Genomic DNA, 57,671 nt, shown 5'->3' with positions numbered 1-57,671 from the left:
AGAGACTCCTGAAGATATTATTAAACAAATGCAAGCAGATGAAACAGTCGATGAAGAAACCAAAAAAGTTTTAAATGAGACAGTATTGAATGGAAGATGGTTCAGTCAACCAATCGATGATTTAAAAAATGAGTAGGCCTCGGCTCTAATTTAATCAACTCCTAAATAACAGCCTATCAAGTAGAAACCGTAGTCTACGTAATAGGCTGATTGTTTCTCATCGAACTTAATAATTTTACATTAAATTAATAAAACGACACAAAAAAACGCATACATCATAATAAAACAACATCCATATCTTAATTTTATTACATTAAAAAGCTTAAGAAAATGATAAACTACCATTAAAGAAAGCGCTTAAAAATTACAAACGTTTGTAGTTAAATTTTTTAATGGAGGTTACTCAGATGAGTTTCTTTGATAAATTTCAAGAAGGATTAGAAAAAGTTGTCGGTCCCGTTGCAACAGCCGTTAGTGAGAATAAATTTATTATTGCGTTAACTGAAGGTTTCTTATTATCAATGCCGATCACATTAGGGGTTGCATTAATTGCCGTTTTATCTAACTTTCCGATTCCAGCATGGATTACATTTTTACAACAAACTGGCCTGCAAGAAGTTGGGAATCAAATGATTACATTGACTTTATCTTTGTTAGCTATCTATGTTGTTGGAGCTATCGGATACCGCTTTACAGTGAACGAGGGTGAGCATGGAATGACAGGAGCATTATTAGCTTTAGCATCATTCATTGCACTACAACCGGTTCAATCTTTTGAAACTGAAGCAGGAGCTGTAAGTGCCTTATTAACTGAAAAAATGGGTTCCGAAGGAATCTTAGTCGCTATTATCATCGGTTTATTTATTCCTTGGTTATATGTTAAGTTAAGTCGCAAAAATTTAACTTTAAAATTACCCGAATCAGTCCCTTCAAATGTTAGCCGTTCATTGGCACCGACTTTTGTGGCCATGATTATTTTTGGGTTAGTTTTCTTGGTGAAATGGTTATGTTTATTAACACCTTATGGTGATTTATTCAATCTCTTAACTACCTTAATTGCTAAACCTATTTCAGCATTTGGTGCAACTCCAATTGCAATGATTATTGTCTTTACTCTAATGAACTTGTTCTGGTTCTTTGGTATTCATCCAAATACGATTTTAATGGTATACATTCCGATTTTAATGATGACAGGGATTGCTAATCAAGAAGCCTTCTTAAAAGGTGAAGCATTACCATACTATGCTATTTCAATTGTAGGGGCAGCGTTACAAATTGGAGGCGCTGGTAACACTTTAGGTTTATGTATCGCGACTTTATTTGCAAAATCCGAAAAATATAAAGCAATGCGTAAATTGGTTATTCCAGCCAATATGTTTAATATCAACGAACCGATTATTTTCGGTTTCCCATTGATGTTAAATCCAATTTACTTTGTTCCGATGGTATTCTCACCAATGGTTTCAGGTATTATGGCCTTAATTTACTTAAAAGTGATGCCAACCATTGCCTTAAATCCAACTATTTCAATGCCGTGGGTAACACCGGGGTTTATTACAACCTTCTTTACGGGTGGTATGTCATTATTAATCTTGTGGATCATTGCTTTATTGATTCACTTTATTATGTATCTACCATTCTTCCTAATGGATGACCGTAAAGCATTAGCAGAAGAACAAGCAGCATCGAACGTCACAGCATAATTAGTAACAGAAGTATTGTCTTGTTGTCTGCTTGAGCAATCATGATAAGACAGTTGACAATGCTTCTATTTAATATTTAGGAGGCAGATTATGGCAAAAATACAATGTAATGTGATTTCATATACTTTACAACGAACCGTTGATATCACAATAATTCTACCAACAGTAACGATTCCAGAAAGTTTATTTGAAAAAGGGAAGATACACCATGAATACCCTGAAAAATTACCAGTACTTTATTTACTACATGGATATGGTAATAATCATGCTCAATGGTCCGGATACACCGGTGTTGAATTATATGCTGAAGAGCGTAAAATTGCGGTAGTAATGATTTCGGGTGAAAATAAACGTTACTTATCTAATCCGGAAGATGATTTTGAAACCTTTATTCAAAAAGAGTTACCAGAATTTATTACCAATACCTTCCCAATTTCAAATCGTAAAGAAGATACGTATATCGCCGGGTTGTCAATGGGGGGCTATGGAGCGTTATATCATGGGTTAACAACTTCAGATCAATATCAAGCAATCGGTGCGTTCTCACCAGCGATTGAAATGGAAAGTACAGCGATTAGTTTATTTGATGTCATTGACAAAACCAAGACGGCCCCACCGATTTATATTGCGTGTGGTGAAAATGACTTTTTATACGAACAAAACACAGCTTTCGTAGAACGCTTGATTGAAAAAGGCTATGAGCATACTTGGTTAAGTGTGCCTGAATTCCAACATGAATGGCGATTCTGGGATCAACAAATAGAAGCGTTCTTAGATTGGATACCACGAACAGATTATTATAAGAGAACGAAACGTAGCGTTTAAAAATAAAAAATAAAATTTTAGGAGGAATAAAATGGCATTTCCAAAAGATTTTTTATGGGGTGGCGCAACTGCAGCAAACCAATATGAAGGTGGCTATTTAAGTGGAGGTAAAGGTTTAGCAACTTCAGATTTTATTACAGCTGGTAGCATGAAAGAACCTCGTAAAATTGTAGTAGAATTTGAGAGTGGTGAACGTAAAACATTAAATAGATTTGAAGATATACCAACCGATGCAAAAGTCGTAATTGATGAATCATTGTATTACCCAAGTCATGTTGCGACCGACTTTTACAATCATTATGAAGAGGATATTAAGTTATTCGCAGAAATGGGCTTTAAAGGATTTAGAATGTCGCTAGCTTGGTCACGAATTTTCCCAAATGGGGACGATGAAGAACCGAATGAAGAAGGATTAGTATTTTATGATAAAGTTTTCGACTTATGTAATGAATATGGCATTGAACCGATTGTAACCTTAAATCATTTTGACTTACCAAACCATTTAGCAGAGAAATATGAAGGTTGGTATGATCGTCGTACGATTGGTTTCTTTGAAAAGTATTGTGAAACGGTCTTTACACGCTATAAAAATAAAGTAAAATATTGGATGACCTTTAACGAAATCAATTTTTTAAGAGACTATACGACCTTAGGGATTAAAAATGCAAGTAAGGATAAACAAAAACAAAATCAGGCAATTTATCATTTATTATTAGGTAGCGCCAAAGGTGTTATTAAAGGACATGAAATAAATCCCGACTTCAAAATTGGTTTAATGATTGCTAATATTCTTTTCTATCCAGAAACATGTAATCCCAAAGATAATATCCAAGTAATGGAAATTGAACGTAATTTTAAAGATTTCTACTATGATGTTCAATGTCGCGGTATTTATCCACGTTACAAATTAAAAGAATTTGAACGCGAGGGAATTGAGTTAAAACAAGAACCAGATGATGCAAAAATCTTAAAAGCGGGAACTGTCGATTATATTGGCTTCAGCTATTATAACTCAGCTGTTATTAGTACTAAAAAAGATCAAGAAAAAAGTGGTGGTAACCAATTAGGCGCAGCTAAGAATCCTTATTTAGAGGAGTCAGAATGGGGTTGGCCAATTGATCCGGATGGTTTAAGATTGGTATTAAATCGTTTATATGATAAATATCAATTACCATTGATGATTGTAGAAAATGGATTAGGAGCAATAGATAAGGTAGAAGAAGATGGCAGTATCCATGATGATTACCGAATTGATTATTTAAGAAAACATATCATTGAGATGAAAAAAGCCGTCGAAATCGATGGGGTTGAATTATGGGGCTATACACCTTGGGGATGCATCGACCTTATTTCAGCTGGTACCGGAGAAATGAAAAAACGTTATGGGTTTATTCATGTTGACCTTGATGACGAAGGAAAAGGAACCTTAAAACGACGTAAAAAAGATTCATTTGATTGGTATCGAAAAGTCATCGAATCAAATGGTGAAGTGTTATAATAAAAAGTAAGAGGTGAGATGCCAATGAGAATGTTGTATGATTCTGAATATGAAAAATTGACCAATGAAGTTTTTCGTAAAAATGATGTGAACAACTTTTGTTTACTAACAGAAGGCAAAGGTGAAAATATAAAAGAATCAATTATTGATGCTCATTGGCACGAATGGTTAGAGTTAATTTATGTTATCGAAGGCGGGATGCAATTAGAATATCCTTCGGGTACGATGCAAGTAAATGCTGGCGAGGTAGCACTGATTGGCGTGCAAACTCTACATAAAATTGTAGGATCTCCTGGTAAGTTTAGCTTTATATGTTTACATGTCAATTTTGGTCTAATCATCCAATATTTAAATCCTTCATTATTTGTTGATCAAACAATTAAAATTCAAAAAACCGCTAACTTTATCATGTTAATTGAACGTGTGAATCAGTTACTCAACTCAAATGATGCGGTATCGACCATACGATTGAAAAGCTCGATTTTAGAGATTTTAGCTAATAGTATTGAAGAATTAGAACTTACTCAGTTGGAAACCAATAACCAAACGGAGGACCTTATAGATGAATTCTCTAAGATAATTTTTTATATTGGAGAATATTATCGCGAGAATATTACCTTAGGACATTTATCTGAAAAATTTGGATATACAGCGCAATATCTTTCCGCCTTATTTAAAAAGCGAACGGGAATCAACTTTCATACCTATTTGACAGGTTTTCGCTTAGAGAAAGTCAAATTTTTGCTATTGAATTCTGATAAAACGTTATTAGAAATTGCGATTGATAGTGGCTTTTCATCGGAACATTCTTTAATAAATAATTTCAAAAAGGTATTTGAAATGACGCCAACCGAATATCGTTCAGTTATGAAAGAGAAAAAAGCCTAGGGGGAGATAGGATGGCTAAGTTAATCTTAAGAGCGGATGATTTAGGATTATCCCAGGGAGTAAATTACGGAATTGAAAGAAGCGTAAAAGAAGGTTTAATTTCAGCTGTGGGGTTAATGGTGAATATGCCTGATGCAGAACATGGTTTTCAATTGATAAAGAACGATTGTAATTGTATCGGACTCCATGTCAATATTTGTTTAGGTGATTCTATTACTCCAATTGATAAAATTCCCAGTTTAATTGATCCGAAAACCCAACAATTTTATCGCAGTAAAAAAATAAACAAAAGAAATAAAGACACGGTAAACCTCGAAGAGTGTATGTTAGAAGTGGAAGCTCAGGTTGATCGTTTTATTGAAATAACTGGCAAATTCCCAGATTATATCGATGTTCATGCAGTAATGTCCAAGACATTGTATCTTACGGTAGAACATGTAGCGATGCGTCGCAAAATACTATTAGGCATCCCAGCTTTAGAATCAGAAGGACAACTATTGAATGGGGTTTATAGTTTAGGGATGCGAACATTTAATGCAAAAGGATTATATAAACCTAAAAATTACTTTAATGAGCATCTTGAAATTATTAAGCAAAAAGAATATTCTTTGGCAATATTTCATCCAGGTTATATTGATCAACCATTGATAGAACAATCTTCTTATACGTTAATCAGACCGATGGAAACAGAGTTTTTATGTAGTTCCTGGTTAAAGAATTGGATAGAAAAAAATAATATCGAAGTAGTAAGTGTTAATGAATTGAAATAGTTTGGAGGAATCGTGATGAAAAAAATTGTATTATTATGTGCATCAGGAATGTCAACTAGTTTATTAGTATCAAAAATGGAACAAGCAGCAAAAGACCTCAATTTTGATTGTACGATTGAAGCCCATTCAGTATCGGGATTTAAGGATCATACAGATGGTGCTGATATTGTATTGTTAGGGCCCCAAGTACGTTTCCAAATGAATAAAATTAAGAGCCAGTTAGATTGTCCAGTTGAAACCATCGACATTACTTCTTATGGCAGAATGGACGGAAAAGCAGTGATTGAAAATGTTATGAAGTCTTTAGGTGTTTAAGATGGAAGGAAATGAATTATATAGTTTTCGAATTATTGCATCCGTAGGTGGAGCAAGAAGTTGTTATATTGAAGCAATTCAAGAAGCCAAAAAAGGGAATCTAGAAGAAGCTAAAGGATTAGTTGCTGAAGGTGAAGCGATGTTTATTGAAGGGCATAAAGCTCATTCAGAAATGATTCAAAAAGAAGCAGCTGGCGAATTTGAAGCTTCAGGTTTACTTTTGATGCATGCAGAAGACCAATTGATGAGTGCAGAAGGTTTTAAAACAATAGCCGAAGAATTCATTGATGTTTATGACCGCTTACTAGTAGTAGAAGAACGACTTAGTCATCTATAATGAAGGGTGTTGAAGAGAATGGCTCAAAATTTTCTAACCATTGATATTGGAGGGACATATATTAAACACGCCCTTGTCAATGAAAAGTTTGAATTAAGTCAACGTAGAAAAATTAAAACACCTCGAGACAAAGAAAGTTTAATTAACGCAATTATAGGAATAACATCAGAACAAGAGAATCTTGATGGCGTTTCAATTTGCTGTCCGGGAAAAGTGACAACGGACGGTGTCATTTACTATGGTGGCATGTTAACCTTCATGCACGAAACGCCATTAGCTCAAATTGTTTCAGAAAAATTGGCTATCCCTTGTACGGTTATAAACGACGGTAAAGCAGCCGCATTAGCAGAGCATGCGATGGGCAATTTAAAGGGAATATCAAATGGTATTGCGATGATTTTGGGTAGCGGGGTAGGTGGTGGTCTCATTATAAATAATCAACTTTTTATGGGACATAATAGTCAGGCCGGAGAATTTAGCTTTATGATTAAAGATGAATTTGCAAAACCTTTATTAAAAAATACAGTAGGAGCAGAATTATCAGCAGTAAATTTTGTTCAATCTTGTGCAACAATTTTAGGCTTAGAGGATTTAGATGATGGTCAGAAAGTATTTGAAGAAATTGCTAAGGGTGAAAATACTGTATTACTTGAAATTTTTAGAAAATACTGCCGTAAAGTCGCTGCACTCATTTTGAATCTTCAGGCTGTCTATGACAATGAAAAGCTGGTCATAGGTGGTGGTGTGAGTGCTCAAGATATCTTAATTGATGAGATTTTAACGCAATATCATAATATTTTAGATGAAATGGAAATCATTGGTGAAATGATAAAACCGTTAAAAATCGAAAGATGTGCCTTTTCAAATGATGCTAATTTATTAGGAGCATATGCTTATTACTATACAAAGTGCGACAAATAGCGCTTTGAAAAGAATCACTGGAGAAAAGAGCCTAATGTGCGACTTGCGCACAAAGGAACTTTTCGAAGTGGAGGCCATTTCTGCAACTTTGAACCGGATTATAAAGTGCGAAAAGTTGCTTTTAGAAATGGAACACTGGAGAACATAGCGTGCAGAGTGCAATACACTCAAAGGCAATGTTTGAAGTGGAGGCCATTTCTGCAACTTTGAACCGGATTATAAAGTGCGAAAAGTTGCTTTTAGAAATGGAACACTGGAGAACATAGCGTGCAGAGTGCAATACACTCAAAGGCAATGTTTGAAGTGGAGGCCATTTCTGCAACTTTGAACCGGATTAGTAAAGTGTGATGAAAGGCAATCAACGAAAACTTTGAATTTAATCAACTCCTATAAAAACAGCCTATCAAGTAGAAACCGAAGTCTACTCGATGGGCTGATTATTTTATTAGATTGCTGAAGTTTTTACATAAGAGGCAGAGCTTCTAGTGGGATAGTAAAAATTATTTCTTCTATAGCGCTTATTAGTTACAGTTTGAAATTTTGAATTTTTTTGACTGATATAATCATAAAAATCCGAACCGCAATCACCGTCAAGACTCAAGGGGATATAACAGATTGTCTCAATTGCGATTAGCTCACTGAAGAATCGAACGATAATTGTGATTAAGCTTAAAAGGCTTATTAAAGCGATTTACAGTATATTATATTTCTTAAAAAATCATTTAAGTGGTAAAATGAAGTTATCAACTATAAGATATAAGACGTGCGTGATAGCTAACTAAATAATTGATTTAGAGAGTTTATTAAAATAATATCAAGATTTAAATATTACCATTAATACTAAAAAGGGGTACAGTGATTATGGCAAAGTTTATTTATGATTCATTTAATACTTTTGAAGAAGCGGAAATAGCAGTAGAAGAGTTAATTAAGAGTGGTGTATATCAAGGAGATATTACCATTGTTATCAATAGTCAATATGTTAAAGAAGACGTCTCTCGATCAGGAGCCATGATTCATGAAGCAGATATTTTGGATGAGGATAGTTCTTGGTGGGATGCTGTTGTGAGTTTCTTTAGTCCAGAGTTGCAAGTGGATGAAGAGCATTCTGAAGAGTTCGAAAATTATAAAGAATTAGTATTAAAAGGCGCCATACTCGTATTGGTAGAAGATTTTTATCTTCCAAACGATGCGAGTGAGGAAGAAAATTAAGAAAACACTGTTGGGAATGAAGTTCGAGTGGCTTCCACCGGAGTGAAAAACGGATAACGAAATCGTTTAGTATTTCATTTTTTGTCAGCAAAGAATTGAGAGTCGCGAGATTCTTTATTCTTTGCTCTTTTTTTATTAGGGTTTAAAAGCTGTTTTCGAGTTAAAATATGAATTTTATGACTTAATCATTATAATAGAAGTAAGATATTCAATTTTAGGAGGCGCCCAATGTCGAAAACTGAATTTTTAGCATTATTTAATGAATTGGAGATTACTTTACAAAAAGTATTAAATTCCAAAGAGACAATGTTTATTTTACTTGAACAAGCGAAAGCACAGTCTAGAGTCAATCCAGTCAGTGTTCATTGGGATTTATTGTATGCAGCCAGACAACTACGTAATTTACTGACGCATCAAACCACAACCGAAATTCCAGAAATAGCTGAACCTTCAACCTATTTAATTGAGACATTGAAGCGGATTATTACACAGTATAAATCGCCAGTTTCGATTATGGAATACCTAAAATCCCAAAAAGCTGAAACAATCGTCACTTTTAAGGTGGGTGAATCTTTACAAGCAGTGCTTTCAGTCATTAAAGAAAAACATTATTCTCAATTTCCGGTGTTTGATGATCACCAATATGTTGGTTTAATTTCAGAAAATGGTATTACCAATTGGTTAGCTGATAGGGTATCGGATGAACAAATGTTGAGTAGGGATTTATCGACAATTACGATTGAGGAAGTGTTAAAATTAGAAGAAAAGAATCATCGTGTCACTAAAATTCATAAAGAAAATAATCTATTTCAATTAATTGAGCTATTTGAGAAATCGCAATCCACGGTTATTTTAGTGTGTGAAAAGCAAAATCTTGAAATGGATACACCTGACGATATCGTTGGAATCTTGACTAATTCAGATATTAGTTTGATTTATCAATTATTTGATAATGATATCCATTTATCAGACAAAGTTTAACAAACGCCTCCTGTTCAATCTTGTTAATTTTATAATTTGTGAAAAGTGAATTATCACCTTGACTAACCTTGACTATATTTGACCAATGTATTATAATATAAATGTAGAGGAAGTAAGGAATAAAATGAAAGGGGAAATGTTATCATGCTAGACCGCTACAAAGTATCTGCTCAAGTCGATAGTGCTAAGTTTGGTAAAGGTGAATTAATAGCATACCTCGATCATGAAGATTTTGTAAAATATGCAAATCTTTCTGACCAAGACAAATTAGCCTTTTTAAAAGAACATGGCGCACAATTACAAGTTGATTTAGAAGACTTAAAAGAATCCGATATAACGGATTATCAAGTCAATCGCTATGACCAAGAACTAACAACAGTTAGTTCTGAGCCTGTGACTAAGACACAATCCATTCGTAAAATGAGAATGAATATTAACGGTCAAGACACAGGATGGGTCGATGTTACAGAAGAAAATGAAGCGCAATACAATGAAATGATGAATCAATTTAATGAAATGCATCAAAGTTTTAATGAACGATTTAACAAAATATTTGGTGATACTTTCTTCAAACCATTAGGTTCAAATTATAACCAAAGATTCATTGATTCAAATTAAATTAATTAGCCTTCCCTTTTAATAACCCCCACTGGAGGAATGACATTCATCCAGTGGGGAAATTTTTATTTAAAACGAAAAATCTGGGAGTAGACCAGAAGTAGAAAATTGAATAATTTTCGCTTCGTCGGCCTACCCCCGCAAAGTTGAGTAGGTCTCAAACAAGTCCTTAAGGCGCAGTTTGATGCCACTCAACCACTGCGCTTTGAATTAAATAGATATGCCTGAACAGAAGTTAAAAGTTTTTGCCCGTTAATAAAAAATTGGTAGCCTTTCAGCTACCAATTCCTCATTTAATTAATGCTCATTTGGATCGTTTTCTGCATCTTCATGTGTTGGATGCACAGTTCCTGGAACGTGATCAGGTCCAGCGTATAAAGTATATAATTTTAGTGGTTTATCACCAGTGTTAGTGACATTATGCCACATATCTGCCGGTACTAAAATAGCGAAATCAGGTCCAACTTCTTTTTCAAAGTCCAAATTGTCTTCTGACGGACCCATTTGGCATAGTCCTGTTCCTTCTTCAATACGTAAGAATTGATCAATGCCTTCATGAACTTCTAATCCAATATCATCACCTGGCTGGATAGTCATTAAAGTCATTTGCATTTTGCTACCAGTCCATACAGTTGTACGGTAATTCTCATTTGCGCTTGTCCATTCCTCGATATTCTCAACAACTGGCTGTTTGCCACGATCTGTCATATCAAAAGTCATTCCTAATCGCTCCTTTTTTATAATGATTATAATTAAATGATATCACTCTTTCGGCAAAAAGTAAAATGAAACACTTAAGAGATTTACTTTCTTTTATTAGCATAAAAGGTTAGAAAAGGAAAAATTGAATAATAAAGATGATAATGATAAGATAGTAGCTATTTCTGTTTATCATAACTTATCAATCTACTGTCATTAAGCTTTAAATATCATCTTTTCAGATGAAAAATAAGGTAGTCTAACTTGATTTATAGAGAAGACAATAGTAGAGAGTCAATATCAGCTCATTTTCTTCAATTAACAACTGAGATTAATCATAGGATTCTGTTTGCGAGGTAACTGGTCTAATAAGTCATTCAATGAAACTTAAAACGAGTGGATGATGTTACTATATGAAGTATATATAGCATGGGTAATATCCTTCTGGCTAACGTTGTAATTGTTAGGTTACTTAGAGAGTAAATTTCTTTGAACAATCCCCTCCCAAATACAATATTTTATGATGTCCAAATGACTAATAAAAGAGTAGAACAAAGTCACTATTTTTATATTTTTGTTTTATAACAGGTTGAAAAATGCCGAAAAATTTGTAATACAGTATTAATACAGATGTTGAACAGAAAAATCCTGATTATTCACGGATATTAACCTTCTTTTTGTATGACTCTATCTTATTTAAAATGAATACTGAAACAGTATTTATGGTCTGTTTTTCAAAATATAATATTATATAGAGGTCAATTTTATGATTTTTCAGGAATTCTTTATACAATTTTGTTATGAAAGCGTTAAATATAGCGAAAACAGGAATTTTCATGGAATTTTTAATAGCCATTCTTAAAACAATGTGCTAATCTATTGCTTGTGTGGAAATATCACTAACATTTTTTAGGAGGAGACTATTCAATGAGTCAAGGTAAAATTACTGCTTCTGCAGCTATGTTAAATGTCTTAAAAACTTGGGGTGTTGATACTATTTATGGTATCCCTTCAGGAACTTTAAGTTCTTTAATGGATGCAATGGCAGAGCAAGATGATATTCGTTTCTTACAAGTTCGCCATGAAGAAACAGGTGCATTAGCAGCTGTAATGCAATATAAATTTGGTGGACCTTTAGGGGTTGCAGTTGGTTCTGGTGGACCTGGTGCTACTCACTTAATCAACGGGGTTTACGATGCAGCGATGGATAACATTCCATTTGTCGCAATCTTAGGTTCACGTCCAGTTAATGAATTAAACATGGATGCTTTCCAAGAATTAAATCAAAACCCTATGTACCAAAGTGTGGCTGTTTATAACAAACGTGTAGCTTATGCAGAACAATTACCAAAAGTAATTGACGAAGCTTGTCGTACAGCAATTGCTCGTAAAGGGCCAGCTGTTGTTGAAATCCCAGTAAACTTTGGTTTCGCTGAAATCGACGCAGATTCTTACTACGGTTCAGGTTCTTATCAACGTGAGTACTTAGCACCTCGTTTAAATGAAGCGGATATCGATGCAGCAGTTGAAATCTTAAAAAATGCAGAACGTCCAGTTATTTATGCTGGTTTCGGTGGTGTTAAGAACGGTGAAATTATCACTGAATTATCTAAAAAAATCAAAGCGCCAATCATTACAACTGGTAAAAACTTTGAAGCTTTCCAATGGGATTATGAAGGCTTAACGGGTTCAGCTTACCGTGTTGGTTGGAAACCAGCTAACGAAGTGGTATTCGAAGCAGATACAGTATTATTCATGGGATGTAACTTCCCGTTTGCTGAAGTATATGAAGCATTCAAAAACGTTGATAAATTTATCCAAGTGGACATCGATCCTCATAAATTAGGTAAACGTCATGCTTTAGATGCAGCTATCTTAGGTGATGCTGGTGAAGCAGCCAAAGCTATCATGGATAAAATGGACGTTGTTGAGGATACACCTTGGTGGAGAGCTAACATTAAGAATAACCAAAACTGGCGTGACTACATGAACAAACTTGAAGGTAAAACTGAAGGTGAGTTACAATTATACCAAGTATATGCAGCAATCAATAAATATGCTGATGAAGATGCTATCTACTCAATTGACGTAGGTAACTCTACTCAAACTTCAATCCGTCACTTACATATGACACCTAAAAATATGTGGAGAACATCTCCATTATTCGCGACAATGGGGATTGCTTTACCTGGTGGTATTGCTGCTAAGAAAGACAATCCAAATCGTCAAGTATTTAATATCATGGGTGATGGTGCGTTCAACATGTCATACCCAGATGTGATTACAAACGTACAATACAACTTACCAGTTATTAACATTGTCTTCTCTAATACTGAGTATGCGTTCATTAAGAACAAATATGAAGATACTAACAAACACTTATTCGGTGTTGACTTTACAGACGTTGACTATGCTAAAATTGCAGAAGCACAAGGTGCTGTAGGTTATACTGTAACAAGAATTGAAGAAATGGATGAAGTAATGCGTAAAGCTGTTGAAGACAACAAAAACGGTCGTACAGTAGTGATCGATGCGAAAATCACTCAAGATCGTCCAATTCCAGTTGAAGTATTACAATTAGATCCAAAAGTAGCGACTGAAGAAGAAATCGCAGCTTTCAAAGAACGTTACGAAGCTCAAGATTTAGTACCATTCAGATTCTTCTTAGAAGAAGAAGGTTTACAATCTCGCGCAATTAAATAATCATTTTAAATGAACGAAACCGTCCAAACCAAAGTTTGGGCGGTTTTTTTATAGTTAGTTTGATTAATTAATATAATTTAGGAAAACGCATTGAAAAACGATAAAAGTGGTATCCGTTGCGCAATTACGTCAGTGGAATAATATTTCAGGTCATTTAATTTATCCAAATCAAACCATCATCGTTAAGCAAACAACTGGAAGCAACAAAGGGGATACAACAGTTGTTGGTGGCGTCAATCAAGCGGTTCAAAATGTGATGAACCGTTATAAAGGACAATCTGCTTATGCCTATTTTGAAAGTTTAACTGATGGACAAACTGCAGGAATGTATCAAAATTCATTAATGTATGGTGCGTCTGTACCAAAAGTAGTCTTAATGGCTTATACACAAGATTTAATTGAACGTGGACTTTTATCTTGGGATACGAAATGGTGGTATACGGATGCTATTTATAACCATCCTGAATCTTATCGATGGGGTAGTTCAGGGACAATCCAATATGAGAATTTTAGAAGTAAACCTTATACGGTAAGAGAAGTTTTACATCGAGTGGGACGCGATTCAGATAATTTAGGATCAAATATGCTTTTACATTATGTTGGTTACCGTGATAAAGCTGATTTTAATCGTTTTACGCAAAAAGTATATGGTGCGCCAAAATTCTCACTAACTGTCACACCAAAACAAATGACAGAAGTGGTTAAATATATGAATACTCAAAAAGAACGTCAAGCTATGACCACATTAGACAAAACAATTTATGATGGCACTAAATTAGATGTTTTACCAGTCAATATGTACCAAAAGATTGGAGCTTGGTGGCCATATTATAATCACACAACTGGAATTGCTAGTGGTGATAAACCATTCGCTTTAACGGTTCTAACAAATTATTGGTCCGATTCAAAAATTGGAGGATTTGTCAAAGAGGTTTACAATGCTTTTGTAAAATAAACCGAATTATCAAACTATCCAAATTAAGACGGTTCATTTCATAAATTTATTGATAAAGTTGGGGGAAAATCTTATCGGTGAACTGAGTTGGTAAATAGATTTGAGTTGAATAAGTTCACCCAAAGAGTAAGGCCCAGAATAAAGGGACATTCTGTGTCTTTTTGCATAAAAAGACATAATAGGACGCCATTATCGGCGTCCTGTTATATTATGGAGTGACTATTGTTATTTTTTCGGTGTGTAAACTAAGTGTTCATTGACAAAGGCTGTAAAGCCAAGTTCACTTAATTCACGACCATAACCAGAGTTTTTAATGCCACCAAATGGTAATTCTGGTAGAGAAGCCCAACCAGAATTAATGAAGGACATTCCAGTTTCAATTTGGGCTGCTACTTCATGGACGCGGTCAATATCAGTACCAAAGACAGTTCCGCCTAATCCATAACTTGAATCATTCGCAAGTTCAATGGCTTCTTCTTCAGTTGCAACTTTATAAACAGATGCCACTGGACCAAAAATTTCTTGATTGAAAATAGGATTATCTTTGGAAATATCCGTTAAAATAGTTTGCATAACAAAGTTTCCAGGATGGTCAATGGGTTCATTACCATACAATACTTTAGCGCCATTATCAACAGCTAATTTGATTTGGGCTAAGACATCTTCTTTGGCTCCAGCTGAAGAAAGTGGTGCAAGAGTTGTTTCTGGATCCATAGGGTCTCCCCATTTAGCCCCTTTGAAGCTTTCAAGTAAAATATCTAGGAAAGCATCATAATTTTTCTCAGTGACGATAAAACGTTTAGAAGAGGTACAGACTTGCCCGGCATTATATAAACGCACATCGGGTAATAATGATTTTAACTCTTCCAAATTCGCATCATCTAAAATAATGAAAGCATCATTGCCCCCTAATTCTAAAGTTGTCTTCTTCAAGTTTTTACCGGCTTCTTCGGCAATCGATGCACCACCACGTTCAGAGCCCGTTAAACAGACACCGGTAATACGAGGATCAGCAATAATGTTAGCAACTTGGGCATAGCTCACAAATAAGTTAGTGAATGAACCATCTTCCGCTCCTGCTTCTTTGACTAAGTCTTCAAAAGCTTGTGCTGAACCCGGACAGATTGACGCATGTTTTAATACCATTGGATTACCCACGATAAAGTTAGGTGCGAATACACGCATAATTTGATAGAAAGGGAAATTCCATGGTTCCACCGCTAAAATAACACCAGTAGATTGACGTAAATAATATGCGTCACCCGTATCAGTTTCTAAGTGTCTTGGCGTTAAGAAATCATCGGCATTATCAACATAATAGTCCGCAATATCAGCACATAGTTCGATTTCACCTTTGGCTTCTATGAACAATTTACCCATGTCTTTGGTCATAATTTCTGCGTATTTATCAACATCGCGACGTAAGATTTCAGCAATTTTATGTAATTGTTCTTTACGATTTGCTAAGGCATCTTGCTTGCGCCATTTTTTATAGAGAGCGTGACTTGTAGCTAATATATCTTCGATTGTTTCGTCAGAAATATTATCGTAAGACTTTAAAACCTCATTTGTAAAAGGATACTTTGTTTCGTATGCCATTAAAATTCCTCCTAAAATTAATGATAAGTTAATTATATCATTGAAAGAAAACGGTTTCTAATATTTTGGTTTGGATATAAAAATGATGTCGCATAATTTAAAGTTTCTAGTTGTTTTATATTGCTTGTTGGAACATGAGATTGACACTGCTATAACTGGCATAATCAAGTTTCTAACACAAGAACATAACTATCTTAAATTTTAGACAGAAATCATCAAATTTAACTATGGAGTAACTTTTCAGACAAATAAGAAGAAGCGTGCTATAATCGAGGCAATAGGAGGGATGAAAATGATTGATATACAATCTTATAATCAGTATGATGAGCTATTGAATAATGAGGATTATTTTATCGTATATACTACGGCACCTGGATGTAGTGTTTGTCATGCGGATTATCCAAGAGTTAATCAGTTAGCGAAAGAGCACCAATTTCCAGTCTATCATGTCGATATTAGTCGTATTCCGATGTTAACAGGACAACTCAATTTATTTTCTTCTCCAACGGTACTGATTTACTTAAAAGGGAAAGAGTATCATCGACAAGTACGAATCATTGACTTTGAAGAATTAGCCTATCGACTCGCTGAGATTAAAGAGCATTACGAAGTTAAATAATAAACATTGCTTAGCTAATTGACAGTCCATAAGGATAATAAAACCGCCTTCCATCATCGAAAGGTCTTGCACCTGGGCATAAATTTGAAAAATTCAGTCAAATTAGTGCTTATTCATTAAAAGCGCAGTGGTTGAGTGACCTCAAACTGCGTCTTAATGAGTTAGTTATAAACATAAAAAATTCAATCAAGTTATTGCTCGATATTTAAAAGCGCAGTGGTTGAGTGGCCTTAAACTGCGTCTTAACGACTTGTTTGAGGCCTACTCAACTGTGCGGGGGTAGGCCGACGAAGCGAAAATTATTCAATTTTCTACTTCTGGTCTACTCCCAACTGTGCGGGGGTGGGCAGACGAAGCGAAAATTATTCAATTTTCTACTTCTGGTCTACTCCCAACTGTGCGGGGGTAGGCCGACAAAGCGAAAATTATTCAATTTTCTACTTCTGGTCTACTCCCAACTGTGCGGGGGTGGGCAGACGAAGCGAAAATTATTTAATTTTATACTTCTTGCCCACTCCCACTTTTCATGGTAAAGGGCGTTCATTTTGATATTATGGGTTGTTTATAAGAGCCAAATTGGTTTAGACAATATATTTTGATCGTGAAAGTTGAATTAATTTAGACAATTCAAAACGTAATATGAGCCAGGTGGATATAGATAATATCGGTTATTCACGGGAAACTGATTAGCTTTGAAAATACTAAACATTAAAGCGAGCTATTGAGTTTTGATAAGCATTCGTTCTGAGTTGTTGAGAATAAATAGTATTGTTTTATCTCACTTACAATTCTTCCGACTCCATTTTACGAATCTTTTCATGCTAACCCGTCTCTATTGACTAGATTTAGCAGCATCCAATCGTCCTTTTAAATAGCCTTCAGCTTCAATATAATAGCGATCTAAGTCGCCAAAGTAGTTCGGTAACCATGGTTTATTTTTGCCGATATAATGAATGATATGGCAGTTCTCGTCAATCCATTCTAATTTGCCACCTAATTGATTCACTTTTTCTTTAATCCACATACGTTCGGTCATATTATATTGTGAAGCTTCAATTTTAATGATTTTATCAGGATAGAGTGCGGATAAAACATCTTGGTCAGGTAAAAATAATAAATCTTTAAATCGTTCCACATAGTGAGCGATTTCGTCAACATCTTGCTCTGCTCGTAGTAAATTAATATTCATTAGTAAAACACCTGAATTGACATAAATGCCATTTGAATAATTCAAGCGAACTTGATTAATTTTCTCAAGTGTTTTTTCAACATGGGTTGCAGCAGCAAAAAATTGACCGTTGAACTGGATATTATAAAGTTCATCAATCGGATTAATAATGACTAAATCAGGGTCTAAATATAAAACTCGGTCTACTGAATTCGGTAAGAAATGCGCAGCCAATAGGCGGTAATACATGGTGTAGGGATAGCGTTCAGTAATCGGAAAGTTCTCAAAAAACTGATTGTCGATTTGGATAGGATGCAAGTTAATTGTCACGATTTGCAAAGTTTCGCTCAGTTTTTTTAGTGCTTTTTCCGGAATTTTTTCGTGCAATAAATAAACATCTAACTCTTCTTTAGGGTGATGCCGTCTTAAACTAAACATCATCACTTCAAGCTGCTTAATATAATTTTGATCAATCGTAACTAGAATATTCATAATTACCTCCAAAGGCTTAATATCAATATTATACTTAATTTTTTTAAAAAACAAAAGCGAGTGTGAAAAGATGAAAGTCACAACTTCCATTTAATTCATCACTCGCATTAAACTTTTGATTAAAGCTTTTTTGGCCGGCGAAAAACTGGGCGCTCATCACGCTACAAGTTAATCTAGACGGTCCGCTTGTTTTTATTGACAGATTGCAATCAGTCAAACACTATTTAACTTAAAAGCTATCCTTTAGCTTGTATAATTTTAACAGACGATTAATGTTCAAAATAGCTTCTTAAACCTTGACTAGTTACAAGCATTCATACAGTAAGTGCCGACTATTCCACAAATAATAAATTATATTGTGATTGATATAAGTGATAATATTTGCCTCTTTTCGCCATTAATTCCTCATGGGTACCTCGTTCATCAATCACGCCACCATCAATGTAAAAGATTTGGTCACTGTTACGAATGGTTGATAATCGGTGGGCGATAATAAAGGAAGTACGACCTTTAAGTAGCTCTTGTAAACCTTCTTGTAATAGTTCTTCAGTATTGGTATCGATACTTGAAGTGGCTTCATCCAAGATTAAGATATGTGGATCGGCTAATAGAGTTCTGGCGAAAGCTATTAATTGTCTTTGTCCGGCTGATAAAGTACTACCACGTTCCTCTACGACAGTATGATAGCCATCCTTTAGACCCATTATGAAATCATGTGCGTGGACTACTTTGGTTGCTTCCATAATTTCTTCGTCAGTAGCATCTAATTTACCATAACGAATGTTATCAATAATGGTTCCAGAGAAAATAAATGTATCTTGTAACATAACCCCCATTTGGCGACGTAAAGATGCCAGGGTGACTTTATCAACTGGATGGCCGTCAATGGTAATAGCTCCTTCACTTACATCGTAAAAGCGACTCAATAGGTTGATAATAGTGGTTTTACCTGCTCCCGTCGGTCCGACTAAGGCCACAGAGGGGCCAGGTTCTAATTCAAAATTAATCCCTTTTAAGATATCACGGCCAGGTTCATAACGAAACACGACATCATCAAATGTAACTTGTCCTTTAATTTCAGGTAAGTCATAAGCATCAGGTGCATCGACGATATCGGACTTCGTGTCTAAAGTTTCAAAAATACGCTCTAAATAAGCTGAGGCGGTAATTAAACTATTGTAGAAGTTTCCAATATTTAAAATAGGGTTCCAAAAGTTATTGACATAAGCGATAAAAGCGATTAAGGTTCCGGCTGAGACGTCGACGCCAATTTTCATAATCCCAACATAGTAAATAATCGAAGTGGTTAGGACTGAAATATTTAACACGCCCGGCCATAATAAGAATTGAATCATGACAGCTTTCATCCAAGAACGGCGCGTTTGGTCGTTGACATCATAAAAGATTTCTTGATTCTTTGGTTCACGAGCAAAAGATTGTGTTACTTTAGCACCCGCTATACTTTCATGAATGTATGAATTCATTGTGGATTGTTTATTACTTAAATCTTGATAAGCAGTGCGTTGATATTTACGAATTAACATTGAAAAGACGAATAATACTGGTAACAGAATTAAACTATATAAGGTTAGACGCCAGTCAATGCTCAACATGACAATGAGCGTTAAGACGACATTTAACAAATCAGCAATTAAGTTGATTAAACCATTGCTTAATAAATCACTTAGATTATTGATGTAATTAACGACTCGAATTAAGATTTTACCATGCGGTCTACTGTCGAAATATGAGAAGGGCAACGTTTGTAAATGCGTGAAAATATCATAGCGCATATCTTTTAATAAATCTTGACCGATCTCGGTAATTTTGTATATACGATAACGTAAACCATAGGCAATAGCTAAGAGTGAAAATAATGCAATGCAGCCGAATAACATTAATTGCCCTAAATCTTTATTGGGAATCGTCTCGTCAATCGCCAGTTTGGTCAAATAAGGAATAACCAAACCAAATAAGTTGGTAATAATGATACTAATAAAGACAATCAAACTGGGTCTTAAATAAGGTTTTAAATAACGTGCTAAGCGTTTGAAGTCATCAAAGTGAAATTCTTGCTCTAAATATTCATCCTCTAAAGATGTTTGGCGTTTTTGATTGACATCCGGTTGCACTTTATCTTTGACTTCTTTAGGTTGTTTTTTAAATAATGCCATTTAGGGTCACCTCCTATAATTCAGATTGAGTTGGCGCAACGCCCTCAATCCCTAATTGTTTTTGGTATACATCGTAATATAAACCACGTTTAGCAACAAGTTCAGCATGGGTTCCTTGTTCTACGACCCGACCTTTGGACATCATTAAGATTAAATCAGCGTCACGTACCGAAGAAATCCGATGGGCAATAATGATGGTCGTTTTTTCATTGGTAATCTTTGTCAATTCTTCTTGAATTTTGGCTTCGGTTTCCATATCTACAGCAGACGTCGTATCATCTAAAATTAAAATACTTGGGTCTTTTACCAACGCACGTGCTAGACTAATCCGTTGTTTTTGCCCACCCGATAATCCGACACCTCGCTCACCGACAATGGTATTATAGCCATCAGGCATTTTATTAATAAAAGTATCCGCATCGGCAATTCGAGCCATTTCTCGAATAAATAACTGATTAACAGAGGGATTACCGAAAGCAATATTTTCAGAAATGGTATCAGAGAATAAAAAGATGTCTTGCATGACCATCGAAATGTTATTTCTCAAACGCCGTACTGAGTAGTCACGTGCATCTTTCCCATCGATATAGACCGTTCCTTTGGTAGGATCGTAAAAGCGACTAATTAAGTTCACTAAGGTTGATTTACCCGAACCTGTTTCACCCAAAATCCCTAAAGTTTGTCCGGATTTAATTTCAAATGAAATATCCTTTAAGACAGGGGTGTTCGGATCATCCGCAAATTCAAAGTTAACATGTTCAAAGCGAATATCACCTTTTAATTTCGGCATATCACTGACATCTTCTACCGGAATCGCAGGTTCATAATTTAACATATCCATAATTTTAATCGAAGAAGCTTGAAATCGTTGGACATCATTAATTAACCAACCACTCATGCGCATCGGGTTGTTTAACATCCATAAAAAACCATTAAAGGCAACAAGGTCACCAATCGACATTTGGTCTTTAATCACTAAATAACCACCAAAAATCAAGGTAATGACACTCAATGAATTCGCTAGGAAATCAAGTGTAGGTAAATGATCACGAGTCACCTCAGCAGACGCCATATTTTTTTGTTTAAAATCTTCATTGTGACGATTGAATTTTTCAATTTCAAAGTCTTCACGGACAAACGCTTTGACCACGCGATTTCCAGAAATATTTTCTTCTACCATTGAGTTTAGACGGGCAAAACTTTCTCGAATAGCCAAGAAACGCGGCATACTTTTTTGCGTCATACTGCGAGCCAGTAAGTAGATAAAGGGCGTGACCGCAACGAGTGCTAGCATCAATGGCCATGAAATATAGGCCATGACAATAACGGCTGCCAAAAACCAGACGATACATTCGACAATATTGTAACTGACCCAAGAGACAAAGTGACGGATGGCATCGGTATCCCCAGTCATACGAGCCATAATATCCCCAACTTTTGTATGGTTGAAAAAGTTGAAGTCCATCTTGTTTAATTTATCATACAGTTCATTCCGTAAGGTGAAAACCGCATCTTGACCACTTTTTTCGTATAACATTTGATAAGTATAACGAACAACCGTACGAAAAAGGGTAATTCCGATCATCAAGAGTAAGATTTTTCCGAGACGTTCCGGTTGGTTTTGACCGATTACTTCGTCAATTAAAATCCCACTTAAAAATGGGTTGATAACGACTAAGACCGCATTCAAAATTAAGAAGATAGAAGCGATTATTAGGCGTGGGGTATAAGGTTTGACATATTGCCAAATCCAAGTAAATGGGTTCATTGTAGATAACTCCTCCTTATTTAATAATTTCATGTTCTATCTTACTATTTACGAATCATTATTAAATGGAATATGTACAAAAAAATATGGAATATCCCATTTATTTTTGTGGTAAAATGAAATGGAGAGAAAAAGGGAGGGAAATCCATGCCGATTATCAATTCACATACTTTTAATCCAGAAATTGTTTATGCTTTCGATTGCTGGAATAGTGAAGGTCATTTTAATGCCCCACATTCACATGAATATACAGAAATTTCAATTATGTTGGAAGGTGAAGCCTTATATACGATTGAAGATGAAAAACATTTAGTGAAAGCAAATACCGTGATGATTTTTAATCCCGGAGTAGTGCATTGGGAAAAGCAACCATTGAATACTAGCGCCCATGAATTACATATAGGAATTCGTAATTTTTTATTAACCGGGTACCCCAAAGATACGATGCCGAATAAAGAGACGATTTTATCGCCTCAGGGTAACCACCATAAAATTATGGATATTGCTTGGAATATCGTCCATGAATTAGAACAAGAATCTTTAGAGTTTCGAGCAATGACCAAAGCTTTAACGGTACAATTAATCGTCCAAATTATTCGAAGTTTAGAAGCTTCACAAGGCTTAAATTTAATCGGGATTAATCCAACACTTTCTAGAAAACAAAACTTAGTGACGGATGCTTTGCATTATATCGATCGACATTATAATGAAGAATTAACCATTGATCAAATTGCACAAGAATTATTAATTAGTCCGACATATTTATCGCGTATTTTTAAAGAAGTACAAGAAATTTCGGTCATTAATTATTTAATTGATATACGGATGAAGCACGCTTCAACTTTACTAAAAGAATCCAATTTAGCGGTAAAAGAAGTAGCGCAATTAGTCGGTTATCAAGACCCGCTCTATTTTAGTAAGCAATTTAAAAAATATTTCGGCAAAACTCCAAGTCATTATAAGACGAGTTAACCTTCCAAGCATAAGGTGACTAGGATAAATTAGTAGTAAACAATCGATTGAATTTTGCTTTACCGCAATTATTTATAAAATGCATAGATGAAGTAACCTTGATAAGACAGGGTATACAACGCTTCGCCAATCAAATCATTTAATAATGTTGCAATCGTTCTGGTAAAGATTGAGGGCATACCTAGTTAAGATGTCTTTATTTAAGGACTTTCACGACATGCTATTATCAGGTTCACCAACGCTAGCCAAATACTTTAAAAATTATCTTTGATGCTATCTATTTAATTTAGAGGTCATTGGTTGAGTGGCTTCAAATGGCGTGTTAGGTAGCTGAGAATAAGCTTAAAAAATTCAGTCAAGTTAGTGCACGTTAATTAACCGAGTGCCTACTTTTAAGTGCTTGTTTTAATAATGAGATAGTAGGGCGAGTCTTATTGTTTGAATATCTTTTATATTTTCATTACACTTGGTCTATCAAGTAGAAGGAGGAACAAACAATGAACAAGAACTTAAAAGACCCGAGAACGATGTATCATCCGGGCAAGTTTCAAGATCAAGAACAAGACACTCCAGCACTACAAGATGAAATGTTACCAGAACCTGATTGCGGTGAAAAGTCCTATAAAGGAAATAACCGCTTAACAGGCAGAACTGCTTTAATTACTGGGGGAGATTCGGGAATCGGACGCGCTGTTGCGATTGCTTTTGCACGTGAAGGTGCCGATGTTGCGATTCAATATTTCCCAGGCGAAGAACAAGATGCATTAGAAGTAAAAGAAATTATTGAAAAAGAAGGATGTCGCTCATTATTGCTGCCAGTTGATTTACGCGATCAAAATGTTGCGACAGAGATTGTTGAGCAGACCGTTAAAGAACTCGGTAAACTTGATATTTTAGTTTTAAATGCGGCTCAACAAATCGCAGTAGAAAGTCTTTCTGAATTAAGTATTGAACAAGTAGAAGACACGTTCAAAGTTAATATTATCTCGATGTATGAGACTGTGAAAGCAGCTGAAAAGCATTTACCAACAGGGGCAACAATAGTAACGACTACTTCGGTACAAGCAACGAGTCCTAGTCCACAATTAATGGATTATGCCGCTACTAATGCAGCAGTCACTAATTTCACTAAAAATTTAGCTCAATATTTTGCTAAAAAAGGTATCCGAGTCAATGGGGTAGCACCGGGACCAATCTGGACACCCCTTCAATTAGATGACGGTCAATTAGAAGGAAAATTACCTGAATTTGGACAAGCTAGCTTATTAGGTCGTGCAGGACAACCAGTTGAATTAGCACCGGTTTATGTCTTTTTAGCTTCAGAAGAATCGTCATATGTCACCTCACAAATTTATGGTGTCACTGGCGGTCAAGCAATAAATTAAGGAGGCTGGGCAAAAACTTTTTAAATTTTGTTCAGACATATCTATTTAATTCACAGCGCAGTGGTTGAGTGGTCTCAAACTGCGTCTTAATGAGGCTGAGAATAATCTTGACCAATTCACTCAGATTAGTGCTCGATAATTAAAATCGCCGTGGTTGAGTGGCCTCAACCTGCGTCTTAACGACTTGTTTGAGGCCTACTCAACTGTGCGGGGGTAGGCCGACGAAGCGAAAATCATTCGATTTTCTACTTCTGGTCTACTCCCAACTGTGCGGGGGTGGGCAGACGAAGCGAAAATCAACTGATTTTCTACTTCTTGTCCACTCCCAATTTTTTACGAAAAGTTCAGTAAGACAGCTCGATGTTTTACTGGCTTTTTTTGTGCATTCAGCGTTTTTTAAGAGTGAGCTTTGGATTCATGTTCACTAGGTAACATTATGTAATTGTGCTTGAATATGTTGGGCTTTCAATTTTGAAGCTTCTGGTATTAAGCCATAATAAGTGATTGAGTTATTTTGTATCATGCAGTTATAGGCTATTGAGTTTGACTTTTGTATATTGCACGATTTTAGTGATTGATTTTGATGACGTGTTGAATTAACTAATTTCCACCTGATAAAGGTTATTTGGCTAATATTTTTTCTTTTACAACAAAATTTTCATATAAATAAATAACATAATCAATTTTGTTAGCATTTTCATAAAAGCAATATTATACTAGAAGTGGAGTAGTAAAATTCGAGGAGGTTTCTCATGAACGAAGAAAAGTTTATTATGGCGATTGATCAAGGTACGACCTCATCACGCGCAATTATTTTTAATAAAAAAGGGGAAATGGTGGCTTCCTACCAAAAAGAATTTCCTCAAATATTCCCTAAAGCTGGTTGGGTAGAACATGATGCAAATCTTATTTGGAACTCAGTCCAATCCGTTATCGCGGGAGCGTTTATTGAAAGCGGCGTGAAACCTAGCCAAATTGAAGCGATTGGGATTACTAACCAACGTGAAACAACGGTGGTCTGGGATAAAAACACCGGTTTGCCTATTTATAATGCGATTGTCTGGCAATCACGACAAACAGCTTATTTAGCAGATGAATTAATTGATGCGGGGTATAAAGAGTTATTCCACCAAAAAACTGGATTAGTGATTGATGCTTATTTCTCAGCGACTAAAATTCGTTGGATTTTAGACCATGTTGAAGGAGCGCAAGAACGAGCAGAAAGAGGCGAATTGTTATTTGGTACAATTGACACTTGGTTAGTCTGGAAATTGACCAATGGTGCGACGCATGTCACTGATTATACTAATGCCGCCCGTACTATGTTATTTAATATTAATGATTTACAATGGGATGAGGAGATTTTAGAAATCTTGAATATTCCAACCACAATGTTACCGGAAGTGAAATCTAACTCAGAGATTTATGGTACCACTGCTTCCTTTCATTTCTATGGTGGAGAAGTGCCCATCTCAGGAATGGCTGGAGACCAACAAGCTGCTTTATTTGGCCAATTAGCTTTTGAAAAAGGGATGGTTAAAAATACCTATGGAACAGGCTCATTTATCATTATGAATACCGGTGAAGAGGCCTTAATTTCGAAAAACAATCTCTTAACCACGATTGGTTATAGTATTAATGGCAAAGTGAACTATGCACTAGAAGGGTCTATTTTTGTAGCCGGTTCGGCGATTCAATGGCTTCGTGATGGCTTAAAAATGATTGAATCATCACCAGAGTCCGAGCGTTTAGCGGAAAAATCGACGAATAACGATGAAGTCTATATTGTGCCGGCATTTACCGGTCTAGGAGCTCCATATTGGAATTCAGATGCACGAGGCTCAGTCTTTGGATTAACCCGGGGGACGACACGTGAAGATTTCGTTAAAGCAACTTTACAATCGATTGCCTACCAAGTCCGTGACATTATTGAAACGATGCAAAGTGACTCAGGTATAGAGATACCGGTCTTAAAAGTTGACGGTGGCGCAGCGATGAATGACTTTTTATTACAGTTCCAAGCAGATATTTTAGGCATTGAAATTGCGCGTGCCACTAATTTAGAGACCACGGCTTTAGGTGCAGCGTTATTAGCTGGATTAGCGGTTGGTTTCTGGCGTGATATGGACGAGATTAGATCTTTAAATGCTACCAGTCAATTATTTAAACCTGAAATGAACAATGCCCGTAAGGAGCAACTATATCGTGGATGGCAAAAAGCGGTAGCGGCGACGCAATTATTCGCTGAACGCGATGAAACCAATATTGAATAAAATTATCAAAATATTCAGCTAAAATAGTATCTTATTTATTGGCATAAGGGTGAGCATCAATTTGATTAATTCAATTAAGTTATCGCTCAATAATTAAAGCACAGTAGGTGAGTGGTCTCAAGCGCCGTCTTTAAGTTACTGAGAATAAACTTGAAAAATTCAATCAAGTTATTGTTGATCAATTAAAGCGAGTAGGTCAAGCTGCGTCTTAAAGACACGTTTGATAGCTACCTAATTGTGCGAAGGGAACAGACTAAGCGAAAATCATTCGATTTGTTAATTCTGATCCACTCCCAACTGTGCAAGGAAGGGAACAGACGAAGCGAAAATCATTTGATTCGCTAATTCTAATCCACTCCCAACTTTGCGAGGGTGGGCCGACGAAATGAAAATTATTTAATTTTCTAGTTCTGGTCATTTACAACTGTGCAAGGATGGTCAGGAGAAGCGAGAGCCCATCAATTTTCTAGTTCTGGCCAACTCGCTAACACAAATAGTATGTTGATTAATTTTGCAAATCGGATCAACATTATGAAAATTATTATAACGGACAACCCCATTATTTTATTCAAGAATGTCCGACCTAATTTTCATCTGTAATTGATTTCGCAAATATACAATAGAAAGGAATCAAATTATGAAATTATCATTTGAATCAAGAAGACAATCGATTGCGAAGATGCAAGAACAAATCCTAGATTTATTGATTATCGGAGGAGGTATCACCGGGGCGGGTGTGGCGTTACAAGCAGCAGCTTCAGGTTTACAAACGGGCCTAATTGAAATGCAAGACTTTGCTGAAGGGACTTCTTCGCGTTCAACCAAATTAGTGCATGGTGGGTTACGTTATTTAAAACAATTTGATGTTGAAGTCGTATCAGACACGGTTTCCGAACGAGCGGTGGTCCAACAAATCGCTCCTCACATTCCTAAAGCCGATCCGATGTTATTGCCGGTCTATGATGAACCAGGAGCTACTTTTACTCAATTCCGCTTAAAAGTAGCGATGGATTTATATGATCTATTAGCTGGGGTGAACAACACACCTTTAGCCAATAAAATGTTAACTAAAGCCGAAGTTTTAGAACGCGAACCCGATTTAAGTCCTGAAGGCTTAGTAGCCGGTGGGGTGTATCTAGACTATCGTAATAATGATGCGCGTTTAGTAATTGAAAATATCAAAAGAGCGTCACAAGATGGGGCTTTTATCGCCAGTCGTGTAAAAGCAGTCGGCTTATTATTTGATGACGAAGGGCAAGTCATCGGTGTTGAAGCTAAAGATTTATTGAATGACACGACGTTTGAGATTAAAGCACGAGTGGTGATTAATACGACGGGACCATGGTCTGATACTATCCGTCAATTAGATGATCAACATCAAACAGCGATTATGCGTCCTACTAAAGGGATTCATTTAGTGGTAGATGAAAGTGTCATTAAAGTCTCACAACCTACTTATTTTGATAGTGGCGAAGGTGATGGCCGTATGATTTTTGTGTTACCACGAGAAAATAAAACCTACTTTGGTACCACCGATACGGATTATAATGGTGATTTAGCTCATCCACGAGTCACCCAAGAAGATGTGGATTACCTCTTACGTATCGTAAACCGTCGTTACCCTAAAGCAAATGTCACCTTAAGTGATATAGAATCTTCATGGGCAGGTTTACGTCCATTGATTTCAGGCAATGCTGCCTCTGATTATAATGGTGGCAACTCCGGTAAAGTTTCCGATGAATCGTTTAATCATTTAATCGATACGGTTAAAGCTTATTTAGACGGCGAAGCAAATCGTGCAGCTGTTGAGTCTGCAGTGGGGTCATTAGAAGGATCTGTCTCTGAGAAAACATTAGACCCTTCAGCAGTCTCTAGAGGGTCAAGTTTAGAATTAGATCCAAATGGTTTATTAACTTTAGCGGGTGGTAAAATTACCGACTACCGTAAAATGGCAGAAGGAGCCTTATTAAAGATATTAGATATCTTATCAGAGCAACACCATTTACATTTTAGAATGATTAATTCGAAGACCTATCCGGTATCAGGGGGAGAATTTAACCCAGCGAATGTCGATGAAGAGTTAGAAACTTTAGCAGAATTAGGAGTGAGACGTGGTTTATCAAGAGAAGATGCCCGTTATTTAGCTAACTTATACGGATCAAACGTACCTAAAGTCTTTAACTTAACGAATAAATATCCATTTGGCCACAAATTATCATTGAAAGATTGGATTTCTTTACAATATTCAATGGAAGAAGAATTAGCATTAACGCCAGTGGACTATTTATTACGTCGTACTAATTATATTTTATTTATGCGTGAGCAAGTTGATCAAATGGTTGAACCAGTATTACAAACCATGCGTGAATATTATGATTGGGATGAGGCTACTACGCAAAAATATCATGATGAATTAATCGCAACATTAAATGAAAATGATTTGAAACACCTCAAATAATAGAAAAGAGGAGAGGACTATGTCTTTTTTTGGAAAGATAGATTTTAATCGATTATCAGAGACGGAAAAGGTTTTGTATCATTATATGTCGAGTAATATTGAGAAAATTCCTTATATGCGAATTCGCGAAGTGGCAACGGAATCACATACATCGGCCTCATCGGTGATGCGATTTATTCGCAAATTAGGATTTGATAGTTATGCAGAATTTAAAATTAATGTCAAAACGCATCAACCAGGTGACACGTCTGTTATTAATAGTGAAGGGCTTATTTCGCCAAGTACGTTTCCGAGTAATACTGAGTTTACGATGCAGCAGATTGCAGAAAAGATGCTTGAATCAGAAAATGTTATCTTTTATGGGATTGGGGCATCGGGTACGATGTGTGAGTACGCAGCTAGAAGATTTGCGACCTTAGGAATTAATAGCTTTGGTTTGGTGGATAATACGTATCCAATTTCTGGAAAATTACGTAACACGACAGACAATATGATTATTGCATTATCCATTACTGGTAACACGAATGAGGTTACTGAAATTGTAAATGGATTTCGCAATCGTCCCGATTTTACCGTAGTAGCGATAACCAGTGATCCAACAAGTCAATTGGCCATCATGGCTGATTTTGTTTTAAGTTATGAAACTGATATTTGGCGGATTAATTTGCATGAAGATTTTACATCACAAATACCCGCAATATTCCTTATCGAAGCTTTATCAAAAGTCTTATATAATACGATTAATCCTGAAAAATGAAGATATTTAAATAGAACAAGTGAAATTTAAAGAATAAACATTGAGTTGGTACATGGTGTACCACCTTGATGTTTATTCTTTTTTAATAGTAAACGTACCAACAATCCCGATATTAATGAAATGTAAGCGGTGTATCGATATAATGAGAGTTGTGAAGGGAGTGATACGGATGAAACAAATGCCAGAAAACTTTCTATGGGGAGGCGCCGTAGCTGCTCACCAAATTGAAGGTGGATGGAATGAAGGTGGGAAAGGAATCAGTACAGCTGATGTTATGACGGCTGGCAGTAACGGAGTTGCTAGAAAAATTACTGATGGCATCCAACCTGACAAGTATTATCCAAATCATGAAGCGATTGACTTTTACCATCGCTATAAAGAAGATATTCAGTTGTTTAAAGAACTAGGATTAAAAGCCTTTAGAACATCAATAAATTGGACACGAATTTTTCCAAACGGCAATGATGAAGAACCCAATGAGGCTGGGTTACAATTTTACGATGATTTATTTGATGAATTATTAGCGAATGACATTGAACCAGTTATCACCTTATCACATTTTGAAATCCCATATAATTTGTATAAAGAATTTGGTGGTTTTCGTAGTAAAGAAGTCATCGATTGTTTTGTAAAATATGCTGAAGTTGTAATGAACCGCTATAAAAACAAAGTAAAATACTGGATGACCTTTAATGAAATTAATAACCAAGCCGACGGACAACATGAAATCCATACATGGACCAATTCAGCCATTCTTTTTGAAGAAGGAGAAAATCGAGAAGAAATTATTTATCAAGCTGGACTAAATGAACTCATTGCATCAGCTAAAGTCGTTAAGTTAGGTCATCAAATCAATCCGGAATTTCAAATTGGCTGTATGATGGCTTATGTACCAGTTTATCCCTATTCAAGTAATCCAGATGATCAAATGGCTGCCTTAAAAGTAATGCAGAGACGTTATTTTTATAGCGATGTCCATGCTAAAGGGGAGATTCCTAATTATGTTTTAAATGAATGGGCAGATAAAGGATATGAAATTGACTATTCTGATGAAGAACTTAAGGCTTTGAAGGAAGGCACAGTCGACTATATAGGATTTAGCTACTATATGTCAGGAACTGTTACGACTTTACAAGATAAAGGTGGTTATGAGATACCAGATTATAAAAATAGTAAATGGTTATCAAATCCATTTGTTAAAACAAGTGATTGGGGATGGCAAATTGATCCGGTAGGCTTACGCTATATTTTAAATGTCATTCATGAGCGTTATGATTTACCATTGTTTATTGTTGAAAATGGTTTTGGCGCTTATGACAAAGTTGAAGCGGACGGCAGTATCAATGATCAATACCGCATTGATTACTTAAAGGCTCACATCGAACAATTAAAAGCAGCAGTATTAGATGATGGGGTTAATTTATTGGGATACACACCATGGGGCATTATTGATATTGTCAGCTTTGGTACAGGAGAGATGGAAAAACGTTACGGCATGATTTATGTTGATAAAGATAATCAAGGTAATGGCACCTTAAAACGTTCGAAGAAAAAATCGTTTGCTTGGTATCAACAAGTTATTAATAGTAATGGTGAGGAATTATAAGATAATAGCCTTTCATGAAAAAAGTCATTGAAAGGCATCCTTTTGAAGTGAAAATAAAAACGTTTTTATCGTTAAAAAATAAAAAGGAGACCATAATGGAACAAGAAAAGTTAAAAGATTTATTGAAACAAATGACTTTAGAAGAAAAAATTGGTCAAATGACTCAACTTACACCCACTTTCTTCTCAGAAAGTGGAGAAATAACTGGACCAATGTTAGAACTGGGATTAAGTTTAGAACAACTTAATTCGATAGGAACGGTACTAGGAACTCATACGAAAGAAGAAGTCATTAATATTCAGAAAACTTATTTAGAACAAAGTCGATTAAAAATACCTTTAATTTTTATGGCAGATGTCATTCACGGATATGAAACGATTTTCCCAATTCCATTGGCATTAGCAAGTTCTTTTAATCCGAATCTGGTGAAGAGGATGGCTCATTTATCAGCAAAAGAAGCTGCAGCTGCCGGAATACATGTTACTTTTTCACCAATGGCTGACTTAGTAAGAGATGCACGTTGGGGACGCGTTTTAGAAAGTAATGGAGAGGATCCTCATCTAAATACCATTATGACCAAAGCCTATGTCGAAGGATATCAAGGAGATGGATTGACTAATAAGCAAAATATTGCGGCTTGTGTCAAACATTTCGTAGGTTATGGTGAATCTCAAGGTGGGAAGGATTATAACACCGTCGACATGTCTGATGTGGTTTTGTTCCAAGACCATTTACCAAGTTTTAAAGCAGCAATCGATGCCGGAGCAAAATTAGTAATGTCTTCTTTTAATTTATTTAGAGGCGTCCCAGTAACGGCAAGTCATTATTTATTGACGGAAGTGTTAAGAGACCATTTAGCATTTGATGGAGTGGTTATTTCAGATTGGGCAGCTGTAAGTGAATTAGTTCAGCATCGGGTAGCTGATTCAAAAGCTAGTGCAAGTAAAAAAGCTTTCGAAGCAGGTGTTGAAATTGATATGATGACGGATTTTTATTTAAATTCATTACCAGATTTGGTGAAATCAGGAGAGGTTTCAGAACAAATGATCGATGAAACTGTAATGCGCATTTTAGAATTAAAAAATGAACTAGGACTCTTTGAAGATCCATATCGTGGCTTAAATGATAATTTCACAATAGAAGAAGATTTAAGATTAGAATCCAGAAAAATTGCAACAGAATCAATGGTGCTATTAAAAAATAAAGATCAAGTTCTACCACTTAAACCTACTGAAAAAATAGGCTTAGCAGGATCAAAGGCGACATCAAGAGATACCTTAGGGGCTTGGTCTTGGATTGGGGAAATTGATGCAAGTATTGCTATTGCAGAGGCTTTTGCAGAAACAGAAATGATAGTTGATTTAGCAGAGCAAATCGTGGATTTCGATCGATTCCAATTGGTGGATAAAGTGGTGATTGCAGTAGGGGAAACCGGAACAGAAGCCGGAGAAGCAGCAAGTAAAACCAATATTAAATTAACTCCTCAAGATATCGAAACTGTAAAACAGGTTTATCAATGGAATAAAAATATTGTACTAGTAGTATATTCAGGCAGACCACTTGATTTAACAGATATCGAGCCATATGTGAAAGCAATTCTATATGCATGGTTTCCTGGAAGTGAAGCGGGACGAGCAATTGTTGATGTTTTAACTGGAAAAACGAATCCATCAGCAAAACTCCCCATAAGTTTACCACGTTCCGTTGGACAAATGCCATTGCATTATAATCACTACTCAACCGGACGACCGTTTAACGAAGAAAATCCAACTATTCGTTATATGTCACGTTATTTAGACGTCATGGATGGACCACTCTATCCTTTTGGACATGGATTAAATTATAGTGAAATAGAACTTACAGAAGCTAATATCGTAGATAAACAAAACAAATTTATCGTGCACTATACTTTAAGTAATCAAAGTGATGTTGATGGGCAAGAAGTAGTTCAATTTTATATTCGTGACTGTGTATCGGAAGTGGTACGGCCAGTGAGAGAATTAAAACATTTTGAAAAAGTCAGTGTGAAAGCGAACGCAATTTACCAGGGAAGCTTTGAAATTACGATAGATAATTTAGCTTATGTTCATAGTGATTTAAAACGATTTACGGATCCTGGAAAATTTGAATTATATTTAGGCTTTGATAGTAATGCACCTAAGTTAGGTGAGTGGGAATACCAAGGTTAATTTAGAAAGGAGTTGAGATGGTTGCCAAAGAAAGTATCAATCAAAGATGTAGCCAAAGCGGCAGGCGTCTCAATTTCAACAGTTTCAAACGCATTAAATGGGGTTGATGTTGTTACGGATAAAACGCGTAGTAAAGTATTAGCGATTGCCAAAGAATTAAATTATGTCCCTAATTATATGGGACGTCAGTTAAAGTCGGGTAAAACGAAGATGATTGGCTTTTATACTAAGAGTATTGATCCACCATATTTTTCAACGGTAGCAGATACTTTAGCTAGAGAATTATCGCAAAGAGGTTATGGACTTAATATTATGATGTCTCATCATAAAGAAGATATTATCCGTCAAATACTAGGTGGAACTATTGATGGCTTAATAGGGTTTGATGAAATACTTAACCGTCATGATATTGCTAGAATTGAAAAATCAGGTCTTAAAACAGTGTTAATGGATCGTCAGCTATCAGCCCCCAATATTAGTAGTGTGATTTTTGATAGTGTTTCAATGGGGATGGAAGTTACTGAATACTTAATTTTCAATGGCCATAAAAAAATAGGTTTTATTAAAGGATTCGATGGCGTTTATGATAGTGATTGTAGAGTAGCAGGTTTTATGGAGTCAATGAAGAAAAATCAGCTTAATGTTAACCGACAATGGATTTATGAGGGGGCTTTATAGAGGAGCATACTTATGATGCGACTAAAGAATGGTTAATAAAGGTACCAGAATTACCGACTGCATTAATAGCAGGAAATGATTCCAGTGCTATTGGAGCACTTAGGGCTTTTAAAGAATTAGGAATTAATGTTCCAAATGACATTAGTCTAATTGGCTTTGATGATATTCCATTATTAAATTATATTCATCCAAAACTGACTACTTACCATTTACCAATTATTGAACAAGGAAAGGTAGCTGTCGCACAATTATTTGATATGTTAGAAAATAATCAACAAGGGACTATCATTGAATTAGGAGGACATTTAGTTCTTCGTGATTCCGTAAAAAATCTAAAGGAGGTTTTAGAATGAATAAATTTTGGAAAAGCTTTAGAACACAAGCTCCTTACCAAATAATGGTTTGGCCAGGAATAATATTAATGGCCGTATTCAATTTCATTCCAATGTATGGTATTTTAATCGCATTTAAGGATTATTCTGTTTTTGATACAATTGCCAATGCTGAGTGGGTTGGATTCCAGTATTTTGAAGAATTTTTCAGTGATCCAAACTTTTGGAAAGTATTAAAAAACACAGTAGGGATTAGTTTCTTCAAATTAATTATAGGATTTCCATTAGCAATTTTTGTAGCAGTCATGATTAATGAATTAGTAAGTCCTAAATTTAAGAAAATGGTCCAAACTGTTTCATATTTGCCCCATTTTCTATCGTGGGTAATTTTAGGAGGGATGTTTATTACATGGTTATCCGATGCCGGACTAGTTAATAATTTATTACGTGATTTAAATTTAATAGACAAGCCAATTCGTTTCTTAACAGATAGTAAAAAATATTGGGCAATTGCAGTTATTTCTGATATCTGGAAAGAATTAGGTTGGAATACTATCTTATATATTGCGGCTATGACCGGTATTAACCCAGCTTTATATGAAGCAGCAAAAATTGATGGAGCAACTAAAATGCAACAAATCTTTAAGATTACAATCCCATCTATTCGACATATTATTGCTTTAACATTTGTTTTATCAGTTGGCGGATTATTAGGTTCCAACCTTGATCAAACTTTAGTATTACAAAATCCTGTAAACTATCAAGCAAGTGAGGTTATTAACTCATATGTATATAAGATGGGGATTCAACAAGGGGATTTCTCATATGCAGCCGCTATCGGTTTATTTGTATCGTTCTTCTCATTGATTTTAGTTGTCGTCACACATTTAGTGACACGAAGAATTAGTGATGAATCAGTATTCTAGAAAGGAGTGTTAATGTGAACAACAAATCTTTAGATGAGAAAGTATTTGATATTGTTAATGTTATTTTTATGATCTTTTTCGTGGCAATTATTGCATTACCACTCTTAAATATTTTGGCTTTATCATTTAATGACGCAACAGACGCTATAAAAGGAGGGATATATTTTTGGCCTAGACAGTTCTCATTAGAAAGTTACTATACAGTTTTTGAGGACCCAGCTATTTATAAAGCAGCAGTAGTATCGATAGCTAAAACATTAATTGGGGTGGTGACTCATACCTTACTTACGGCTATCGTGGCCTATGGGATGTCTAAGAAGTTTTTAATTGGTCGTAGTATTTACATGAAAATGGGAATTATCGCGATGTTTGTTAATGGTGGGATGATTCCAACATTCCTAGTATTTAAAGCAATGGGGCTTTTAAATAATTTCTGGGTATATATTTTACCAGTATTATTCTCATTCTATGACATGGTAATTATGATGAATTTCTTCAGAAATATACCAAGTTCATTAGAAGAATCAGCAGAAGTAGATGGTGCTAATCCTTTTACTATCTTCTTCAAAATTATCTTACCATTATCATTACCAGTTTTAGCAACCATTGCATTATTCCATGGTGTATATCAATGGAATGATTATATGACCGCTAATATTTATGTTGATAATCGTGAACTTTATCCCTTACAAATGTTGTTATATCGTATAGTATCAGAAAACTTATCGCCAGCCGTCGCAACAGGAACCAATGTTGTGCGTAAGACAACATCACAATCACTACAATTAGCGACGATGGTTGTGACGACAGTACCTGTTGTCATAATCTATCCATTTTTACAAAAATACTTTATTCATGGTATGACGTTAGGTTCAGTTAAAGAATAGGAGAAAATAATAATGAAAAAATTACAAAAACTTTCCGTTTTATTTAGCACAGCTCTAGTTTTAGGTTCTTCAGTCAATTTAGCATCAATCGCTGAAGCAGCTGATTATAATTTACCAGATGCTCGTTTTGAAGTAGATCCGTCGACTCCTTCTTGGGAAAAAGATAAAGAACATCCTGCAAAACTACGATGGTATGTTAACTTTGATTGGTATGCACGGTCTGCCTGGGGTATTGACGTAGTTTCAAGAAAAATTAAAGAAGATATGAATATTGAAGTTGAATTTATACCTGGAAATAATGAAAACCTTAATACAATGATGGCAGGTGGCGACTTACCAGATATCATTACATTTGACAAGAATATCAATCATGCAAATGATGCGGATAAATTCGCTATTCCTTTAAATTTATTAGCTGAGAAGTATGATCCATATTTCTTAGAATCAGCAGCTAAAAAAGAAACTTTAGCATGGTATACACATGAAGATGGTAATATTTATGGTTATCCAAGCTTCTCTACAACGAAACAAGACTATGAAGATGGTAATGTTGTAGGTGACCAAGTATTTATCGTACGTAAGGATATTTATGAAGCAATTGGTAGTCCTGATATGTCAACACCTGAAGGATTCCTACAAGCATTGAGAGATGCACAAGAAAAATTCCCAGAGACAGATGATGGTGCTCCAATTGTACCATTTGCAGGTACAGCTTTAGATATTGCAAATGGTGGAGATGGTGCTTTTGGAGGGATTTTACAAGACTTCTTAAATATACCTGTAACTGTAGATGGCAAATGGAACGATCGTGATGTTAATGAAGACTATATCAATTGGATTGATACATTCCGTCAGGCCTATAGTGAAGGCTTAATGTCACCCGATCAATTCTCAGATAATGACAATACAATGAAAGAGAAAATGGCATTAGGAACGTATTTCGCATACCTACATACGAATACAAAAGGTTTAAATGAGTTTATGTCAAATAATAATGCACGTAATGCAGAACAAACATATATTGCAGTGGATGGACCAAAAAATGCAAAAGGTGAAGATCCAACCTTTACAGGAGGGAATATTGGTGGATGGACTGCAACGTATATAACTCGTTCTACAAAAGAACCACAAAAAGCAATGGAGTTATTAACATACTTAGCTTCAGAGTATGGTACAATGGTAGCAGTATTTGGGGTAGAAGGTGAAACATATAATCTTGTTGATGGTCAAGTGGAATATACTAAAGAAACAGAAGACTTGCGTAACTCAGATATCGCAACGTTTGATAAAGAAGTAGGTATTGGTAACTATTGGTTTGTTTCTAACGATAATTATGCTAATCAAATGGGCCAAAAACCAGCTACCTCAATTCGAGAAATGGTAGAATGGGCTCAAGATAAATTAGCTCCACGTTTCGAAATTGAAGACATCGAACCAAAAGAAGGATCATTAAACCGAAACTTAGTTAACTTAAATAATGCACGTGTTCAAGCTTTAGTAGCGTTTATTCAATCACCAGATTCAGAAACTGGTAAACAAGTATGGCAAGACTACTTAGATAGTCGTGACAGCTTTGGCTTCCAAGAAATTGTGGAACACCGTAATGCGAAAATTGCAGAAAACATTGCTAAATTAGGCGAATAATCGCTTTAAATGAATAGAAAGTAGTGATTGGAATGTTCTCATTAGAAGGAAAATTATATCGAGGATTAGCAGTTTTGTGGCACTTAATTTATGTCAATGTATTGGTCATGATTTTTTCATTACCTATCATTACTATCGGTGCGGCGTTAACAGCTGGAATCAATGTAATCGAACCTTCTGGTGGGAACATTTTTTATCGTTTTTTTGAGTCATTTAAAAAGAACTGGTTGGTTTCTTTACCAATCTTGGTTATTAATTTTATTTCAGTATATTTTTATTTTATGTTTGATATGACGATGTTAGAAACACCTTTAAAAATGTTATATTATGTATTTATCATCTTTCTATTGAATTTTAATGTAAACTGCTATGTCATATTGTCAAAGGTACAAAATATAAAAATTTTTGACATGTTTCGATATGGATTTATGTTAACCGTGATTTCCATAGCTAAAACAATTTGGATTCCAGTGGTTTGGGTGTTGTTGGTCCTTTATGCCTATCCCTATCTTGGCTTAATACTAAACTTGATGTTAGTCAGTTTACCGTTATATGTACACATAAAAATGAATCTAAAAGAAGTAAAAATTATTAAAGACTATTTATCAAACATAGGAAAGGAAGGTTAGAGATGTTTTTAGGTATTGACATTGGAGGGACCTTTATAAAATATGGTTTAGTAGATGAAGAAGGTAATATTACGCAAAAGGATAAAGTGCCAACACCATTAGAAAAAGACCCCTTTATAGAAACACTTGTTAAAATTATTAACCAATTTTCAAATGAATCAGTTGAGGGGATTGGGATTAGTATGCCTGGAGTCATTCGAGAAGATGGGTTCTTGATTACTGCCGGCGCTATTCGTAGTATTTATCAAATTAATTTGATTGATATTTTGCATCAATATACCGATTTGCCGATTACCGTCGATAATGATGGGAATAGTGTCGCAATCGCAGAAAAATGGTTGGGAAATGCACAAGACTTAAGTAACTATATTTGTATGGTATTGGGTACAGGTATTGGCGGTGGTTTTGTCATTAACGACCAAGTTTACCGTGGTTTTAACGGGATGGCCGGCGAGTTCGGGTGGATGATAATGGAACATGTACCAGAAGTAGGTTCAATAGAATTGAATTCGAGCTTAAATTATCATGGGGCGGTTATTTTAGGGTTGTGTGGTGTCTATAATAAATTACATAAAGAGCAAGATCCTAATTTTGAGGAAGTCACTGATGCACGAATCGTTTTAGAAAACGAAGATAATGATCCATTTGCTAAACAGGCAGTCGAAACTTTCTATTCCGCTCTTTCAAAAGCGATTATTAACCTAGATAGTTTATTTGATCCGCAAGCTATCTTAATTGGTGGGGGTATTACCGAGAATCCGGCTTTTTATGATCGCTTAATGAAGATGCATGCGAAAATTGTAGAACGTCATGAAAGTTATCACTTTATGGTTGGTAAAACAGCTTGTGATGTTAAACTTGCGAAGCTTAAAAATGATGCAGGTTTATTAGGAGCCGTGTATCAAATTAAACAAAAAGTACAACAACTTAATGCAAACTAATTTTTTATTTTAGCAGTAAACTTAATTAAGTAGCTCTCTTAAATTTTTCGAGATTTAAGAGAGCTTTTTTGCTTCAATCTAGCAAAGAATATCTAACTTACGACACATCCGCTCAGTGACTTTTTGCTTCAATCTAGCAAAGAATATCTAACTTACGACACATCCGCTCAGTGACTTTTTGCTTCAATCTAGCAAAGAATATCTAACTTACGACACATCCGCTCAGTGACTTTTTGCTTCAATCTATAATAAGGGGACTTTTAGAACCTTCCGTTCATTAAGTTTATAGAACTACCTTTCTTTAGCCGCCCAAAAACACTTAATGTTCAGGCTGTCCGAAATGGATGGATTTTAGCTAAAATTATAAATAAACAGCGTGTTTTAATAAAAAATATTTTTTATTTTTGTAAAGAACGAAAAACCTATCCAAAATGGACAGGTAGAAAGAAAATGCTAACCTAAATCAACCCCAAAATAAACTAATAATTAGAAATAAATGTGGATATATTAATAAAGAGTGAGCTCCTCGAAAGGAACTCACTCTATTTGAGGTATGTGTATTTATTCTAGTTTAATATGACAGTCAAAGCTTAGAATAAAATCTCTTTTACTTTTGGTTGGGTTTTAGTAATAATTTTACCTTCGTGGATATTATACAAGACTTCGCTACGTTCATTTAAAACATTATAGAAATTATTGTGATTTATAATAATTAAGTTAGCCGGTTTACCTTCTTCAATTCCATAACGGTCGGTAATATCTAAACAGCGAGCAGCATTATGAGTGACAAAGCGATAGGAGTCCATAATTTCTTGATAGCCCATCATATGACCAATATGTAATCCCATATGAATGACTTCTAACATATTACCATCACCTAATGGGTACCAAGGATCGAATAAGTCGTCATGACCAAAAGCAACATTATTACCGTTGGCTAGTAATTCTTTGACTCGCGTCATGCCACGACGTTTTGGATAAGTATCAATTCGCCCTTGTAGATGCGTATTTACGAGTGGATTGGCGATAAAGTTGATTTCAGAAAGACGTAATAAGCGCATTAATTTCGCAACATAGGCATTATTATAAGAATGCATCGCGGTGGTATGCGAAGCTGTTACTCGACCTTTCATGCCTGTTTCTAAAGCAAGGGTTGCCAGTACTTCTAAGCCACGCGAAGCTTCATCATCAATTTCATCACAGTGGACGTCAACTAAGACATTATATTTTTGGGCTAATTGCATCATCATCTTAAGTGAAGCAACGCTATATTCACGAGTGAATTCATAATGTGGAATAGCCCCTACCACATCAGCACCTAATTTTAGAGCTTCTTCAAGTAATTCGTAGCCGTTTTTATAGCTTAAAATCCCTTCTTGTGGGAATGCTACGACTTGAATTTCGATAAAGTCTTTTACTTCTTCACGTAGATCGATTAATGCTCTTAAGGCAGTTAAATTAGGGTCCGTCGTATCAACATGAGTTCTGACAAATTGAATACCATTAGCAGCTTGTTTACGAATCGCACGTCCAGCACGTTCTTTAACATCGTCATAAGTGAGACTTTCTTTGCGTAAAGCCCAAGTCTCAATCCCTTCAAATAGGGTACCGGACTCATTCCATTTTGGTTCACCGGCGGTTAAGACGGAATCTAAATGGATATGCGGTTCGATAAAAGGTGGTAATGCAAGTTTGCCTGTTGCATCAATCACTTCTTCATTGTCACCAGCATGCAAATGATCACTTATTTCAGTAATAATACCTTCAGCGATACGGATGTCAGTAGCAGTTTCTTGGTTTTCGATATGAACGTTTTTGATTAACATAATAGATTACCCCTTTACTTTTGATAAAACGATATAAACAACACTTGCGACAATTAAACTATTAATCGGTGTAATCCCCACTTGGATGATTAATCCTAAGGCGATACCGACAATCACTGCAATAATCGCATTCCAATTCCATTCTCTAGCAGTCTCAACTTCTTGATATTGATCTTTACTCATAAAGTAGTCAATAATAATGACCGCACCAACAGGTGGAATCATCGAGCCTAATAAGCTTAAGTAAGACACAAAGTTGTCGTATAAGAAGATGGCTAGTAACGTTGCGATGGTTCCAGCTGATAAAGTCATCCATTTCATTGGTAATTTGGTGACATTCGAAATGGATAGGCCTGAAGTGTACAAGGCGTTGTTATTGGTTGACCAAATATTAAATCCTAAAGATAAAATAGCTGGTATTGTTAATCCTTGTAAGATTAGAACATCAAAAATGTCCGGTAAATTAAAGGCAGCGGCACCAGTAGCACCAAAACTAAACATTAAGATATTGCCGATAAAAAAAGCAATCACAGTGGAAATAATGGCGTTCATTCGATTATTAGCAAAACGTGTAAAGTTAGGTGTAGAAGTCCCACCACTAATAAAGTTACCAATGACGATACTTAAGGCCGCGGTTAACGTAATCGGCTGAGCCGGTGTTTCGGAAAATAAATGGGCAACGCCGCCCACATCACTGATTGAACGATACATTGAGTAGAAACCTAAAACCGTAATTAATGGCACCGCAATTGAACCGAAAACGGATAAAGCTTTAATCCCTTTTACTGAAGTTAAGGTCATCATCGCACCTAAGATTAATACTAATAGATAAGTGTTGATGCCATATAAGTTTGCCACTGGAATCGCGAACATGGCTATACCTACACCGAACCAACCCATTTGGGTTAATCCCACTAATAAAGAGGGTAATTTTGAACCAGTATGACCAAATGCTTTTTTGGACAATAAGTCAAAATTCATCCGTGTAGCTTGTCCAATATGTGCGAGTATCCCCGTATAGACAGCTAAAAATAAGTTACCTAATAAAATCGCAATGACAAAGTTACTAAAGTTAAGCCCTAATCCTAATTGACCACCGGCCATCATGGAAGGGGAGGAATAGGTAAAACCAACCATCACCACTAACATTTGCCAGAAATTTTTGTAATTTCCATTGACCTTAGTGAGAGCATACTCCTCATCTTGTGGGGTAACTGCTTGTGCATCCCCATTTATCTGTGTGGGTGTCGCCGCAACGTCTTGATGCTTCGCAATATTTTGCATAACAAAAAAGCCTCCTATAAAATTAATTAAATCTCTGGATAGAGATCGCATAATTTTCTAGCAAGCTAAAAAACGTATTCTCTATCTTTCCTATCTCTCGGATAGGTTTAAAGATTTATCGTTAACTATTATAACAAAGTTACTTGATTTGTACGGAGTAAATTGACGATTATTAAAAAATGAAATTCCAATGTCCGTCAAGGCACCATGAATAATCTAGTGGCTCGCTAGCGTAAAGCGAGTAACAATTGTTTTGGTCGTATGAGAATAATCATTAAGGAACCTCAAATTATTAAGACATAGTAGCTATAATAAGCTTCATAAAAACATCTTCATCAAGGAAGTAATATAATTAATTATAAAATCTTACATGGAGGTCAATTGAAAAGCATTCATTTTCTACTTCAGGCCAACTCCCATCTGTGCGGGGGTGAACAGACAAAGCGAAAATCAAATGATTTTCTACTTCAGGCCAATTCATCTTTGCGGTGGTAGACCGACGAAGTGAAAATCAAATGATTTTCTACTTCAGGCCAACTCCCATCTGTGCGGGAGTAGACCAACGAAGCGAAAATCATCAAAATTTCTACTTCAAGTCCACTCCCCTTTGTTTGTATTTTATTTAAAATTTTAATAAATAAAACTTATCCTAAGCACTTTTCTTTGCATTTGAAAGCAGTTTTACTTTAAGATTAAGGTGTAGTAAAAAGATTGAGCAAACAAAATTTGGGAGGATGAGACTAATGAGAAAATGGACAAAACTATGGTTAGCGGCAATGACAGCAGTCAGTTTAAATGCCTCTGCTTTAAGCGACGTAAATGCTGAAACAACAACAGTTGATGAAACGTCATTTGAAGTTAATGGACAACAATTTGATCTCTATGAATCAATATATCCTCAAGTAGAATTTGAAATCGGTGAGGGTGAAAGTATTCATGATCGAATTATTTTGAATGAAGACACTTTATTTGCTTCGGTAGATGACGCCTTATATGTATCAAATCCAGGAAGTAATTTTGAATTTGTTAATGAAATCACTGGAGGCAAAAGTTATCGTGATTTATCTACCTTTGCTTGGTTGTATTTAATTTATGATAATGGCGATATGCAAATCATCTCGCCAGCTGTGGCTTCAGCCGATTTATTAGATACTTTTAGTTTAGAAGAATTAGTCGAAGCGCAGTATCAAGATATTAATTTTAAATTGCATGGATCTTACTTGAATCATTATACGGATGATATTTATGAGATGTATCACTATACGAAAAACTTTTCACCACAAATAATTGCGGATGCCTATGCAGACGTTCGTCGTGCAGAAATTTTACAAGAACAAGATCCATCTAATCCACGGATTCAAGAAATATTAAATGATATGTACGACTCTTATAATTTATTAGTAGAACGTTATGATATGTCAGTCAGCGAAGAGAAAGCCCCATACTTTGAATACTTTGAAGGGGTGGAAGAGTCATCTGAACTGGATGAAAGAGAAAGTATTATAGTAGAAGCTTTTCATAAATTACCGTTAGATTTCCAACAACGTTTAGCACGTTTTGGTTATATGACGCATACGGATATTAATAATATTATCGATGTCGGTGACTTTGACTTAAGTGCGATGGCGTATCCAGCAAGAGAAATTCACTTCTCGGAAGAATATGAAATTGAACCGGTCATCATTTATCATGAAATGGGGCATATTATTGATTATTCTTCGCGTGTTTATAAAGATCCGGCTTTAGAAGAATATAAGAGTTTCTCAGATTCTGATGAATGGATGAGTGTCCATCAAGCAGAGTGGGAAGAAGAAGGTTCTTATTATCATGAACCATCAGAATCGTTTGCTCAAGGTTTTGCGGCTTATTGGATTAAGAAAATTGAAGGCACACAGACCAGTGACTATGGATATGAAAATACCGACATTGCGGACCGTCCTGAGACCGAAGCTTATTTTGAAGACTTATTCGCAAAATTAAATATTGAAGGATAAAGTTATAAAACAATAGCAATAACACCTTACTCAACGATGAACGGGTAAGGTGTTTTTGTAATGAATATAAAATTATGGCTCTCTACTTTTTGGTGTAGGTGAACAGAAATGACTCTGTTCACCTACACCATTTGACAAAGAGCCGATTTTCCACTCCCAGTGCTATTACTGATCAATAAGAACAATAAGATAATTAATTTTATTTGAACCATGCAACTAAACGTTGCCACCAATTTAAACTTGGTTTGCTTTCAACCACTGAGACTGTTGGCACTAACGCTTCACGCTTGCTTTCAGCTAGTCGCATTAATTGGATTTGAGAATTGTTTTGAACCATTGTCCGATCGGGTCGGGTATAGGTGCCATCAACTTGAAGTTCACGGGCTTTCATAGTGTCAGCTAATTGATAGTCTAAGATGTCGATAATTTGTTTTTCAATCTCTGTTGATAAAATAGGAAACTCAATCTCGACACGGCGAACCATGTTACGTGTCATCATATCAGCTGATGATAGGAATAAATGATGCGCACCATTTCGATTAAAGAAGTAAATTCTAGAATGTTCTAAAAAACGTCCGACGATACTTCTGACATGAATATTTTCTGAAATGCCTTCTATACCAGGTTTTAAGCAGCAGATACCACGGATAATTAATTCAATTTTTACACCCGCTTGACTTGCTTGATAAAACTTCTTAATGATTGCTTTATCGGTTAAGGAGTTCATTTTAGCAACAATGCGTCCATTACCAAATTGATTTTGGTAGGCAATTTCTTCATCGATATAATCAATTAACGAGTCACGAATTTCAAATGGTGACACATGTAAATGTTTATAATGCGGTCTTTCAGTAAAGCCACTTAAGTGGTTAAAGAATTTAGACGCATCTTCGGTTATTTCTTCATGACAGGTTAGAATCCCCATGTCTGTATAAATACGTGCGGTTTTATCATTGTAGTTACCAGTCCCTAAATGGACATAGCGTTGAATTTTATCTTCCTCACGGCGGATGACTAAAGTGATTTTACTATGAGTTTTTAATTCTGACACACCATATAAGACATGGCAACCCGCTTCTTCTAGTTCGCGCGCCCAAAAGACATTGTTTTCTTCGTCAAAGCGCGCCTTTAATTCTACTAAGACGGTAACTTCTTTACCACGTTCGGCAGCTTGTTTTAAGGCCGCGATAATCGGGGAATGTTTAGAAACACGGTATAAGGTTTGTTTAATGGCGATTGTTTTTTCGTCATTGGCAGCTGTTTCGATTAAGGAAACGATTGGCTTGAACGAGTCATATGGGTGGTTAAAGAACAAGTCTTTTTCACGAATCGCCTCAAATAATTTTTCCCCCGTATGTTCGGGGTTTAAAAATGGCTCAAACGGTGGATATAAGGCTTCTGGATGGTCGGCTCCCACTTGATCATGTAATTTAAATAAGAAGGTTAAATCCAATGGTCCGGCAATTTGATAGAGGTCAAAATCTTCTAATTGTAAAATATCCATTAAAACATCTAAATGATGAGATTCATAGACTTTTGAAATAGACGTATCGACTTCAATACGTACAACTTCGCCATTTTTACGCTTTTTCAAGGAATCTTCAATCTCGATAATTAAGTCTAAAGCCCCTTCTTCACGAATATCAAAGTCAGCATCACGTGTAATTCTAAAAGGTAATGAGAAATTCACATGATAACCTTTAAATAATTCATCGATAAAATGGACAATTAAATCTTCAGTGAAGACCAATGTTTTTGTGCTAGTATTTTCAATTGTAATATAACGTTCCACAAGATTAGGAATAGGCACAATGGCAGTCATTTGATTGCCTTTTTCATTTTGCAAGCTGACTAAAATATTAATCGCTTTGTTACTCAAGTGTGGAAATGGTCGATACGCATCAATCCCAATTGGGGACAATGTTGGTAATATTAATTGTCTAAAACGATGTTCTGCAATTACTAATTCTTCTGGTGTTAATTCAGCGCTGCGTTTAATTTGATAATCATAAGTAGGCAAAATTTTAACCAGTTCATGATACCGATTATATTGTAATTCAATATTTTCAGCATTCTTTTTACGAATCGCTTGCAATAATTCAAAAGGGGTCATTTGCGTTTTATTTTCTGCAATTTCGACATTGGCGCTATACTGATCATAGACACCAGCCACTCGTATCATGAAAAACTCATCGGCATTGGAACTGGCAATTGCTAAGAAGTTTAATTGTTCTAAAAATGGATTATTTTGATCATAGGCTTCTTCAATAACACGTTTATTAAAGTCTAACCAGCTTAATTCACGGTTAAAATAATAATCAGGTGAGTCGTAAGGATCTTTTTCAATAAAGTCGTTCTTTTTAAAAGAATGCTTTTGTATTTTTTCAGATTTTTTTTGACGTTTAGCCATAATAATTCCTTTCTTATCGAACAAATAAAAGTGTTAGAGCTTCGATAGCAATTCTTTAAAATCATATCTTGGTAGATGCTAGTAATTGAGTTGATGATTAGGTCATAAACCAATTGCTAGTAACCTAGCGGATGATTAAGTCATTAACCAGTTGCGATTAGGGAATTGTATTGTTAACTTCAATAAAATCCTCAACACTTATGATTCAAGTTCGACAAATTTTAGTTCTAAATTTCCATCTAAGACGCGGCTTAAATGTTTTAAATGACGATTGGTACGGTAAGCTTCGGCTACTACTGGGGCAGTATGATAGATGACTAATTGATACTTGTTTTTGGATTTTTTGATAAAGTTTAAGTCTTTAATCGGTTGTGTTTGCGAATCATTCAAGGCATCACTTACTTTTATGATTCCTCCTAAAATTAAGAGTTCTTTGATTTCGTCTTCGGTTAACCAATCAGGAAAATCGCGTAAGTATTGCATCATCATGGATTTGCTCTTGAAACTACTTAGTAAAGCTAATCGTAGGCGATCATGATGTGAGAAGCCTAATAAATCCATATTGGAAATAATATAGAAGGTATGTTGTGAATCAGCTTCTGAACTGATCATTGAACCAAAGCGATATAAATAGCTGGCAAATTCTAATTCATTTTTTAATTGCTCATCGTAGCGAATAACATCAGCTTCACTCAATGCTTGATATAGTTTAATGGCATAATTAACCCGCAAAATACTACCTTCAGGTAAAATATTCATCTTATCAGCCACTTGTTGGACCGTTCTAAGTTTATTACTGCGTGCATCGATAGGTGAGTGATAGTGCTCATTAATATAAGTTAATACAAATCCTTCTCGTAGTCCCTGATTCGATAAAATAAAAATCGGTGCTTTGACCGTATTTAATAATTCTAAAAAGACAATGTTGGCCGGGATGATGATGTCGACACGGTCATTGCTGAGTCCATCAATATTTCCCATATCCTCTAAATCGGTGGCCATAAATAAATCCAAGGTTTGGTTCAAACTAGCTTCCGTCATATGATAGCCTTGAATTCCCGCAATCGGATATTCATTTAAACGCTGATGTACATAGGCGATATTACGCGCAGAACCACTCATCGCGACGATCGGCAGTTTGGCTTTTTTCAACCAAGGTAAGCTTTTAAATTGCTCGCGTATGTATTTACGCACCGCATCCACGGCGCTGGCATCATTATGCTTTTTATTTTTAAAGAATTGTTCCTTTAAAGTGACGTTACCAAAAGGAAAACTATGGAATTGTAGCATCTTTTGATTTTTAAATAGCGTCACCTCACAACTGCCACCCCCGATATCAATCGTAATACCATCTGGTACATCAACGGAATGCAAAATCGCATATTGACCGAAAGTTGCTTCCTGCTTTTCTGATAAAATAGTGACCTCAATACCTACTTGTTTTTTGACTTGAGCTAAAATATCGTCACGGTTATCAGATTGTCGAATTGCTGCGGTTGCGACCGGGAATAATTTATCAACACCGGCTTTATCAGCCACGATTTTAAAGGATTGCAATACTTCGATTAATAAATCAATCCCCGTTTGGCTCATTACAACTGATTTTTTGCTTCTCTCTAAGTATTGTGAAAGTCTTGCGGGTGTCTTGATGTTTTGCAATTCGGTGATATTAAATCTATGGTCAATTGCATAAACGACCAGACGGATAGTGTTTGACCCGATATCAATTAACCCAATTTTTTCATTATACATATTGGACTTCCTTTCTGGATAACATTTACAAATCGATAGTTTGGATAATAAAATAGTGAGTAATAGGCTATTAACCTGGTAAAGTCTCAAAATAAATCGTTTTATTTTTATAAACCTTCTTCATTATAAAGAAGGCCAGACACACACTCCATTTAGGATTTGTAAAAAATTTGTAAACATGAAAAATACATGATATTCTTATCTAGAATATATATTATATGGTATTTATTATACCATTATTGAAGGTGGAACTGTATGAAATTTATAACAAAAATGGGAATAGCTGTTTCAACAATCGGCTTAGCCTTATTCACAGCGAATGGTCTCAATCAAAAATTAGACGTGAAACATTATAAATATCAACATCCGAATGTAAAAAATAGTGTGAGAGCAGCCGTCATTACCGATTTGCATAGTAATTTAATGGGTGAAGATCAAGCAGACTTGATGTCCTTAATTGACAATCAATTTCCGGATGTCATCTTTCTAGTGGGCGACATTGTTGATGAAAAATTACCTCAGAGTCAGGCAGAATTATTTTTAGATCAAATCGTCGCTAAATACCCAACCTATTATGTAACAGGTAATCATGAATCATATACAAAACGTGGCGAGCAAGTAAAACAGATGATAGAAGCCAAAGGAATTGAAGTGCTAGCCCAAGAATCAAGTTTATTTACTTATAATGAGACCACCTTACAAATTACCGGCATTGATGATCCAACATTTCTTCCACCAGATATTGCCTTATTTGAAGCAATGCACAATCACCAATCCGGACCATATGTCAATGTTTTATTAGCCCATCGACCAGAATTAATTGAAGATTATTTAGCTTATCCCTTCGATATTATTTTCAGTGGTCATGCACATGGTGGACAATGGCGCATTCCTGGTTTAATCAATGGACTTTACTCGCCTCACCAAGGATTATTCCCCAAATATGCTGGTGGCGAATATAATTTTAATCATACTAAATTAATTGTCAGTCGTGGCTTAGAAAATCAAAAGTTAGACCATATACCACGCTTTTATAATCGTCCAGAAGTAGTAATCGTGGATTTCTTACCGATGGAGGAGTAATAGGCTTGATGCGGTTAATGGCGCACCCCTTTAGGCTAAAGCATTAAAACCAGAGGCTAATAGCGATAAAAAATCGGCTAAAGCAAATCATTAAAGTCAACGGTAAATAACGATACAGTTACAATAAAAACGAAGAATAAAAGTGAAAACAGAAGGTAATAGACCCACGACCAAAAGAATTGTATAAGGGCAAAATTTATATCACTTCGGTCAAAGCGAATCATTTCAATAAAAGTGATAAAAGTCATAAACATAAGTGTCATTCAACGAGCAGTTTAACGACCAATAGGTTGAGTTGGCACTTCCTTTTTGTGTTAACAATTAAAGTAGGAAATAGATGAGACTAGATAAATTTTTAATTAAAACATTACAACTAACGAAACAGCAACGAAAACGTTTATTAGCTGACCACCAAATCTTAATCGATGGCCATCAAGCTCTTTCACTAAGACAAAATATTGATAGTGAATTACAAAAAATTACGGTCAGAGGCCAACAAATCATCAGTCCCACCGAAAAATATTATATGATGTATAAGCCAAAAGGGGTTATTAGTGCTGTTAAAGATGACCAGAAGCAGACGGTAATCGACCTTCTAAGAGCTGAAGATCAAATAGAGGGCCTATATCCTATTGGACGTTTGGACCGTTATACTAGTGGATTATTATTGTTGACGAATAATGGACCACTGGGTTATCGCCTATTACATCCGGATCATCATGTGGAGAAGCAGTATCGTGTTAAAGTAAATGGTGATATTAATGAAGAAACGGTCGCGCTGTTTGCTAGAGGGGTGATAATCGATCAAGATACCTTATGCAAACCTGCAAAATTGATTATTTTACGTCATTCACCAACGGAAAGTGAAGCGCTAGTTACCCTCTCGGAGGGCAAATACCATCAAGTGAAGAAGATGTTTTTAAGTGTAGGAGTCAAAGTAATTGAACTAGTACGGTTAACCTTTGGCGAATTCTCACTTGATCAAATGTTAAAACCAGGTGAATATCGCGAACTCAATCAAGCTGAACGTCAATTAATTAAACAATATTTATCGGAAGATATTTATATATAATTATCAAAAAACACCTATTATTACGTAGTTATGAAATGTCCTATCTCTTGAACCTGATTCAGATTTAGAGGACAGTACAAAACTATAGTAAAATAGGTGTTTATTTATTACAGAAAGTATCATCGGCACGAAGTTAGGACTAGGTTCTTAAGATAGCTTTTGAACTTTAACGAGTACTAAATTTAGTTTAGGATATATTATTATTTATTAATTACTAATAGCGAAATTTGGCCAATGTTTAAAGATATGTTTATGCCTTCTATTGGATAAAAAATTAAAAATCAAAAGGATTAAATAGCCGACTAAATAATTTTTCATAGTTGGAATAAAGATAAGTCACCGTCAGCCATCATTGAGGTGCCCCGAAAGTTAGAGTCTTTTTTATTTTCATGGTGCAAAGAGAGGCACCGTCGCGTTTAATAAAAAAATTATATAAAAGATAGAGATTGTAAATAGGTTGATCGTTATACTATTCGCAACTATTCTATTATCCCGGTAGATTTCTTACGGGTGTTTTTTTATATAAAATAGTAAAAACACATAAAAAAAGAATTCGAAATAAGTATTAATTATATTAAAAATCTGCTAATATATAGTTGGTAATTAGTTAAAATCTTTTTGTTATGAATAAAATACAAGATTGAGAAAGTCGATTGATTGGTGTTTTAATTATTAAGCTTGAATGGTTTGAGCAGGTATCAAAACGATTCAAGCTTAAAAAGTGACGGTTTTTTATAAGATTTAATCAAAGCGTAATAATATAAGAGCCACGAGGCCTATCAGAAACGGCATACTTTCTGATAGGTCTAAATAAAGATAAACTCAAAAATTAGCAATGAGAGTAGGAGTAAGATGAAAAAAATAGGAAATAATGCTCGTTTATTAACCATTATTACAGCACTTATTATTGTTTTATTAACAGTTGTTTTAGGTGAATTATTAGGAACAGTGCATGATGATTCTTTACGTGCGTCGAGTATCTTTTTGATAGTGTTGATTTTATTTTTACAAGTTGTTTTTTTGATCGATTAAAAAAATTCGTTGATTTGTCAGAACGCTATGAAAATGAAGCCAGACTACTAGTAGAAAGTTTTGAAGCGCTGGACAATATATTCCATTTCATTGTAGATATTGATATGAATTATCTTGTAATTAATACTGCAGAAGCCGAATTTATGAAATATTTTTATGAAAAGGTACCTCAAGTTGGCCATAATGTCCATGAGTTTTTTCCAGAAGCTATTGCTCAAAATTTCGCCAATGAATTAAATATCGCCATTATAAATGGGCGCTATACAACTACGGAGCAATTTAATATAGATGATCATAATTTTCATATTTTAAGTCAATATTATGCGTTAAAAAATGACAAAGGTGATGTGTATGCAGTTAGTGTCATTGTGACAGATGTATCTGAAGATGTGAATGAACATAATGAAATTCTCGACTTAACTTTTCGTGATCCATTAACGGATAGTTATAATCGACGGAAAGTTACCGAATATTATCGTGTATCTCTTCAGGATAAAAATATTCCAGCTTGGTTATTATTTATTGATTTAAATGACTTTAAAGAGATCAATGATAGCTATGGACATCTCATTGGTGATCGGATGTTAACGACATTTGCATGGATACTTAAAGAAGAACTACCTTCAGAGGCTATTATTGCGCGTATGGGAGGCGATGAATTTTGTGCCTTAATTCCAGAGCTAACAGAAACGGAACTTATGGAGTATATAAAGCGTATCGAAGAAAAAGTCGGTACTTTGCCACAATATCCAATTTCGATTTCAGTCGGGTATGTTTTTGTTGAAAATCCTAAAGATTATCCGTTCGAGCATTATTTTGCGTTAGCCGACCATATGATGTATGAAAATAAAACAGAGCGGAAAAATGAGGAAAATAAACGCGACGATACATTTTTATGGTAAAAATGATAAAAAGCAAGCCTTGAATCACATCAGACTGATGATGAAATGAACTAGCAGGCCTAATAAAAATGAATGCAATACGGCTTTAGGTTTAACCGATTTATTTTGTAAAGCTACCATTGGGTTCAACTCAATCATTAATGGAAGACGTCAGCTTGTTTATCCAAATTATCAATGTAAAAACTAGCTTAGTTCAACCCAATTATGGGTAAAAAGCTACCTTCCGGTCTAATCAAGTAATTAATGCAATGCGACAGCGTGTTCAACTCATTCATTGATAAAACTAATATTAAAAAAATTTTAACGAAATAAAGGAAGATCAATATGAAAAATTCAATTGCAGTCATTATACCAGCGTACAAACCCGACCATCGAATGGTAGCTTTAGTGAAAGAATTACGAGAGAATCATGCGACCAGTTTGTATCCTATCATCATTGTAGATGATGGCGGTGGCATAGAATTTAAAGAGATTTTTAATCAGGTGCAACAGCATGCAACCGTTCTAACGCATCCCGAAAATAAAGGTAAGGGCGCTGCTCTAAAGACAGCCTTCAAATATATTGCCGAAGAACTTTCTAATCAGGTGGTAGCAGGAGTGACTATTGATGCAGATGGGCAACACACGGTGAAAGATACGATTAATTGTATCCAGGCTTATTTTAAAGCTGTACAACAAGGGCATCAGCCAATTGTATTAGGGAGTCGTCAATTTGATGGGAAAATTCCATTGAGAAGTAAGTTTGGTAATGTGATGACGCGTGATGTGTTGGCAATGTCAACCGGGATGGATATTACAGATACTCAAACAGGTTTACGTGTGATTCCGACCCAATATTTTGCTGGTATTACTCAATTACCAGGAGAACGTTATGAATTAGAAATGCAAATGCTAGTCTATGCCAAAGACCATCGCATTCCCTTAATAGAAGTGCCTATTGAAACAATTTATCTTGACGAAAATGAATCGTCACATTTTAATCCAGTTAAGGATTCCATTCGCATTTATGCTATTTTCTTTAAATATTTAGTTTCATCGGTTGCTTCGTTTTTGGTTGATATTGGTGTTTTTGCCTTAGTCATCCGTCTACTGAATAATAAAGCAACCAATGCCATTATGATTGCTTCATATATTGCCAGGGCAGCCTCATCTGTGTTCAACTTTACGGTAAATAAACAGTTAGTTTTTAAACAAGGGGATGATTCTAGTAGGGTAAAATATTTTAGTTTAGTGATAGCACAAATTTCTGTTTCTGGATTATTGGTGAGTGCACTGTCTAGATTATTAGTCAGTTGGGATTTAACTGTCGTAAAAACAGTGGTAGATATTGGCTTGTTTTTAATTAGCTATCAAATTCAGAAACGTTTTGTTTTTACTAATCGAAAGGAACAATAATGAAAAAAGAAAGAACAAGTAATTTACTTTATCTACTGGCGTTTATTACTTCAGTCATTTATTTAGGCTGGCGCATTATCTATACCATTCCTTGGCAAGATTCGACTTTTTCTTGGGTATTTGGTTTATTACTATGGATTAGTGAGGTCATCTCTTCTTTTACAGCCTTCATTCTTATTTTTAATAAACGCAAGAAATTTAAATTAGTGAAACCAGAAATACCTGAGGACGCAGAATGGCCTCATGTGGATGTATTAATCGCTACTCATAATGAAGAGGTTGACATTGTCTATAAGACGCTTAATGCTTGCACTAAAATGTACTATCCTGAACCAGAAAAGGTTCATATTTATATTAGTGATGATACGAATCGTCCTGAAATGAAAGCATTGGCTGAACAATTTGGTGTTGGCTATTGCGGATTGGAAAATAATAAGCATGCGAAATCAGGTAATTTAAATAATGCATTGGCGCAAACCAATTCACCATTAGTGGCGACCTTTGATGCTGATATGATTCCTTATCATCAATTTTTGATGGAAACAGTCCCTTACTTTATGGGAGAACAACCGGACCCTGATCGACCAATTGGCTTAATTCAAACGCCTCAAAGTTTTTATAATGCGGATATCTTTCAATATCATTTCTTTTCAGAAGCCAGTTTGCCTAATGAACAAGATTTCTTTTCTAAGAGCGTTAATGTCTTAAATAATGCTAGAGGAGCGGCCGTGTATACCGGTTCGAATACTTTAATTCGTCGACAAGCGATTGAAGATGCCGGCGGTTTCCCAATCAATACGATTACGGAAGACTTTGAATTGGGCGTCAGAATGAATATTGCCGGCTATAATAATTATTCAACCAATCATCCAATGGCTAGCGGTTTAACCCCGACCGATTTGCGCAGTGTCATTAAACAACGAGTTCGTTGGGGACGTGGCGTCATCCGTAGTAGTTATAATACTAATATATTCTTTAATCCTCATTTAACGGCGGGACAAAAGATGGTCTATATCAACGGCTTCTTTTATTGGAGTTCTTTTTTTAGACGTTTGTTATATATTATTGCTCCTATTCTTTATACTGTTTTTCATCGAAGAATCGTGATCGCGAATGTGTGGTTATTGTTAATCTTTTGGTTACCATCCTATGTTCTTACCAGACGGTCAATGGAAGATGTGACCGATACTTATCGTACGCAAACTTGGGGTGAAATCGTCGAAACGATGTTTGCCCCTTATCTGGTCATCCCGCTAACTTTAGAAATGTTTGGCATTAGTGAGACTAAATTTAAAGTGACTTCAAAAGAATTAAAAAAATCCAATATCGACATTATGTTTGCCTTACCTTACATTATTTTGTGGGGATTGTCAGTCTATGGTTTAATAACTTTTAACCTTGGAAAATATGGAGTAGAGCTCTTTTATGGTTCTGTCATTAGTTTCTGGTTATTACATCATATTATTAATTTGACCTTTGCGATTTTTGCGACACTCGGACGTCCGATATTACGTAATCAAGAACGTTTTTATATTGAAGAGCCTGCCCGAGTTAAAGTGAAAGACCAATGGCACGAGGTGATAGTAGTCGATGTGTCAGAAGGTGGCTTTTCTTTTAGAACAGAACAGCCCTTGTATTTTAAGGATAGGGTAACCATCGATTTCATTGAGCATTCTGTTCCATGTCAAGTGGAAGGAGAACTAGTGCGGGTTCAATCCCAACCAGATACTTGGTTATATGGAATTAAAATTAATGAGATGGACGAAGAAACGAGACGTCGTTATTTCCAATACATCTATGATCGTCCTAATACTTATTTGACGAATGAAAGGGATACATGGGTGACGATTTGGGATGATTTAATAGAAAATTTTATTCAACGAATTAATTTTCGCAAGAATCGTATCACCCAAAGTTTATATCAAACACCGAAAACTCCTAAAGTGGCAGGTGCCATGAAAACCGAGTTAGCCAAAGTGCCGGTTACCATTACCACGTTTGATTTTGAAAAGATGGTTGTTCATTATCAAAAAGAAAAACCTTCGCCAACCGAGTTTATCTTTAATAATGGCCAAGTTAAGTTACGCCTAAAAGAATTAGCAGTAGATCGTATCGATAAGGAAATTACTTATCAAGTCGTTGAACTTGATGCACCGATTGATAATGGATTACAGCTATTTTGCCAACAAATAATCGAAGGGAGAGCATGATTATGTTAGTGATTAAATTTATTTTATTTCTACTTTCGATGTTAGGTTATACCAATTGGCTCAAAACAAAAGGGAAAATTGATCACCGGTTAGTTTATATCGAAGTAATCGCCGCTCAAATACTAATTCTTTATCTTGCGGCTCTAGTAGGATATTTAGAAATTGTGGGGGCAATCCTTTACTACTTAGGCTTGCTTTTATTATTAAGTTATTTTTGGTATTATCGCCATAAAGCGTTATTGTCCAAATTATTGTACTGGGAATTTGCGACGGTCTTGATGCTCTTTTATCTAGTCGTGTTTATACTGGGGATGTGGGATTTAAAATTAGTCCATTATGACAACTTTACCCATTGGGCTACCATTGTTAAATTCTTAGTAATGAATCATCATTTACCTACAGCACATGATACGATTATCACATATAATACGTATCCCGTTGGTAGTTCCATGTTTTTATACTATATTGGACGTTTTGTAGGGTTTCACGATGGTATTTTAATGATTGGCCAGTTTTTAACAATTGCTGCGGCGCAATATGCGATGTTTGCGACCACATTAGATCGTAAACGGGCCTTACCGGTCGCAATTATCTTTGTCAGTTTTATATTGGTAATGTACTTTAATATTGCTGTTAGATATAATAATCTATTGGTGGATGCTTTAATGGCAGCATTAGCAATCGGAGCACTCGCCGGTATTTATGCTTACCCAAAACAGCCAATACGAACATCACTTCATGTGGGCCTCGTTTTATCGGTGCTAATCTTAGTAAAAACCAGTGCAGTCT

The 57,671-nt window shown here is 35.4% G+C and carries 46 protein-coding genes (2 of these 46 only partly in view); 37 read left to right on the top strand and 9 right to left on the bottom strand.

Going from position 1 to position 57,671, the window contains the following annotated elements:
• The 12 genes from LB888_RS02635 to LB888_RS02580 all read left to right on the top strand — a co-directional run.
• Window positions 1–136: the end of a hypothetical protein gene (locus LB888_RS02635; protein WP_318753514.1), read on the top strand. Its footprint begins 878 nt before the window's first position; the window shows 136 of its 1,014 coding nt (coding positions 879–1,014); its start codon lies off the left edge, out of view; its stop codon occupies window positions 134–136.
• A gap of 271 nt (window positions 137–407) precedes the next feature.
• The gene (locus tag LB888_RS02630; protein WP_318753513.1) at window positions 408–1,703 is read left to right on the top strand and encodes a PTS sugar transporter subunit IIC; all 1,296 of its coding nucleotides are present in this window, start codon (window positions 408–410) and stop codon (window positions 1,701–1,703) included.
• Between the two features lie 90 nt (window positions 1,704–1,793).
• Entirely contained in the window at window positions 1,794–2,528 is a 735-nt protein-coding gene (locus LB888_RS02625; protein ID WP_318753512.1) for an alpha/beta hydrolase family protein, read from the top strand.
• Between the two features lie 31 nt (window positions 2,529–2,559).
• Window positions 2,560–4,026, top strand: a complete 1,467-nt coding sequence (locus LB888_RS02620) for a glycoside hydrolase family 1 protein (protein ID WP_318753511.1) — start codon at window positions 2,560–2,562, stop codon at window positions 4,024–4,026.
• Between the two features lie 24 nt (window positions 4,027–4,050).
• Complete coding sequence (locus tag LB888_RS02615) at window positions 4,051–4,914, top strand: AraC family transcriptional regulator (protein ID WP_318753510.1); 864 nt, start codon at window positions 4,051–4,053, stop codon at window positions 4,912–4,914.
• Between the two features lie 11 nt (window positions 4,915–4,925).
• Window positions 4,926–5,684 (top strand): ChbG/HpnK family deacetylase, encoded by a 759-nt coding sequence (locus tag LB888_RS02610; RefSeq protein WP_318753509.1) that lies wholly within the window; start codon window positions 4,926–4,928, stop codon window positions 5,682–5,684.
• 15 nt (window positions 5,685–5,699) lie between these two features.
• Complete coding sequence (locus LB888_RS02605; protein ID WP_318753508.1) at window positions 5,700–5,999, top strand: PTS sugar transporter subunit IIB; 300 nt, start codon at window positions 5,700–5,702, stop codon at window positions 5,997–5,999.
• 1 nt (window position 6,000) lies between these two features.
• Entirely contained in the window at window positions 6,001–6,336 is a 336-nt protein-coding gene (locus tag LB888_RS02600; protein ID WP_318753507.1) for a PTS lactose/cellobiose transporter subunit IIA, read from the top strand.
• 18 nt (window positions 6,337–6,354) lie between these two features.
• Window positions 6,355–7,257: an ROK family protein gene (locus LB888_RS02595; protein WP_318753506.1), complete on the top strand. Its 903-nt coding sequence runs from the start codon at window positions 6,355–6,357 to the stop codon at window positions 7,255–7,257.
• An 861-nt stretch (window positions 7,258–8,118) separates the two neighbouring features.
• A complete protein-coding gene (locus LB888_RS02590; RefSeq protein WP_318753505.1) occupies window positions 8,119–8,469 on the top strand; it encodes a general stress protein in 351 nt (116 codons plus the stop codon).
• A 228-nt stretch (window positions 8,470–8,697) separates the two neighbouring features.
• Complete coding sequence (locus tag LB888_RS02585; protein ID WP_318753504.1) at window positions 8,698–9,450, top strand: CBS domain-containing protein; 753 nt, start codon at window positions 8,698–8,700, stop codon at window positions 9,448–9,450.
• Window positions 9,451–9,594: 144 nt separating this feature from the next.
• Complete coding sequence (locus LB888_RS02580) at window positions 9,595–10,068, top strand: hypothetical protein (protein ID WP_318753503.1); 474 nt, start codon at window positions 9,595–9,597, stop codon at window positions 10,066–10,068.
• A gap of 297 nt (window positions 10,069–10,365) precedes the next feature.
• On the opposite strand, the gene LB888_RS02575 is transcribed toward LB888_RS02580, so the two are convergent.
• On the bottom strand, window positions 10,366–10,788 hold the full coding sequence (locus tag LB888_RS02575; protein WP_066126928.1) for a cupin domain-containing protein: 423 nt from the start codon (window positions 10,786–10,788) through the stop codon (window positions 10,366–10,368).
• Window positions 10,789–11,694: 906 nt separating this feature from the next.
• On the opposite strand from LB888_RS02575, the gene spxB reads away from it, so the two are divergent.
• Both spxB and LB888_RS02565 read left to right on the top strand, forming a co-directional pair.
• Window positions 11,695–13,470 (top strand): pyruvate oxidase, encoded by a 1,776-nt coding sequence (spxB, locus tag LB888_RS02570; RefSeq protein ID WP_078756345.1) that lies wholly within the window; start codon window positions 11,695–11,697, stop codon window positions 13,468–13,470.
• 106 nt (window positions 13,471–13,576) lie between these two features.
• Complete coding sequence (locus tag LB888_RS02565) at window positions 13,577–14,425, top strand: serine hydrolase (RefSeq protein ID WP_318753502.1); 849 nt, start codon at window positions 13,577–13,579, stop codon at window positions 14,423–14,425.
• A gap of 225 nt (window positions 14,426–14,650) precedes the next feature.
• On the opposite strand, the gene LB888_RS02560 is transcribed toward LB888_RS02565, so the two are convergent.
• Window positions 14,651–16,024: an NAD-dependent succinate-semialdehyde dehydrogenase gene (locus tag LB888_RS02560; protein WP_318753501.1), complete on the bottom strand. Its 1,374-nt coding sequence runs from the start codon at window positions 16,022–16,024 to the stop codon at window positions 14,651–14,653.
• A 292-nt stretch (window positions 16,025–16,316) separates the two neighbouring features.
• On the opposite strand from LB888_RS02560, the gene LB888_RS02555 reads away from it, so the two are divergent.
• On the top strand, window positions 16,317–16,643 hold the full coding sequence (locus LB888_RS02555; RefSeq protein ID WP_311919766.1) for a thioredoxin family protein: 327 nt from the start codon (window positions 16,317–16,319) through the stop codon (window positions 16,641–16,643).
• Window positions 16,644–17,475: 832 nt separating this feature from the next.
• On the opposite strand, the gene LB888_RS02550 is transcribed toward LB888_RS02555, so the two are convergent.
• From LB888_RS02550 to LB888_RS02540, 3 genes are all read right to left on the bottom strand, one after another.
• Window positions 17,476–18,303 carry a glycosyltransferase family 8 protein gene (locus LB888_RS02550; RefSeq protein WP_318753500.1) on the bottom strand — a complete coding sequence of 276 codons (828 nt, stop codon included), beginning with the start codon at window positions 18,301–18,303 and terminating at the stop codon, window positions 17,476–17,478.
• A gap of 332 nt (window positions 18,304–18,635) precedes the next feature.
• The gene (locus LB888_RS02545; RefSeq protein WP_318753499.1) at window positions 18,636–20,477 is read right to left on the bottom strand and encodes an ABC transporter ATP-binding protein; all 1,842 of its coding nucleotides are present in this window, start codon (window positions 20,475–20,477) and stop codon (window positions 18,636–18,638) included.
• A 13-nt stretch (window positions 20,478–20,490) separates the two neighbouring features.
• Window positions 20,491–22,245: an ABC transporter ATP-binding protein gene (locus tag LB888_RS02540; protein WP_318753498.1), complete on the bottom strand. Its 1,755-nt coding sequence runs from the start codon at window positions 22,243–22,245 to the stop codon at window positions 20,491–20,493.
• A 147-nt stretch (window positions 22,246–22,392) separates the two neighbouring features.
• Between LB888_RS02540 and LB888_RS02535 the strand changes: the two genes are divergently transcribed.
• From LB888_RS02535 to LB888_RS02475, 14 genes are all read left to right on the top strand, one after another.
• Window positions 22,393–23,217, top strand: coding sequence for an AraC family transcriptional regulator (locus LB888_RS02535; protein WP_318753497.1), 825 nt, complete (start codon window positions 22,393–22,395; stop codon window positions 23,215–23,217).
• A gap of 497 nt (window positions 23,218–23,714) precedes the next feature.
• A complete protein-coding gene (locus tag LB888_RS02530) occupies window positions 23,715–24,602 on the top strand; it encodes an SDR family oxidoreductase (RefSeq protein ID WP_318753496.1) in 888 nt (295 codons plus the stop codon).
• A 752-nt stretch (window positions 24,603–25,354) separates the two neighbouring features.
• On the top strand, window positions 25,355–26,875 hold the full coding sequence (gene glpK, locus LB888_RS02525; protein ID WP_276647274.1) for a glycerol kinase GlpK: 1,521 nt from the start codon (window positions 25,355–25,357) through the stop codon (window positions 26,873–26,875).
• Window positions 26,876–27,512: 637 nt separating this feature from the next.
• Window positions 27,513–29,333 carry a type 1 glycerol-3-phosphate oxidase gene (gene glpO / locus LB888_RS02520; protein WP_318753495.1) on the top strand — a complete coding sequence of 607 codons (1,821 nt, stop codon included), beginning with the start codon at window positions 27,513–27,515 and terminating at the stop codon, window positions 29,331–29,333.
• A 19-nt stretch (window positions 29,334–29,352) separates the two neighbouring features.
• Complete coding sequence (locus LB888_RS02515; RefSeq protein ID WP_318753494.1) at window positions 29,353–30,090, top strand: MurR/RpiR family transcriptional regulator; 738 nt, start codon at window positions 29,353–29,355, stop codon at window positions 30,088–30,090.
• Window positions 30,091–30,259: 169 nt separating this feature from the next.
• Complete coding sequence (locus LB888_RS02510; RefSeq protein ID WP_318753493.1) at window positions 30,260–31,696, top strand: 6-phospho-beta-glucosidase; 1,437 nt, start codon at window positions 30,260–30,262, stop codon at window positions 31,694–31,696.
• A gap of 95 nt (window positions 31,697–31,791) precedes the next feature.
• A complete protein-coding gene (locus tag LB888_RS02505) occupies window positions 31,792–33,885 on the top strand; it encodes a glycoside hydrolase family 3 N-terminal domain-containing protein (protein ID WP_318753492.1) in 2,094 nt (697 codons plus the stop codon).
• A gap of 21 nt (window positions 33,886–33,906) precedes the next feature.
• Window positions 33,907–34,563 carry a LacI family DNA-binding transcriptional regulator gene (locus LB888_RS02500; protein ID WP_318753491.1) on the top strand — a complete coding sequence of 219 codons (657 nt, stop codon included), beginning with the start codon at window positions 33,907–33,909 and terminating at the stop codon, window positions 34,561–34,563.
• On the top strand, window positions 34,560–34,916 hold the full coding sequence (locus LB888_RS12140) for a substrate-binding domain-containing protein (RefSeq protein WP_412928322.1): 357 nt from the start codon (window positions 34,560–34,562) through the stop codon (window positions 34,914–34,916). The genes LB888_RS02500 and LB888_RS12140 overlap by 4 nt, the downstream gene beginning before the upstream one ends.
• A complete protein-coding gene (locus LB888_RS02495) occupies window positions 34,913–35,821 on the top strand; it encodes an ABC transporter permease (RefSeq protein ID WP_276648208.1) in 909 nt (302 codons plus the stop codon). The genes LB888_RS12140 and LB888_RS02495 overlap by 4 nt, the downstream gene beginning before the upstream one ends.
• A 68-nt stretch (window positions 35,822–35,889) precedes the next feature.
• Window positions 35,890–36,708, top strand: coding sequence for a carbohydrate ABC transporter permease (locus LB888_RS02490; protein ID WP_311919818.1), 819 nt, complete (start codon window positions 35,890–35,892; stop codon window positions 36,706–36,708).
• A gap of 12 nt (window positions 36,709–36,720) precedes the next feature.
• Window positions 36,721–38,352 (top strand): extracellular solute-binding protein, encoded by a 1,632-nt coding sequence (locus LB888_RS02485; protein ID WP_318753490.1) that lies wholly within the window; start codon window positions 36,721–36,723, stop codon window positions 38,350–38,352.
• Window positions 38,353–38,384: 32 nt separating this feature from the next.
• A complete protein-coding gene (locus LB888_RS02480; protein ID WP_276648781.1) occupies window positions 38,385–38,981 on the top strand; it encodes a hypothetical protein in 597 nt (198 codons plus the stop codon).
• Window positions 38,982–38,983: 2 nt separating this feature from the next.
• Complete coding sequence (locus LB888_RS02475) at window positions 38,984–39,922, top strand: ROK family protein (protein ID WP_318753489.1); 939 nt, start codon at window positions 38,984–38,986, stop codon at window positions 39,920–39,922.
• Between the two features lie 590 nt (window positions 39,923–40,512).
• Here LB888_RS02475 and codA read toward each other — a convergent pair.
• Window positions 40,513–41,748, bottom strand: a complete 1,236-nt coding sequence (gene codA / locus LB888_RS02470) for a cytosine deaminase (protein WP_318753488.1) — start codon at window positions 41,746–41,748, stop codon at window positions 40,513–40,515.
• Between the two features lie 6 nt (window positions 41,749–41,754).
• Window positions 41,755–43,032 carry a cytosine permease gene (gene codB / locus LB888_RS02465; RefSeq protein WP_318753487.1) on the bottom strand — a complete coding sequence of 426 codons (1,278 nt, stop codon included), beginning with the start codon at window positions 43,030–43,032 and terminating at the stop codon, window positions 41,755–41,757.
• A 743-nt stretch (window positions 43,033–43,775) separates the two neighbouring features.
• Between codB and LB888_RS02460 the strand changes: the two genes are divergently transcribed.
• The gene (locus LB888_RS02460) at window positions 43,776–45,026 is read left to right on the top strand and encodes a hypothetical protein (RefSeq protein ID WP_318753486.1); all 1,251 of its coding nucleotides are present in this window, start codon (window positions 43,776–43,778) and stop codon (window positions 45,024–45,026) included.
• A 199-nt stretch (window positions 45,027–45,225) separates the two neighbouring features.
• Here the strand turns inward: LB888_RS02460 and LB888_RS02455 are convergent, their stop codons facing one another.
• Both LB888_RS02455 and LB888_RS02450 read right to left on the bottom strand, forming a co-directional pair.
• Entirely contained in the window at window positions 45,226–47,436 is a 2,211-nt protein-coding gene (locus tag LB888_RS02455) for an RNA degradosome polyphosphate kinase (protein WP_318753485.1), read from the bottom strand.
• Window positions 47,437–47,634: 198 nt separating this feature from the next.
• Window positions 47,635–49,188: a Ppx/GppA family phosphatase gene (locus tag LB888_RS02450; RefSeq protein ID WP_318753484.1), complete on the bottom strand. Its 1,554-nt coding sequence runs from the start codon at window positions 49,186–49,188 to the stop codon at window positions 47,635–47,637.
• 255 nt (window positions 49,189–49,443) lie between these two features.
• On the opposite strand from LB888_RS02450, the gene LB888_RS02445 reads away from it, so the two are divergent.
• The 7 genes from LB888_RS02445 to LB888_RS02415 all read left to right on the top strand — a co-directional run.
• Window positions 49,444–50,271, top strand: coding sequence for a metallophosphoesterase (locus tag LB888_RS02445; protein WP_318753483.1), 828 nt, complete (start codon window positions 49,444–49,446; stop codon window positions 50,269–50,271).
• A gap of 337 nt (window positions 50,272–50,608) precedes the next feature.
• Entirely contained in the window at window positions 50,609–51,343 is a 735-nt protein-coding gene (locus tag LB888_RS02440) for a pseudouridine synthase (RefSeq protein WP_318753482.1), read from the top strand.
• An 852-nt stretch (window positions 51,344–52,195) separates the two neighbouring features.
• On the top strand, window positions 52,196–52,375 hold the full coding sequence (locus tag LB888_RS02435; RefSeq protein WP_318753481.1) for a hypothetical protein: 180 nt from the start codon (window positions 52,196–52,198) through the stop codon (window positions 52,373–52,375).
• A gap of 14 nt (window positions 52,376–52,389) precedes the next feature.
• Window positions 52,390–53,277, top strand: coding sequence for a diguanylate cyclase domain-containing protein (locus tag LB888_RS02430; protein ID WP_318753480.1), 888 nt, complete (start codon window positions 52,390–52,392; stop codon window positions 53,275–53,277).
• A 324-nt stretch (window positions 53,278–53,601) separates the two neighbouring features.
• Window positions 53,602–54,672 carry a bifunctional glycosyltransferase family 2/GtrA family protein gene (locus LB888_RS02425; protein ID WP_318753479.1) on the top strand — a complete coding sequence of 357 codons (1,071 nt, stop codon included), beginning with the start codon at window positions 53,602–53,604 and terminating at the stop codon, window positions 54,670–54,672.
• Window positions 54,672–56,882 (top strand): glycosyltransferase, encoded by a 2,211-nt coding sequence (locus LB888_RS02420; RefSeq protein ID WP_318753478.1) that lies wholly within the window; start codon window positions 54,672–54,674, stop codon window positions 56,880–56,882. Before LB888_RS02425 ends, LB888_RS02420 begins: the two co-directional genes overlap by 1 nt.
• A 2-nt stretch (window positions 56,883–56,884) precedes the next feature.
• Window positions 56,885–57,671, top strand: the beginning of a protein-coding gene (locus tag LB888_RS02415; protein WP_318753477.1) for a hypothetical protein. Its footprint extends 1,049 nt past the window's final position; only the first 787 of its 1,836 coding nucleotides appear in the window; the start codon lies at window positions 56,885–56,887; the stop codon falls past the right edge of the window.

It is taken from the genome of Globicatella sp. PHS-GS-PNBC-21-1553 (assembly GCF_033564055.1).
Lineage (GTDB): Bacteria > Bacillota > Bacilli > Lactobacillales > Aerococcaceae > Globicatella > Globicatella sulfidifaciens.
Note: the sequence above shows the minus strand (reverse complement) of the source record. Positions and strands in the feature narration are given on the sequence as shown.

Bases quoted from the DNA above. Each gene is read 5' to 3' on its own strand.
- LB888_RS02620 (WP_318753511.1), top strand. From the start codon at position 2,560: ATGGCATTTCCAAAAGATTTTTTATGGGGTGGCGCAACTGCAGCAAAC.
- LB888_RS02455 (WP_318753485.1), bottom strand. From the start codon at position 47,436: ATGGCTAAACGTCAAAAAAAATCTGAAAAAATACAAAAGCATTCTTTT.
- LB888_RS02530 (WP_318753496.1), top strand. From the start codon at position 23,715: ATGAACAAGAACTTAAAAGACCCGAGAACGATGTATCATCCGGGCAAG.
- LB888_RS02425 (WP_318753479.1), top strand. From the start codon at position 53,602: ATGAAAAATTCAATTGCAGTCATTATACCAGCGTACAAACCCGACCAT.
- LB888_RS02605 (WP_318753508.1), top strand. From the start codon at position 5,700: ATGAAAAAAATTGTATTATTATGTGCATCAGGAATGTCAACTAGTTTA.
- LB888_RS02495 (WP_276648208.1), top strand. From the start codon at position 34,913: ATGAATAAATTTTGGAAAAGCTTTAGAACACAAGCTCCTTACCAAATA.
- LB888_RS02560 (WP_318753501.1), bottom strand. From the start codon at position 16,024: ATGGCATACGAAACAAAGTATCCTTTTACAAATGAGGTTTTAAAGTCT.
- LB888_RS02480 (WP_276648781.1), top strand. From the start codon at position 38,385: ATGTTCTCATTAGAAGGAAAATTATATCGAGGATTAGCAGTTTTGTGG.
- LB888_RS02545 (WP_318753499.1), bottom strand. From the start codon at position 20,477: ATGGCATTATTTAAAAAACAACCTAAAGAAGTCAAAGATAAAGTGCAA.
- LB888_RS02610 (WP_318753509.1), top strand. From the start codon at position 4,926: ATGGCTAAGTTAATCTTAAGAGCGGATGATTTAGGATTATCCCAGGGA.
- spxB (WP_078756345.1), top strand. From the start codon at position 11,695: ATGAGTCAAGGTAAAATTACTGCTTCTGCAGCTATGTTAAATGTCTTA.
- LB888_RS02630 (WP_318753513.1), top strand. From the start codon at position 408: ATGAGTTTCTTTGATAAATTTCAAGAAGGATTAGAAAAAGTTGTCGGT.
- LB888_RS02535 (WP_318753497.1), top strand. From the start codon at position 22,393: ATGCCGATTATCAATTCACATACTTTTAATCCAGAAATTGTTTATGCT.
- LB888_RS02510 (WP_318753493.1), top strand. From the start codon at position 30,260: ATGAAACAAATGCCAGAAAACTTTCTATGGGGAGGCGCCGTAGCTGCT.
- LB888_RS02420 (WP_318753478.1), top strand. From the start codon at position 54,672: ATGAAAAAAGAAAGAACAAGTAATTTACTTTATCTACTGGCGTTTATT.
- LB888_RS02585 (WP_318753504.1), top strand. From the start codon at position 8,698: ATGTCGAAAACTGAATTTTTAGCATTATTTAATGAATTGGAGATTACT.
- LB888_RS02490 (WP_311919818.1), top strand. From the start codon at position 35,890: ATGATCTTTTTCGTGGCAATTATTGCATTACCACTCTTAAATATTTTG.
- LB888_RS02515 (WP_318753494.1), top strand. From the start codon at position 29,353: ATGTCTTTTTTTGGAAAGATAGATTTTAATCGATTATCAGAGACGGAA.
- LB888_RS02555 (WP_311919766.1), top strand. From the start codon at position 16,317: ATGATTGATATACAATCTTATAATCAGTATGATGAGCTATTGAATAAT.
- glpO (WP_318753495.1), top strand. From the start codon at position 27,513: ATGAAATTATCATTTGAATCAAGAAGACAATCGATTGCGAAGATGCAA.
- LB888_RS02440 (WP_318753482.1), top strand. From the start codon at position 50,609: ATGAGACTAGATAAATTTTTAATTAAAACATTACAACTAACGAAACAG.
- LB888_RS02435 (WP_318753481.1), top strand. From the start codon at position 52,196: ATGAAAAAAATAGGAAATAATGCTCGTTTATTAACCATTATTACAGCA.
- glpK (WP_276647274.1), top strand. From the start codon at position 25,355: ATGAACGAAGAAAAGTTTATTATGGCGATTGATCAAGGTACGACCTCA.
- LB888_RS02460 (WP_318753486.1), top strand. From the start codon at position 43,776: ATGAGAAAATGGACAAAACTATGGTTAGCGGCAATGACAGCAGTCAGT.
- LB888_RS02445 (WP_318753483.1), top strand. From the start codon at position 49,444: ATGAAATTTATAACAAAAATGGGAATAGCTGTTTCAACAATCGGCTTA.
- LB888_RS02475 (WP_318753489.1), top strand. From the start codon at position 38,984: ATGTTTTTAGGTATTGACATTGGAGGGACCTTTATAAAATATGGTTTA.
- LB888_RS02450 (WP_318753484.1), bottom strand. From the start codon at position 49,188: ATGTATAATGAAAAAATTGGGTTAATTGATATCGGGTCAAACACTATC.
- LB888_RS02590 (WP_318753505.1), top strand. From the start codon at position 8,119: ATGGCAAAGTTTATTTATGATTCATTTAATACTTTTGAAGAAGCGGAA.
- codB (WP_318753487.1), bottom strand. From the start codon at position 43,032: ATGCAAAATATTGCGAAGCATCAAGACGTTGCGGCGACACCCACACAG.
- LB888_RS02575 (WP_066126928.1), bottom strand. From the start codon at position 10,788: ATGACTTTTGATATGACAGATCGTGGCAAACAGCCAGTTGTTGAGAAT.
- LB888_RS02580 (WP_318753503.1), top strand. From the start codon at position 9,595: ATGCTAGACCGCTACAAAGTATCTGCTCAAGTCGATAGTGCTAAGTTT.
- LB888_RS02615 (WP_318753510.1), top strand. From the start codon at position 4,051: ATGAGAATGTTGTATGATTCTGAATATGAAAAATTGACCAATGAAGTT.
- LB888_RS02550 (WP_318753500.1), bottom strand. From the start codon at position 18,303: ATGAATATTCTAGTTACGATTGATCAAAATTATATTAAGCAGCTTGAA.
- LB888_RS02600 (WP_318753507.1), top strand. From the start codon at position 6,001: ATGGAAGGAAATGAATTATATAGTTTTCGAATTATTGCATCCGTAGGT.
- LB888_RS02485 (WP_318753490.1), top strand. From the start codon at position 36,721: ATGAAAAAATTACAAAAACTTTCCGTTTTATTTAGCACAGCTCTAGTT.
- LB888_RS02540 (WP_318753498.1), bottom strand. From the start codon at position 22,245: ATGAACCCATTTACTTGGATTTGGCAATATGTCAAACCTTATACCCCA.
- codA (WP_318753488.1), bottom strand. From the start codon at position 41,748: ATGTTAATCAAAAACGTTCATATCGAAAACCAAGAAACTGCTACTGAC.
- LB888_RS02625 (WP_318753512.1), top strand. From the start codon at position 1,794: ATGGCAAAAATACAATGTAATGTGATTTCATATACTTTACAACGAACC.
- LB888_RS02595 (WP_318753506.1), top strand. From the start codon at position 6,355: ATGGCTCAAAATTTTCTAACCATTGATATTGGAGGGACATATATTAAA.
- LB888_RS02505 (WP_318753492.1), top strand. From the start codon at position 31,792: ATGGAACAAGAAAAGTTAAAAGATTTATTGAAACAAATGACTTTAGAA.